This window comes from Aeromonas sp. QDB11, assembly GCF_027705265.1.
Lineage (GTDB): Bacteria > Pseudomonadota > Gammaproteobacteria > Enterobacterales > Aeromonadaceae > Aeromonas > Aeromonas allosaccharophila.
This window is the reverse complement of sequence record NZ_JAPDBM010000036.1, coordinates 1-44,937: the sequence shown is the minus strand read 5'-3', so window position 1 is coordinate 44,937 and position 44,937 is coordinate 1. Positions and strand designations below refer to the sequence as shown.

The 44,937-nt window shown below is 59.2% G+C and carries 39 protein-coding genes, 3 tRNA genes and 1 pseudogene; 16 read left to right on the top strand and 27 right to left on the bottom strand.

Going from position 1 to position 44,937, the window contains the following annotated elements; all coding sequences use genetic code 11:
* The first annotated feature begins 3 nt into the window (after positions 1 to 3).
* From OKC40_RS13325 to OKC40_RS13315, 3 genes are all read left to right on the top strand, one after another.
* Positions 4 to 78: transfer RNA gene (locus tag OKC40_RS13325), tRNA-Gln, on the top strand.
* A gap of 39 nt (positions 79 to 117) precedes the next feature.
* Positions 118 to 194 (top strand) — tRNA-Met (locus tag OKC40_RS13320).
* Between the two features lie 8 nt (positions 195 to 202).
* Positions 203 to 286 (top strand) — tRNA-Leu (locus OKC40_RS13315).
* A gap of 218 nt (positions 287 to 504) precedes the next feature.
* Here OKC40_RS13315 and OKC40_RS13310 read toward each other — a convergent pair.
* Complete coding sequence (locus OKC40_RS13310; protein WP_270795530.1) at positions 505 to 2,337, bottom strand: SLC13 family permease; 1,833 nt, start codon at positions 2,335 to 2,337, stop codon at positions 505 to 507.
* A 263-nt stretch (positions 2,338 to 2,600) separates the two neighbouring features.
* Here OKC40_RS13310 and pnuC point away from each other — a divergent pair, with 263 nt between their 5' ends.
* The 7 genes from pnuC (at position 2,601) to OKC40_RS13275 (ending at position 8,488) form a co-directional block, all read left to right on the top strand.
* Complete coding sequence (pnuC, locus tag OKC40_RS13305; RefSeq protein WP_270795529.1) at positions 2,601 to 3,317, top strand: nicotinamide riboside transporter PnuC; 717 nt, start codon at positions 2,601 to 2,603, stop codon at positions 3,315 to 3,317.
* A 3-nt stretch (positions 3,318 to 3,320) separates the two neighbouring features.
* Entirely contained in the window at positions 3,321 to 4,046 is a 726-nt protein-coding gene (locus tag OKC40_RS13300; RefSeq protein WP_270795528.1) for a nucleoside phosphorylase, read from the top strand.
* A 105-nt stretch (positions 4,047 to 4,151) separates the two neighbouring features.
* A complete protein-coding gene (locus tag OKC40_RS13295) occupies positions 4,152 to 4,823 on the top strand; it encodes a Crp/Fnr family transcriptional regulator (RefSeq protein WP_270795527.1) in 672 nt (223 codons plus the stop codon).
* 42 nt (positions 4,824 to 4,865) lie between these two features.
* A complete protein-coding gene (gene yqfB / locus OKC40_RS13290) occupies positions 4,866 to 5,192 on the top strand; it encodes a N(4)-acetylcytidine aminohydrolase (protein ID WP_270795525.1) in 327 nt (108 codons plus the stop codon).
* An 87-nt stretch (positions 5,193 to 5,279) separates the two neighbouring features.
* Positions 5,280 to 6,200 carry an alpha/beta hydrolase gene (locus OKC40_RS13285; RefSeq protein WP_111805387.1) on the top strand — a complete coding sequence of 307 codons (921 nt, stop codon included), beginning with the start codon at positions 5,280 to 5,282 and terminating at the stop codon, positions 6,198 to 6,200.
* 60 nt (positions 6,201 to 6,260) lie between these two features.
* Complete coding sequence (locus tag OKC40_RS13280; RefSeq protein ID WP_082628444.1) at positions 6,261 to 6,662, top strand: DUF1622 domain-containing protein; 402 nt, start codon at positions 6,261 to 6,263, stop codon at positions 6,660 to 6,662.
* Positions 6,663 to 6,856: 194 nt separating this feature from the next.
* Positions 6,857 to 8,488 (top strand): alpha-glucosidase, encoded by a 1,632-nt coding sequence (locus OKC40_RS13275; RefSeq protein WP_270795521.1) that lies wholly within the window; start codon positions 6,857 to 6,859, stop codon positions 8,486 to 8,488.
* Here OKC40_RS13275 and OKC40_RS13270 read toward each other — a convergent pair whose 3' ends face one another.
* Positions 8,489 to 9,865 carry an MDR family MFS transporter gene (locus OKC40_RS13270; RefSeq protein WP_270795519.1) on the bottom strand — a complete coding sequence of 459 codons (1,377 nt, stop codon included), beginning with the start codon at positions 9,863 to 9,865 and terminating at the stop codon, positions 8,489 to 8,491.
* 184 nt (positions 9,866 to 10,049) lie between these two features.
* Here OKC40_RS13270 and OKC40_RS13265 point away from each other — a divergent pair, with 184 nt between their 5' ends.
* On the top strand, positions 10,050 to 10,646 hold the full coding sequence (locus OKC40_RS13265) for an HAD family hydrolase (protein WP_270795518.1): 597 nt from the start codon (positions 10,050 to 10,052) through the stop codon (positions 10,644 to 10,646).
* A gap of 88 nt (positions 10,647 to 10,734) precedes the next feature.
* On the opposite strand, the gene OKC40_RS13260 is transcribed toward OKC40_RS13265, so the two are convergent.
* From OKC40_RS13260 to tapM, 19 genes are all read right to left on the bottom strand, one after another.
* Positions 10,735 to 10,995: a hypothetical protein gene (locus tag OKC40_RS13260; protein ID WP_042063871.1), complete on the bottom strand. Its 261-nt coding sequence runs from the start codon at positions 10,993 to 10,995 to the stop codon at positions 10,735 to 10,737.
* 233 nt (positions 10,996 to 11,228) lie between these two features.
* On the bottom strand, positions 11,229 to 12,026 hold the full coding sequence (locus OKC40_RS13255; RefSeq protein ID WP_113739717.1) for a DUF1338 domain-containing protein: 798 nt from the start codon (positions 12,024 to 12,026) through the stop codon (positions 11,229 to 11,231).
* Between the two features lie 108 nt (positions 12,027 to 12,134).
* Positions 12,135 to 13,604: a succinylglutamate-semialdehyde dehydrogenase gene (astD, locus tag OKC40_RS13250; RefSeq protein ID WP_270795517.1), complete on the bottom strand. Its 1,470-nt coding sequence runs from the start codon at positions 13,602 to 13,604 to the stop codon at positions 12,135 to 12,137.
* A 72-nt stretch (positions 13,605 to 13,676) separates the two neighbouring features.
* Positions 13,677 to 14,696, bottom strand: coding sequence for an arginine N-succinyltransferase (gene astA, locus OKC40_RS13245; RefSeq protein WP_270795516.1), 1,020 nt, complete (start codon positions 14,694 to 14,696; stop codon positions 13,677 to 13,679).
* Between the two features lie 76 nt (positions 14,697 to 14,772).
* Positions 14,773 to 15,990: an aspartate aminotransferase family protein gene (locus OKC40_RS13240; RefSeq protein WP_042063877.1), complete on the bottom strand. Its 1,218-nt coding sequence runs from the start codon at positions 15,988 to 15,990 to the stop codon at positions 14,773 to 14,775.
* Between the two features lie 276 nt (positions 15,991 to 16,266).
* Positions 16,267 to 16,848 carry an aminodeoxychorismate synthase component II gene (locus OKC40_RS13235; protein ID WP_270795515.1) on the bottom strand — a complete coding sequence of 194 codons (582 nt, stop codon included), beginning with the start codon at positions 16,846 to 16,848 and terminating at the stop codon, positions 16,267 to 16,269.
* Between the two features lie 21 nt (positions 16,849 to 16,869).
* The gene (locus tag OKC40_RS13230; protein ID WP_033137571.1) at positions 16,870 to 17,085 is read right to left on the bottom strand and encodes a hypothetical protein; all 216 of its coding nucleotides are present in this window, start codon (positions 17,083 to 17,085) and stop codon (positions 16,870 to 16,872) included.
* Positions 17,086 to 17,202: 117 nt separating this feature from the next.
* Entirely contained in the window at positions 17,203 to 18,207 is a 1,005-nt protein-coding gene (gene trpS / locus OKC40_RS13225) for a tryptophan--tRNA ligase (protein WP_270795514.1), read from the bottom strand.
* Between the two features lie 42 nt (positions 18,208 to 18,249).
* Positions 18,250 to 18,918 carry a phosphoglycolate phosphatase gene (locus tag OKC40_RS13220; protein ID WP_042658622.1) on the bottom strand — a complete coding sequence of 223 codons (669 nt, stop codon included), beginning with the start codon at positions 18,916 to 18,918 and terminating at the stop codon, positions 18,250 to 18,252.
* Entirely contained in the window at positions 18,905 to 19,579 is a 675-nt protein-coding gene (gene rpe, locus OKC40_RS13215; RefSeq protein WP_042063883.1) for a ribulose-phosphate 3-epimerase, read from the bottom strand. The genes OKC40_RS13220 and rpe overlap by 14 nt, the downstream gene beginning before the upstream one ends.
* A 189-nt stretch (positions 19,580 to 19,768) precedes the next feature.
* Entirely contained in the window at positions 19,769 to 20,641 is an 873-nt protein-coding gene (locus OKC40_RS13210) for a Dam family site-specific DNA-(adenine-N6)-methyltransferase (protein WP_042658620.1), read from the bottom strand.
* Between the two features lie 70 nt (positions 20,642 to 20,711).
* Positions 20,712 to 22,292, bottom strand: a complete 1,581-nt coding sequence (locus OKC40_RS13205; RefSeq protein WP_234604729.1) for an SPOR domain-containing protein — start codon at positions 22,290 to 22,292, stop codon at positions 20,712 to 20,714.
* Positions 22,282 to 23,364 (bottom strand): 3-dehydroquinate synthase, encoded by a 1,083-nt coding sequence (gene aroB / locus OKC40_RS13200; protein ID WP_234604723.1) that lies wholly within the window; start codon positions 23,362 to 23,364, stop codon positions 22,282 to 22,284. The genes OKC40_RS13205 and aroB overlap by 11 nt, the downstream gene beginning before the upstream one ends.
* Positions 23,365 to 23,378: 14 nt before the next feature.
* The gene (aroK, locus tag OKC40_RS13195) at positions 23,379 to 23,897 is read right to left on the bottom strand and encodes a shikimate kinase AroK (protein ID WP_005335014.1); all 519 of its coding nucleotides are present in this window, start codon (positions 23,895 to 23,897) and stop codon (positions 23,379 to 23,381) included.
* Positions 23,898 to 24,088: 191 nt separating this feature from the next.
* Positions 24,089 to 26,314: a type IV pilus secretin PilQ family protein gene (pilQ, locus tag OKC40_RS13190; protein ID WP_197927408.1), complete on the bottom strand. Its 2,226-nt coding sequence runs from the start codon at positions 26,312 to 26,314 to the stop codon at positions 24,089 to 24,091.
* A gap of 16 nt (positions 26,315 to 26,330) precedes the next feature.
* Positions 26,331 to 26,864, bottom strand: a complete 534-nt coding sequence (locus OKC40_RS13185; RefSeq protein ID WP_163129367.1) for a pilus assembly protein PilP — start codon at positions 26,862 to 26,864, stop codon at positions 26,331 to 26,333.
* Positions 26,861 to 27,460 carry a PilO family type IV pilus biogenesis protein TapO gene (tapO, locus tag OKC40_RS13180; protein ID WP_182932780.1) on the bottom strand — a complete coding sequence of 200 codons (600 nt, stop codon included), beginning with the start codon at positions 27,458 to 27,460 and terminating at the stop codon, positions 26,861 to 26,863. The genes OKC40_RS13185 and tapO overlap by 4 nt, the downstream gene beginning before the upstream one ends.
* Positions 27,457 to 28,035 carry a PilN family type IV pilus biogenesis protein TapN gene (tapN, locus tag OKC40_RS13175; RefSeq protein WP_163129365.1) on the bottom strand — a complete coding sequence of 193 codons (579 nt, stop codon included), beginning with the start codon at positions 28,033 to 28,035 and terminating at the stop codon, positions 27,457 to 27,459. Before tapN ends, tapO begins: the two co-directional genes overlap by 4 nt.
* Positions 28,023 to 29,084 (bottom strand): PilM family type IVa pilus assembly protein TapM, encoded by a 1,062-nt coding sequence (gene tapM, locus OKC40_RS13170; protein WP_163129364.1) that lies wholly within the window; start codon positions 29,082 to 29,084, stop codon positions 28,023 to 28,025. Before tapM ends, tapN begins: the two co-directional genes overlap by 13 nt.
* Before the next feature lie 300 nt (positions 29,085 to 29,384).
* Between tapM and OKC40_RS13165 the strand changes: the two genes are divergently transcribed.
* A complete protein-coding gene (locus OKC40_RS13165; RefSeq protein ID WP_234604715.1) occupies positions 29,385 to 31,856 on the top strand; it encodes a penicillin-binding protein 1A in 2,472 nt (823 codons plus the stop codon).
* Between the two features lie 49 nt (positions 31,857 to 31,905).
* Here OKC40_RS13165 and oxyR read toward each other — a convergent pair whose 3' ends face one another.
* The 4 genes from oxyR to OKC40_RS13145 all read right to left on the bottom strand — a co-directional run bounded on the left by oxyR (position 31,906) and on the right by OKC40_RS13145 (position 36,351).
* Positions 31,906 to 32,805 carry a DNA-binding transcriptional regulator OxyR gene (gene oxyR / locus OKC40_RS13160; protein WP_182932784.1) on the bottom strand — a complete coding sequence of 300 codons (900 nt, stop codon included), beginning with the start codon at positions 32,803 to 32,805 and terminating at the stop codon, positions 31,906 to 31,908.
* Positions 32,806 to 32,961: 156 nt separating this feature from the next.
* Positions 32,962 to 34,602, bottom strand: a complete 1,641-nt coding sequence (locus tag OKC40_RS13155) for a methyl-accepting chemotaxis protein (RefSeq protein ID WP_182932785.1) — start codon at positions 34,600 to 34,602, stop codon at positions 32,962 to 32,964.
* 159 nt (positions 34,603 to 34,761) lie between these two features.
* Complete coding sequence (locus OKC40_RS13150; protein ID WP_270795510.1) at positions 34,762 to 35,415, bottom strand: DsbA family protein; 654 nt, start codon at positions 35,413 to 35,415, stop codon at positions 34,762 to 34,764.
* A 75-nt stretch (positions 35,416 to 35,490) separates the two neighbouring features.
* Positions 35,491 to 36,351, bottom strand: a complete 861-nt coding sequence (locus OKC40_RS13145) for a Vmh family MBL fold metallo-hydrolase (protein ID WP_075114203.1) — start codon at positions 36,349 to 36,351, stop codon at positions 35,491 to 35,493.
* Positions 36,352 to 36,477: 126 nt separating this feature from the next.
* Here OKC40_RS13145 and OKC40_RS13140 point away from each other — a divergent pair, with 126 nt between their 5' ends.
* Positions 36,478 to 37,401, top strand: coding sequence for a LysR family transcriptional regulator (locus OKC40_RS13140; RefSeq protein ID WP_075114175.1), 924 nt, complete (start codon positions 36,478 to 36,480; stop codon positions 37,399 to 37,401).
* Between the two features lie 43 nt (positions 37,402 to 37,444).
* On the opposite strand, the gene OKC40_RS13135 is transcribed toward OKC40_RS13140, so the two are convergent.
* Complete coding sequence (locus OKC40_RS13135; RefSeq protein WP_075114174.1) at positions 37,445 to 38,224, bottom strand: BPSS1780 family membrane protein; 780 nt, start codon at positions 38,222 to 38,224, stop codon at positions 37,445 to 37,447.
* Positions 38,225 to 38,526: 302 nt separating this feature from the next.
* On the opposite strand from OKC40_RS13135, the gene OKC40_RS13130 reads away from it, so the two are divergent.
* Positions 38,527 to 39,348 (top strand): peptidoglycan DD-metalloendopeptidase family protein, encoded by an 822-nt coding sequence (locus OKC40_RS13130; RefSeq protein WP_075114173.1) that lies wholly within the window; start codon positions 38,527 to 38,529, stop codon positions 39,346 to 39,348.
* A 106-nt stretch (positions 39,349 to 39,454) separates the two neighbouring features.
* Here OKC40_RS13130 and OKC40_RS13125 read toward each other — a convergent pair whose 3' ends face one another.
* Positions 39,455 to 40,789 (bottom strand): MATE family efflux transporter, encoded by a 1,335-nt coding sequence (locus OKC40_RS13125; RefSeq protein WP_270795507.1) that lies wholly within the window; start codon positions 40,787 to 40,789, stop codon positions 39,455 to 39,457.
* Between the two features lie 154 nt (positions 40,790 to 40,943).
* On the opposite strand from OKC40_RS13125, the gene mscM reads away from it, so the two are divergent.
* Together mscM and OKC40_RS13115 are read left to right on the top strand one after the other, a co-directional pair.
* Positions 40,944 to 44,225: a miniconductance mechanosensitive channel MscM gene (mscM, locus tag OKC40_RS13120; protein ID WP_234604710.1), complete on the top strand. Its 3,282-nt coding sequence runs from the start codon at positions 40,944 to 40,946 to the stop codon at positions 44,223 to 44,225.
* A gap of 24 nt (positions 44,226 to 44,249) precedes the next feature.
* Positions 44,250 to 44,849, top strand: a pseudogene (locus tag OKC40_RS13115) (glycerophosphodiester phosphodiesterase); the annotation flags it as partial.
* Positions 44,850 to 44,937: the final 88 nt, after the last annotated feature.

Sequence of the window (44,937 nt, the reverse complement as noted above, 5' to 3'; positions counted from 1 at the left end):
AGTTGGGGTATCGCCAAGCGGTAAGGCAGCGGGTTTTGATCTCGCCATCCCTAGGTTCGAATCCTAGTACCCCAGCCATTTTTCTGTTCTCTTCCACGTTTGTGGTCGATAACAAACGGCTATGTAGCTCAGTTGGTTAGAGCATCGCACTCATAATGCGGGGGTCACAGGTTCGAATCCCGTCATAGCCACCATTAATATTGCGGAAGTGGCGAAATTGGTAGACGCACCAGATTTAGGTTCTGGCGCCCTAGGCGTGAGAGTTCGAGTCTCTCCTTCCGCACCATTAATAGCAGTACCAAACAGACCAGCTCACGCTGGTTTTTTTGTATCTGAAATTTGTATCTCCCCAGTTTTTCTCTCACTCCTCTATGAATCCATCTCCACGTTAATTCACGTTCTCACCCCTCTTCACTGATTCCGATCACGCCTTGCCACTCTCGTCTCCCGGCCACAAAAAAGCGGCCCGCAGGCCGCTGGTACACACATTCATCATCCCGGTTATCAGAACGGGAAGAACCAGGGGATCGCCACCACGCTGACCGCCATCACCAACAGGGTAAACGGCACCCCGATACGGATAAAGTCGGCGAACTGGTAGTTGCCAGGCCCCAACACTAGGGTATTCACCGGTGAGGAGACCGGCGTCATAAAGGCTGCAGACGCAGCAATAGCAATGGTCATGGCAAACGGATAGGGCGATACCCCCATCTGCTGCGCCGTACCCAGCGCAATGGGCGCCATCAGTACCGCAGTGGCGGTGTTGGAGATAAAGAGCCCGATCACCGCACAGAGCGCAAACAGACTGGCCAGCATTACCCTTGGCCCCATCTCCCCCACCGCATTCATCAGACCGCTGACGATCAGATCCACCCCGCCAGTTTTTTGCAACGCCAGCGCAAAGGGGAGCATGCCGACAATCAGGATCAGGGTCGGCCAGTGGATCGACTTGTAGGCGCTCTCCATGTCGATGCAGCGAAACTTGCCCATCAGCAGACAGGCGATCAGCGCGGCAATCACGTTGGGCACCGGATCGGTCACCATCAGCAGGATCATCACTCCAAGACAGAAGAGGGCGTGAATGGCCTGACTGCGGGCGGGGGCCATCTCGTCCACCTCGGCAGGCAAGCCCATCAGCAGAAAGTCGCGGCTGTGGGTCTGCAGCAGCCGGATATGGCTCCAGTTGCCCACCACCAGCAAGGTGTCCCCCATCTGCAGCGGCTCGTCCACCAGCTTGCCTGCCAGCGCCTCGCCGTCGCGACGCAGCCCCACCACGCTCAGGCCATAGCTGGAGCGGAAGGTCACCTCACGCACGCTTTTACCCAGCAGCTTGGACTCGGGGATCAGCGACACCTCGGCCATCCCCACCTCCCGCGCCTGATCGGAGAAGTATTCCCCGCGCAGGATCATGGGTTCGAGCCGCGCCTCGCTGCAAAACGCCCGCACATCCACTTCGGGATCGGACATGTCGATCAGCAGCACATCCTTGGCCTGAAATTCACTGATCCCCGACACCGGCACCATCACCCGGCGGAACTTGCGCCAACGCTCCACCCCGATGACGTGGGCACCATAGCGGGCACGCAGTTGCAGCTCATCCAGGGTGTGACCAATCAGTGGGGAATCCGGCCGCAGCGCCAGACGGCGGGCCCGACCGGCCAGCCGGTAGTCACGGATCAGATCGCGCAGAGTGCGGCGCCCGGTCGGCTTGCCCTTACCCTCTTCTCCCTCGCCCACCAAAGAGCCGCGCACCAGCAGCATGTAGAGAATGCCCATCCCCAGGATCAGCCCCCCCATGGGGGTGAAACCGAAGAAGCCGAAGCCGTGAATGCCGTGGCGCATCAGTTCGCTGTTGACCACCATGTTGGGGGGCGTGGCCACCAGCGTCATCATGCCGCTGATAAGTCCGGCAAAACCGAGGGGCATCATCAGACGACCGGCGGGGATCCCCATCCGGTTCGCCACGCTCAACACTACCGGGATAAAGATGGCCACCACCCCGGTGCTGCTCATCACCGCCCCCAGACTCGCCACCGCCACCATCAGCAGCACCAGCAGCTTGGTCTCGCTGCTGCCCGCCACCTTCACCAGCGCATCCCCCACCTGATAAGCGATACCGGTGCGCACCAGTCCCTCCCCCACCACGAACAGGGCGGCAATCAGAATGACGTTGGGATCGCTAAAGCCCGCCAGCGCCTCCGGCAGGGTGAGGGTGCCGCTCAGCACAAACAGGATGACCACCCCCAGGGCCACCACGTCCATGCGCACCTTGTTGGTCATGAAGAGATAGATGGCACCAGCCAGCAGACAGAGCACCCAGACAAGCTCGGAATTCAATGCAACCTCCTTTTATCACGTGATTCTCCTCCCGGAGAGTGGACTCTATCAAACCACAGCCACGGCGCTATCATCTTGCTACATATCAATAAATTCCGGCCAGCGGGGGCACCATAACCCATCAGTGCTGGAATAACCGGGCACCAGCGGCGATTTCTTTGATATGGGCCAAGCCCGGGGCGGACAAAAGTCCTGCCCCTCCTCCCCCTCACCCCTTAGAATGGCGCCCTCGCATACTTACCCTCATGCCTAAGGATCAGAAAATGAGCATATTCGAGCTGTTCAGCATCAATAACACCCTGGTGACCATCCCGCTGGGTGGCGGCTATGCCATGTCATGGATTGAAGCCATCGGCACCCTGTTCGGGCTGGCCTGCATCTGGTTCGCCAGTCAGGAGAAGACCATCAACTACCTGTTTGGCCTGATCAACGTCAGCCTGTTTGCCATCATCTTCTTCCAGATCCAGCTCTACGGGCTGTTGATGCTGCAGCTGTTCTTCTTCTGCGCCAACGTCTATGGCTGGTACGCCTGGACCCGCCCGGCCAACGATCAGGGGGATACCCTGCAGATCCGCTGGCTCAGCAAATCCAAACTGATGGTGACCGCCGCCGTGAGTGTGCTGGCCATCGCCCTGTTGACCCGCTATATCGACCCGGTCTTCGCCACCCTGGCGCGAACCTCTGTCTCCCTGCTCAACCTGTTTGGTGCCAACCTGGCCACCCCCGAGCCCTCCCCCGATGCCTTCCCGTTCTGGGATGCCAGCATGACGGTGCTCTCGGTGGTCGCCCAGATCCTGATGACCCGCAAATACGTGGAAAACTGGATCCTCTGGGTCGTAATCAACATCATCAGCATCGGTGTCTATGCCGTGCAGGGCGTCTACGCCATGTCGCTGGAGTACCTGATCCTGCTGTTTATCGCCGCCAACGGCACCCGCCTCTGGGTGATTGCCGCCAAGCGCCAACCACAAGGTCTGTAAGCCATGACTCTGTTACCCCATCTGCAGTGCCGCCCCGACCAGATTGCCGAGCGGGTGGTGCTGTGCGGCGACCCTGCCCGGGTCGATCGCATCGCCAACCAGCTTGAACAGTGTGAAGTGCTGGGGCAAAACCGGGAGTTTCGCCTCATCAACGGCCGCTATCAGGGGCTGCCCATCACGGTCTGCAGCACCGGCATCGGCGGCGCGTCCGCCATCATAGCGCTGGAGGAGCTGGTGCAAGCCGGCGCCCGCTCGCTGATCCGGGTCGGCTCCGCTGGTGCCTTGCAACACGACATCGGACTGGGCGACCTTATCGTGGTGGAAGGGGCTGTGCGCAATGAGGGGGCCTCACAGGCCTATCTGCCCGCCGAGTACCCCGCCTGCGCCGATATCTGGCTGCAAGCGGCCCTGCTCAACCATGTGGCCACTGGGAGCCAGCCTTACTGGCACGGGCTGGTACGCTCCCACGACAGCTTCTATCGGGATGACGAGCAGGAGGTGTGCCGCTACTGGCATGCCCGTGGCGTGCTCGGCGCCGATATGGAGACCGCCTCCCTGCTGACCGTGGGGCGCCTGCGCAAGGTGCGGGTCGCCGCCGTGCTCTGCAACGTGGTGTTGTTCGAACAGGATGTGCAGCAAGGGGTGGCGGATTACGCCAGCGCCGAACAGGCGATGATGGCCGGTGAGCAACACGCCATCGCAGCCGCCCTCCACGCGTTGGCGCAATAAACCGCAAACCGTTAACTGCGGCACATCCGCTACCGTGCGGGCTGGTATCCGGCCCGTACTCTTGCTAGCCTCATGGCCCTCGTCATCCGGTGCGACAGGCAAGTCATGCAGCAACAGCCCTACCCCCTCGGCCGTTTTCACGCCGAACTCCAGCAGCTTGAACCCCGCTTTGCCGCGGCGCTCGACGCCTGCACCCTGTTTCTGCGCCGCTACCTGCCGGGCGAATTGATCATGCGACAGGGGGAGCAGAGCGAGCAGCTCTATCTGGTCGAACGTGGCCGGGTCTCCCTCAACAGCACGGTGCACTCGGGCCGCAGCTTCCAACTCGGCGAAATAGCCTGCCACAGCCAGATCTTCGGCGAGATGGAGTTCTTCAGCGCCACCCCGGTGCAGTGGAACGTGGTGGCCGAGACCGAGCTCGATGCCCGGGTCATCTGTGCCCACAAGCTGGCCCAGCGGCTACTGGCTGAGCCGGATCTGACCCTGTTCTTTGCCGCCGCGCTCGCCAGCGACTACCTCGATACCCTGGAGATCACCACCAGCCGCCTGCTCCACCCCATCGCCTACAACATTGCCTATGAGCTGTGGCGCGAACGCCAGCGCACCCCCATGCTGGGGTCACGCAAGCGGGCTCACGAGGCGGCGCGCTTCGGCACCACCGAGCGAGTCTACCGCCGCGCCCTCAAGGAGCTGATCGAGCAGGGGATCGTCTGCGAAGGGGCCGAGGGGCCCGCCATCGCCGATCTGGCCAGGCTGCGCACCTATCTCGACCTTTGATTTCCATTCACCCCATTTCGATTCACCCAGTCAGGAGTCACCATGTCTGCCCATTCCTATCCCGAATTCACCTTCTTCAGCCGCTTCGTTGCCGACATTCAGGCGGGCCGCAAGACCATCACCATCCGCGACGAGAGCGAGGCCAATTGGCAACCCGGCCAGCGGCTGGCCCTGTTCACCAATCCGGAGCACCAGCCCTTTGGCACCATTGAGGTACTCTCGGTCAAGGCGGTCGCCTTTGATGGACTGAGCGATGAGCACGCCCGTCAGGAGAACATGACCCTCCCCGAGCTGAAAGATGTGATCCGCGATATCTACCCCGATCTGCCGCCGCTCTATGTAATTGAATTCCAGCTGATTGAAGCCTGATTTTGTGAGCTGCCTCAGCTAACGCCGGTTGCGCTCTCTGGCTAAAAGCGCAAAATAACTGTTTTTATATACAGTCATTGGTGCGTTATGGAAACACAACTTGAACCGGCCATTGCGGCCATGGTGGCAGATTTCATTGCAGCAGGCCGCCCCAAAGCGAGCAGCCTGAGCTGGCAAGAGCGGCGTGAAGGTTATCTTGCTTCAGCCATATTGGGTGGTGAACGGGAAGAGGTTGGCTCTGTCGAAGAGTGGCAAAACGGCCATTATTCCGTTCGCCTCTATCAACCTGCGCCAACCTCAAGTGCAAGCCATCCAGTCCTGATCTACTTTCATGGCGGCTGTTTTGTCAGCGGCGAGTTTGACACCCACGACCGACAGATGCGGATGCTGTGCAATCGCGCCGAGGCACTGGTGTTTGCGGTACATACCCGCCTTGCACCTGAACACACCTATCCTGCCGCCCACGACGATGCACTGGCCGCCACGCTCGCCATCATGGCAGATGTGGAGAAATGGCATGGCGATCCAGCACGGATTGTCCTTGCTGGTGACAGCGCTGGTGGCTACCTCGCCCTGATCACTACCTTGCGGCTCAAGGAGCAAGGCGCCCCCTTGCCAGCCGCCCAGCTGCTCATCTACCCAATGCTCGATGCTGTGGGCGAAAGTGACAGCTATCGCCTGCTGGGTGATGACTACCTCATCACCCGCGACATGCTGCTAAGCGGTTTTCACGCCTATCTGGGAGAGCTGCCCACCACTCACCCCGAAGCCAGCCCGCTCCACCATCCCGCCCTGTCAGGATTGCCGCCGACCCATATCGTAACTGCGGAATATGATCCGCTGCGCGACGAGGGGGAAGCCCTCTATCGCAAACTGCTGCAAGCTGGCGTCACAACCAGCTGTCAGCGGCAACTGGGTGTTATACACGGCTTCTTCCAACTGGCAGGTGTGAGCCCAGCGGCGCGCCAGCTTATTGAGCAGATCGCGATGCTTATCAGGCACCTATGATTTGGCCTTTGCCGAGCAATATGTTAATAGTGTGCTCTTTTGAATCAGGAGGTGACCCGAGTGTTTGAGATAGCGAGCCTGAAAGAGGGGATGATGCACGGGGTCGAGCTGTTCCAGCTGCTGCTGGAGATCATCTCCATCGCCTGTGTGGTCATTGGCCTCTTTAAAACTCTCTGGCTGGCGGCGCGGGTGCGGGATCACCAGCCCGGCTTTCCACGCATTCGTCTCTGCTTTGGCAGCTGGCTGATCCTGGCGCTGGAGTTCCAGCTGGCCGCCGACATCCTGGCCACCACGGTGGCGCCGAGCAAGGAGGAGCTGATCCGCCTTGCCATCATCGCGGTGATCCGCACCTTCCTGAACTACTTCCTCGGCAAGGAGCTGGAGGCGCAAGCGGAACGCCAGCAGGAGAAGGCAGAGCGCCAGCAGGAGCCAAACGCCGAGCAGGCCGGAGCCACCCGATAACGCGTTATGCCAAAAGGCATATGAGCAGCACGCCATCCCGACCACGCCCGTGGCTCGGGATGGCACCTTTGTGACCCTCCCCTCATTTTTGGCAATCAGCCAACAATGGAACCCTTTTCAAGGGCCGCCGGAAGCTGTTGATACTCTGCTCATCTGCGTAAGATGGAAAGCCTCTTCCACAACCGGCCACGCTGATGAACCCGCACGCTCTCCACACTCCCGCCATCGACCTCGATAGCTGCGTCATCTACCAGATCTACCCCATGAGTTTTCAGGACAGCGATGGCGACGGCATGGGCGATATCAACGGCATCCGCCAGCGCCTCGACTATCTGGCACAGCTGGGTGTCGATATGCTGTGGCTCACCCCCATCTATCGCTCCCCCAAGCGGGACAACGGCTACGACGTGGCGGACTACCGCGCCATCGACCCCGCCTTTGGCACTCTGGCCGAGATGGAACAGCTGATCAGCGAGGCCGCCGCCCGTGGTATCGGCCTTATGATGGATATCGTCGCCAACCATACCTCCACCGAGCATGAGTGGTTTGTGCAGGCGCTGGCGGGGGATCCTCACTATCAGGACTATTACGTGTTTCGCGACCAGGCCTTCGTTGACGCTCACCCTATCACCTCGATTTTTGGCGGTAGCGGCTGGGAATATGTGCCAGCGCTTGATCGCTACTACCTGCACAACTTCGATGCGAGTCAGGCCGATCTGGACTGGGACAACCCGGCGGTGCGGGCCGAGATGGCGGCGGTGATCAACTTCTGGCTGGCTAAGGGGATCAAGGGGTTTCGCTTCGATGTGATCGACATGGTGAGCAAGGAGTGGGACCGGCTTGCCATGAGCAATGGCCCGCGCCTGCACGACTATATCCGCGAGCTCAATGCTGCGAGCTTCGGTGGCAAGGGGATCATCACGGTGGGGGAGACCTGGGGGGCCGATCTCGCCCATATGCAGCGCTATTCCCACCCCGATGGCAGCGAGTTCAGCATGGTGTTCAACTTCGAACATCTGGGGCTGGGCAGTGACAAGTGGTCCTCCCACTTTGCTCCCCTTGCCTTCAAACGGGCCATGGCCCGCCACCAGCAAGGGCTACACGGGCGTGGCTGGAACAGCCTGTTTCTGAACAACCACGATCTGCCCCGCGCCGTCTCCCGCTTTGGCGATGACAGGCCCGAGTGGCGTGAAACCAGCGCCAAGCTGTGGGCCATGGTGCTGCACATGATGCAGGGCACCCCCTTCATCTATCAGGGGGAGGAACTGGCCATGACCAACCGCCACTGGCAGGCCGACGAGCTGCGCGACGTGGAGGCGATCAACTACCGCGCCAGCCAGTCAGGGCTGGATCCTGCCGAGCTGAGTCGGCGGCTCGATGCCATCGGCCGCGATAACGCCCGTACCCCGATGCAGTGGGACGCTGGCCCCCACGCCGGATTCAGCACGGCCGCGCCCTGGATTGCTCTCAACGCCAACCACGTCGAGATAAATGCTCAAGAGCAGCTGGCCCGCCCCGACTCGCCGTTTCACTGCTATCGCCAGCTCATCGCCCTGCGCAAGGCTCACCCGGTCATTCGCCACGGCAACTTCGAGCTGCTGGATGGTGACGACCCCGAGCGCATCAGCTATCGCCGCCACTGGCAGGATCCGGCCAGCGGAGCACAACATACCCTGCTGCTGCTCGCCAATCTCACCGCCAACCCCTTGCCGATGCCGCACTTTGAACAGGTAGAACAAGGCGCTACCCTGCTGATCAGTAACTACCCCACTCAGCCTGAACCGCGGTTTGCCCCTTACCAATGCGCGGTATGGTTACACGGTTGATCAGGCGCTGATAGTAGCCAGCTCGTGGCGCTTTAACGCCAGCAGGGTCAGCAGCAGTGCAAAGGTGGCGATGATCGCCATTCCGATATAGGTGGCACTGAAGCCGGGAGCCAGCAGCTGCGGGCTCAAGGTGCTGAGCTGACCGGCACTGCCAGCAGGCAGCTGGGCATTGAACAGCATGGAACAGATGGCCACGCCGACTGCGCCCCCCAGCTCACGGCCGAAGTTGAACAGCGACATGCCGATGCCGCGATCTTCCCGTGGCAGGGCATTTTGCACCACCACCGAGAGGGCGGGCAGCACCAGACCCAGACCAATACCGGCAAACCCGAGGGCCAGCTTGACCCAGGCATCGAAGTGGATCTGCCAGAGCGCCACCGCCGCCAGCGCAAAACCCACCGCCACAAAGCTCTTGTAGTGACCGGTACGGCCAATCAGCTTGCCGCCGACAAAGGCCCCGGCGGTGATGCAGATCATGAAGATCACCATGCTCACCCCGCTCTCGCTCGCGCTCAGCCCCTTCTGCCACTGCATCTGCAGAGGCAGATAGACCAGCACCGCAAACATCAGCAACTGGGAGAGCATTACCAGCAGTACGCTCACCAGATAGCCGGGCAGCCGTGCCAGATGGGCGGGCAGGATGGGATCATGAGCCCGTCGCTCAATCAGGATCAACAGCAGCAGCGAGACCGCCAGCGCACTCGCTAGCCAGACGACGGGCAGGGCGGTCTCCGGCGAGAGCAGCAACAGGGTGAGCGTAGTGACGGTAATCAACAGCGCAGCTCCCTTCCAGTCGAAGCGGCTATGGCGGCGGACGTTGAGCTGTTTGAGGTTGCGGTTGATGAGGAAGACAGCCAGCGCCCCGAGCGGCAGGTTGATCCAGAAGATCCAGCGCCAGCTGAGCTGCTCGGTAAAATAGCCGCCAAGCAAGGGGCCGGCGATGCTGGAGACCGCATAGACCGCCGAGATGTAGCCCTGATACTTGCCCACCTCCCGTGGCGGGATGGTGTCGGCAATCACGGTAAACGCGAGGGCAATCAGGCCGCCGCCGCCCAGTCCTTGCAACACGCGGGCCGCCAGCAGGGTCGGCAGATCCTGGGAGAGGGCGCAGGCCACCGAGCCCGCCAGAAACAAGCCGATGCCGATATTGAGCATCCGCACCCGGCCAAAGAGATCGCTCAGTTTGCCATAGAGGGGCAGCACGGCGGTGGCCGCCAGCAGGTAGGCGGTGACCACCCAGGTGAGGGCGGCACCGGCGTGCAACTCGGCGCCAATCATGGGCAGCGGGGTGGTGACGATGCTCTTTTCCAGTGAACCGAGCGCGATCACCAGCGCCACACTGGAGAAAATGGTTTTGGGGGATATTTTCGAGGTCATAAGCGGACTCGCTGATCTGATATGCCAAAGTATCCGGCAATGAACGGATTATTGTCTCACAAATCAGCAAGAGATAGAAAAAACGGCGGCCACAATCAGCCCAACCATGAGGCAGATCCCACAAACTGCCGACCGGTTCTGTTAGCCTGCGCTATTTAGTCCGAATTCAGTCCGAGGAGTCCCCATGAACGAGCAGTACCGGTTTGATCACTACGATGCCCTGATTTTCGATATGGATGGCACTCTGGTGGATTCCATGCCCCTTCATCTGGATGCCTGGGAACTTACCTGTGCCGAGTTCGGCATCCCCTTCGAGCGGGATCAGCTCTATCAGTACGGCGGCATTCCCACCCGCAAGATCATCGCCATGCTGGCCGAGCAGCAGGGGCTGACGGTGGATGTCGAGGCCTTTACCCGCCGCAAGATTGCACTCTATATGGCACATATCGACAAGGTCAGCGTCTTTCCCAAGATGTGGGAGCTGGTCAGGTACTATCACGGCAAGGTGAAGATGGGGATTGGCACCGGCTCACCGCGCAGTCAGGCGGACTCCATCCTGAAAAGCACCGGACTCGACGCCTATATCTCGGTGGTGGTCAGTGCCGATGATGTCACCAACCACAAACCGCACCCCGACACCTTTTTGCGGGTGGCAGAACTGCTCGGCGCCAATCCGGCGAACTGTCTGGTGTTTGAAGATACCCGCATCGGGCTTGAGGCAGGCAAGGCGGCAGGAATGGATACCGTGCTGGTCATTGAAGGTGACCTGCACCAGCGGTAGACCGCTCAGGGCAAACAGGCAAACCGATAAGAGGGTGCCATGACCATGGCACCATTTTTTACCTACGCAGGCATGGCGCTGGCAATGTTCAGTGCCCGGTCAGCGCGGCGATCGCCGCCGGAATAGCGGCCACCGTCAGGCAAAGGGCGTTGGCCTGTGCCTCGTCCTGTAGTGCCTGATGAGTGCGCAGCAGCTCAAGGGCTTGGGCCGGGGTATCTGCAAAGGTGGGGGCGGCGATGGCGGCAAATCCCTGTTCGACCAGTTGACGACGCTCATCGCTATAGCTGGGCGCATTGGCATCTAGATAGGTAAGCGCCTGACCCTGCTTGAAAAAGTGATAGTTAGGCATCGATTGGCCCCGCAAAAATAAAGCGTCATTCTACTCCTTTTTGCTCCACCGCCTGCGTCAATCTGTGGCGCGTCAGGTGATCTAGTTCACATTTTTATCAACAAATCTTTATCAGTTAGGCGCCGTACAAATCCCTTTCACTGAGGTGTCAGGCAACACCCGCCACCCTCACTCGGCGCCAAACAAAACGCCTCCGGCGAGGAGGCGTTGCGACTGAAACAGGGTGGTTCCCGTTACATGGCATTCGTCGATTCGAAGATCTTGTCGGCCGACGCCTCGACAAAGCCCGGATAGAGCACGCCATCTGGCTGCGGGTAGCGCAGGGCAAACTCGTAGAAGCAGCTCGGGATGGTACGCACCCCATCACTGAACGGCACCTCGGCTTTGTCGGCCATGGTGGAGGATTGCTCCAGCATCACCTGCGGGTCTCCCTTCACCTCGCCACCCACGCTGTTGAGGACAAAACCCGCAGCCTTCAGTGCCGCATTGACCTGATGGATGGTGTCGAAATCCTTCAACTTGTTGATATTGACCGTGAAGTGGTTGGCGCGATAGCCCCATGCCGCCATCCAGGCCGCATACTCGCTCTCCGCCAGCAGGGTCTGGTAATCGGCATAGGAGACCTGCCAGGGGGCGCCGGTGTAGAGAAATGCCGGGGTATCTGTCAGATGATCGGGCACCTGATCCGCCAGCTTGTGGATGATGGCCTGGGCAGCCGGAGAGAGCTCTTCGACCTTCAGCTCGCTGATAAACACCTTGGGAGCATCCGGATCTGTATGCTCGAAGTGCTTGGCGTAGAGCTTCTTGGCCTTGAAGACGTACTCGCCCTTCTGCTCGTAACCGAGCGCCAGAAAGTGGGCAGCCAGCTTCTCCAGCCCCAGCTTGGGCAGGTTGTAGGTACGAAACGCTACGTGATCGTTGACGATGGGCTCGCCGCCACCCAGCAAGGTGTGCACCTTGAGGGCACTCGGGGTCACCTTGATGTAATTGTCCCACAGATGGCTGAACAGGGTGTCGATATCCTTTTGCATCTCTCTTTCCTTTGATTGCGGGTACAGACAAGGGCACCTGCTCAGCGCCCCTTTTATTGTCGTGGTCAGGCGCTAGCCCCAACGGAGATAGCGCCGACCTTGGCTTTCTTAAAACGTCAAGCCGGGAGACAGCTGCTCCGGCATAGCGGCTTTGCTGTCTTCGACAGAGGCAACCGGATACGCACAATAATCAGCGGCGTAGTAGGCGCTCGCTCTGTGGTTGCCGGATGCCCCGATGCCACCAAACGGCGCGGCACTGGAGGCGCCGGTGATGGGCTTGTTCCAGTTGACGATACCGGCGCGGATCCGCTTGAAGAAGTGCTGCCAATCCGCCTCGTTATCACCCAGCAGACCGGCCGAGAGACCGTAACGGGTGGCGTTACCCTGATCGATAGCGGCATCGAAATCGTCGTAACGAATGAGCTGCAGCAGCGGGCCGAAGTACTCTTCATCAGGCAATGTGCTGACTGCCGTCACGTCGATAATGCCCGGAGAGACAAAGCCGGTACCCGCTTTCAGGTGCTCAAGAACCTGCAGGCTCTCGCCGCCCAGCTGTTGCAGGTTGGCTTGTGCCTCGACCATGCCGAGCGCAGCTCGCTCGCTGATCATGGCGCCCATAAAGGGTTGCTCGGCGGCGTCATAGAGGCCGACCTTGATCTGGCCGACCACCTCGACCAGTCGCTTGACCAGCGCATCGCCCCGCTCGCCGCGCTCGACAAACAGACGGCGGGAGCAGGTACAGCGCTGACCGGAAGTGATAAAGGCGGACTGGACGATGGCATGCACCGCGCCGTCGATGTCGCTCACGTCTTTCACGATCAGCGGGTTGTTGCCGCCCATTTCTAGGGCCAGGATCTTGCCCGGTTGACCGGCAAACTGCTGATGGAGGAAATGACCGGTACGGGAGGAGCCGGTGAAGAAGAGGCCGTCGATATCCGGGTTGCCAGCCAGCGCCTTGCCGGTCTCGACCTCCCCTTGCACCAGATTGAGCACGCCCTTGGGCAGCCCGGCCTGCTGCCACACCTTGACCATGGCTTCGGCCACCATGGGGGTCAGCTCGGAGGGTTTGAACACCACAGCGTTACCCGCAATCAGCGCTGGTACGATATGGCCGTTGGGCAAATGGCCCGGGAAGTTGTAAGGGCCGAACACCGCCACCACACCGTGGGGCTTGTGACGGACAAATGCCTTGGCGCCCGGCATGGCATTTTCAACGGTGCCGGTGCGCTCGTCGTGCGCCCGGATGGAGATGGCAATCTTGCCCTGCATGGCCGCCACTTCGGTGCGGGTCTCCCACAGCGGTTTGCCGGTTTCGCGGGCGATGGTCAGCGCCAGCGCCTCTTTCTGCTCGCCGAGCAGGTCGGCATAACGACGCACTATGGCCAGGCGATCCTCAAGGCTCATATCCGCCCAATGGTAGAAGGCGGCGCGGGCGGCCTTGACGGCAGCATCCACTTGCGCCGCGCTGGCGGCAGCGCCCTGCCAGATCACCTCGTTCTTGGCCGGATCGGTTGACTCGAACGGCTTGCCTTCACCGGCAAGCCACTGACCGTCGATAAATTGCACTGACTGGCTCATCCATTCACTCCCTGTCGCTGGCAGGCAGCCTCGGCTGCCTGTCTGATAATCGGTTTGCTTGTCCTGTTTGCCTCAGTCGAGGTCAACCACCCGTACCATGTCGCCATCCTGCACCTTGAGTGCCGCCGCCATCTTGGGCGGGATGATGGCTTCATGCTTGTCGAGATCGACCCGGATATTGCCGTAGCAGGCACGGTAATGTTCGAAACGGCTGTTGCAGAGCAGGTGGGTCTTGCCACCGATGGGCTCGCCCACCAGCACTCGCAGCTTCTTGCTGCGGCGCACGCTGCGGATATTCTTCACGTCGCACTCGACGGTGGGACCCGCATCGAAGATATCGACGTAGCCACGGTTCACGAAGCCCTCGTCCTGCAGCATCTTGATGGCGGGGCGGGTCTTCTCGTGGGTCTGGCCGATAACGGCCCGCGCCTCTTTGCTCAACAAATTGACGTAGATGGGGTACTTGGGCATCAGCTCGGCGATAAAGCGCTTCTTGCCGATGCCGGTCAGATAGTCGACGGTGGGAAAATCCATCGAGAAGAAGTGGGTTTGCAGCCACTCATAGAAGGGGCTGTGACCGTCGGCATCGGAGACGCCACGCATCTCGGCGAAGACGGTCTCGTCAAACAGCTCGGGGTGCTCGGCCATAAACAGAAAGCGGTGCTTGGAGAGCAGGCGGCCATTGAGCCCCTCGCGGGCACATTCGCGCAAGAACAGGGTGCAGAGCTCGGAGTTGCCGGTGTAGTCGTTGGAGAGAGTCAGGGTTTCAACGACGTTGTAGATGCCGAGCTTGGGTGAAGAGTGCACCACCTTGCCGATGTGGTAGTTGTAAAACGGCTGGGAGAGACCCACCGCGGCATCGATGGCACAGGTGCCCACCATCTCGCCGGTCTCCAGATCCTCGGCCACGAAGAAGTAGAGGCAGTCCCCTTTGCCAGCGGGCTTGTCGGAAAAAGTCTGGGTAGAGGCTTCAATCTTGCGCTGCAGCAGCTCATCGTTGACGGGCAACGAGGTCATGCCGGTGCCGGACTCGATGGCGCAGGTCTTGAGCCCGGCAAAATCTTTTTGCTCGATGGGACGGATAACCAACATAAATGACAACTCCCTTTCATTGACGACAGGTGGGGTCCCGGCTCCTGCCGGGAGAGTTCCCCACCTCAATTTGGAATCAGGCGTTAACCACCTGGGCAACCGCCTTCTCGAAGCGTGCCAACCCTTCCTTGATGTCCGCTTCCGGGATCACCAGTGAAGGGGCAAAACGGACCACATTGGTACCGGCCACCAGTGCCATCAATCCCTGATCGATAGAGGCCAGCAGGAAGTCGCGCGAGCGTCCCTTGTAGTCGTCGTTCAGCACGGCGCCCAGCAGCAGACCCTTGCCACGCACTTCGCTGAAGCAGTGGTATTTGGCGTTGATCGCCTCGAGCCCGTCGCGGAACAGCTGTTCGCGCTGCTTGATGCCGCTCAGCACTTCGGGGGTATTGATCACGTCGATCACCGCTTCGGCGACCGCACAGGCCAGCGGGTTGCCGCCGTAGGTAGAGCCGTGAGTGCCCACTTTCAGGTAAGCCGCGATCTCGTCGGTAGTCAGCATGGCGCCGATGGGGAAACCGCCCCCCAGTGCCTTGGCGCTGGTGAGGATGTCCGGCGTGACGCCGAGCCCCATATAGGCGTAGAGATCACCGGTACGGCCGACCCCGGACTGTACTTCGTCATACACCAGCAGGGCATTGTGTTTGTCGCACAGCTCGCGCACCCCTTTGGCAAACTCGTCGGTAGGACGAATGATGCCGCCCTCGCCCTGCAGCGGCTCCATCACCACGGCGCAAGTGTTGTCTGAGATCACCGCGGCCAGTGCCGCCAGATCGTTGTAGGGCACATGGGTGATATCACCGGGCTTGGGGCCGAAGCCATCGGAGTAGGCAGCCTGGCCACCGACGCTGACGGTAAAGAAGGTACGACCGTGGAAGCCCTGATTGAAGGCGATGATCTGGGTCTTCTGCTCGCCGAACTTCTCGATGGCGTAGCGGCGGGCCAGTTTGAGAGCGGCTTCGTTCGCTTCGGCGCCGGAATTGCAGAAGTAGACCTTGTCGGCGAAGGTGGCGGCGACCAGTTTCCTGGCCAGACGCAGGGCCGGCTCGTTGGTCATCACGTTGGAGAGGTGCCACAGCTTCTCGCCCTGGGTTTTCAGCGCCTCGACCAGCTTGGGATGACAGTGACCCAGGCCGTTAACCGCGATGCCACCGGCGAAGTCGATGTACTCGCGCCCTTCCTGATCCCAGACACGTGACCCTTCACCACGCACCGGGATGATTTTGGCGGGCGCATAGTTGGGAACCATCACTTCATCAAACACTTCACGTGTCACTGCCAACAACTCTGACATATAGCTCTCCTTCGATTCGGCGACAGAATAATCCACCGTCCAAAAGTTAAATCCGTGTAAACGTGACGGGATTATCACAGAAATAAAGTAAAAAGTCTGTAACAAGACGGCCTATGAGGAACAATGTTCGATTGACCTTGAGATTTTAGGCAACCGCATTGCATAACGACTCAGGGGGGCTTGGCAAGAGATAATTTGGGCAGGAGAGGGGGTGAATAAAGTGTCAGGGAAATTTTTTTTGCCTTCTCTCGAACTTGAGAAGGCGATCACAACTTTTTATGTACGCGCCAGAAAATTGGCCAGCAACTGATGGCCCTGCTCGCTCAAAATACTCTCCGGATGGAACTGAACCCCTTCGACAGGAAGCGTCTTGTGGCGCAGCCCCATGATCTCGTCAAACGCGCCATCGGCATGCTCGCTCCAGGCGGTGATCTCGAAGCATTCGGGCAGCGTGTCGCGCTCCACCACCAGCGAGTGGTAACGGGTCACCCGCAGCGGGTTGTTGAGCCCCTTGAACACCCCCTCATCCCGATGGCGGATGAGCGAGGTTTTGCCGTGCATCACCTGACGGGCACGCACTACGCTGGCACCGAAGGCTTGCGCCAGCGACTGATGACCGAGACAGACACCGAGAATGGGCAACTTGCCAGCGAAGTGGCGAATGGCGTCGAGGGAGATCCCCGCCTCATTGGGCGTGCAAGGTCCCGGGGATATAACCAAATAACGAGGAGATAGCTGCGCTATGGTATCCAGCGTCAGTTCATCATTACGCCTGACCACAACCTCTTGTCCCAGGGCGCCGAAATATTGCACCAGGTTCCAGGTAAAAGAGTCGTAGTTATCGATCAACAACAGCATGAGATAACCAACAGCGGAGAATTAACGATCGAGATAACGACCCTGTTCCATTTCCCGTTCACGCTGACACTCGGCCAGATAGATAGCTGCAGCAACGGCAGGGGTTTTATGGTGCTTGTCGATGGCATTGGAGACCATCAACTGCAGGGTATTGAGGTTTTTCGCCTTGCGAAATTTACGTAGCCAGTGACCTTTGTCACTCAGCTCTTCAGCAGAAATAGTTGGTTGAACAGACATGCTTTCTCTTGGGGATATTACCCACGTTGAAATAAATAAATTAAACAAATAGCCGGTCAGAAAATAAAGAAAGCCAGGCAAATACCCAGCTCTCTTCTACTACACCTTCCCAGTATGTCAGGCTCGAGGAACGAAGCCGACTACATCATATACTCTGGTCAGGGTTTTTTCAGCTCTTTCACGCGCCTTTTGTGCCCCTTCGGCCAGAATCGCGATCAGATGGGCCTCATCCTGACGCAACTCGTGGAAACGCGCCTGGATCGGTTCCAGCAGCGCAACCACGGCTTCGGCGGTCTCGGTCTTGAGGTGACCATACATCTTGCCTTCGAAGTGCTGCTCCAGCTCGGGGATGGAGCGACCGGTCACGCCGGACATCAGGGTCAGCAGGTTGGAAACACCCGGTTTGTTCTCCGGATCGAACCGCACCACTGCCGGCTCGTCGGAGTCGGTCACCGCACGCTTGATCTTCTTGACGATCTGCTTGGGATCTTCCAACAGGCCGATGAAGTTGGCCTCGTTGTCATCCGATTTGGACATCTTCTTGGTCGGATCCTGCAGGCTCATTACCCGCGCCCCTTCGGTCGGAATGAAGGGCTCCGGCAGGGTGAACACCTCACCATAGAGGTTGTTGAAACGGGTGCAGATGTCGCGGGTCAGCTCCAGATGCTGCTTCTGGTCGTTACCAACCGGCACCTGATTGGCCTGATAGAGCAGGATATCAGCGGCCATCAGCACCGGATAACCGAACAGACCAACGTTGACGTTGTTCTCGAAACGGGCGGACTTGTCCTTGAACTGGGTCATGCGCGACAGCTCACCCATCTGGGTGTAGCAGTTGAGGATCCAGCCCAGCTCGGCGTGCTGCGGCACGTGAGACTGGATGAAGACGGTACTCTTCTTGGGATCGATACCGACCGCCAGATAGAGGGCGGCCGCATCGAGGCAGGCCTTGCGCAGGGCAACCGGATCCTGACGGGTGGTGATGGCATGCAGGTCGACGATGCAGTAGAGGCAGTCGAACTCATCCTGCATGTTGACCCACTGACGCAGGGCCCCCATGTAGTTGCCGATGGTCAGTTGGCCGGAGGGTTGCGCCCCGCTCAATACGATTGGTTTGGTCATGAGAGTGTTAATCCTTGTTATTCAGCCAGTCCCGCGGCGCGATTAGCTCAGCAGCGCATCGAGCTGGGAAAAATGTTCGAACACCCAGTCAGGCCGGGAGTCGGCGATGGGGCGGCCATAGTTGTAACCGTAGGTGAGCCCCACCACCTTCATGCCAGCCGCCTTGGCCGCCAGCACGTCATTTTCGGAGTCGCCCACCATCAGGGTGCGAGCCGGGCTCACCCCCAACTCCTGGCAGGCGTGCAGCAGCGGCTCCGGGCTCGGCTTCTTGACCGGCACGCAGTTGCCACCGAGCCAGAGCGCGAAACAATCGCTGATGCCAAGGGCATCGAGGATCGGTGCCACGAAGTCGCTCGGCTTGTTGGTGACGATCGCCTGTTTGTAGCCCAGGGTTTGCAGGCGACGCAGACTCTGGGCGACCCCATCATACATGGCCAGCCCCTGCAGCAAACAGGCGTTGTAGTGCTGGAAAAAGATCGGTCGAGCCTTGGCAAACAGCTCGGGGTCGGCCTCGCGATAGGCAAGGGCCCGCTGGATCAGCTTGTCGGCCCCGTTGCCGACCCAGGTACGGATCACGGCTTCATCGGCCTGCGCCAGACCCAGATCGGTCAGCGTCAGATTGACCGCCAGCGCCAGCTGGGCGGCGCTGTCGATCAGGGTGCCGTCCAGATCGAACAGCACCAAATCAAATGCGCGCTCAGCGTGTGACATGAGCCAGCTCCGCACGCATCTTGTCGATCACCGCCTTGTAGTCAGGCTGGCTGAAAATGGCAGAGCCGGCGACAAACATGTCGGCGCCCGCGTCGGCGATCTCGCGGATGTTGTCGACCTTCACCCCACCATCGATCTCGAGGCGGATATCGCGGCCGCTCTCGTTGATCAGACGACGTACCTGACGCAGCTTGTCGAGGGTGCCGGGGATGAAGCTCTGGCCACCGAAGCCCGGGTTGACCGACATCAGCAGGATCACGTCCAGCTTGTCCATCACATACTCGAGGCAGGAGAGCGAGGTAGCCGGATTGAGCACCAGACCCGCCTGGCAGCCCATCTCCTTGATCAGGCCCAAAGAGCGGTCAACGTGGTCGGACGCTTCCGGATGGAAGGTGATGAGGGACGCACCGGCCTTGGCAAAATCGGGAATGATGCGATCCACCGGCTTGACCATCAGGTGCACGTCGATGGGCGCCTCGATACCGTAGTCACGCAGCGCCTGACAGACCATGGGGCCGATGGTCAGGTTGGGGACATAGTGGTTGTCCATCACGTCGAAGTGAACCACATCGGCACCGGCAGCCAGCACCTTGGCGACATCGTCACCCAGACGGGCAAAATCGGCAGAGAGGATCGAGGGGGCAATCAGAAAGTCTTTCATCAGCATCATCCATTGGCAGCCAGGGAGAAAAAGCGGCGCAATTTTAACGTAAAAGGCGGGCGAAAACGACTCGAATGCGGGGTAAATGGGGCAATCGCCTCCCCTCCCCCAGCCACCCGGGTTATGGGACATCGGCACAGGCGCGGGCTCGCCCATAAAAAACGGCGCCCCTGGGCGCCGCATTGTCTGTTACGCCAGTGGCAGCAGTTCGCTGTCGCTGGGGTAGTAGCCCTGCTCCGGCTCGATGCCGGGCGGATAGAGCGCCAGCAACTCGGCCACCTTGTTGCGGGTGCCGCCGTTGCGGCTGATGGTGCGCTTGACCAAAATCTCGTCGAGACGGGCACCGCGATAGAGCTCACGGGTCAGCTCGATATCGTGGTTGCTGATCAACACCGGCACCCCTTTGTGAGCGGCGGTGTGACGGGCCAGTCGCGCCAGGATCGCCTGATCATCCAGGGTAAAACCACCGGAGGCATAGCTGGTAAAGCTGGCGGTCGTGGAAAGCGGCGCATAGGGAGGATCACAGTAGATGACCCAATCCTCTTCGGCCCGCTTGATGGCATCGGCGTAGCTCTCGCAGATAAAGGTCGCCTTCTGCGCCTTTTCGGCAAAGGCCCACAGCTCTTTTTCCGGGAAATAGGGCTTCTTGTAGGAACCGAACGGCACGTTGAAGCCGCCCTTCTTGTTATAACGGCACAGCCCGTTGAAACCGTGACGGTTGAGAAACAGGAACAAGAGTGCCCGCTCGAAGGTGGTCTCGGTCTGATTGAACTGGGTGCGCAGCCGGTAATAGGCGGCCTTGTGGTTGTGTTCAGCCACAAACATCTTGCGCGCCTCGGCGATGAATCGGTCAGGCGTCAGCTTGAGATGGTTATACAGGCAGATAAGATCCGGGTTGATATCGTTGAGCACATACGCGTCGTAGTCGGTGTTGAGAAACACAGACCCGGCCCCGACGAAAGGCTCCAGCAACACACGCCCGGCCGGCAGGCGCTCGGCAATCTCTTCAACCAGGGAGTATTTTCCCCCGGCCCATTTTAAAAAAGCGCGTGTTTTTTTCATGGAAATCCGGTGTGTAAGAAGGCAAGACCCAAAAAGGGGGACGATTCTACCCCCTTATCCGGTATCAAGGCTATTGCTTCAGCTCTTTTTGTACCTGTGCAAACGACTTGGGCCAGGGCTGACCTTTCAGCAAGGCGGGCGAGAGCTTGCGAATGGCACTCTTGGCCTGGGTCAGACCGGCATAATCCCCTTGCAGCACCACGTACCAGGGGCTGCCACGGAACTTGGTCTGATAGACCCATACCTTGCCCGCCAGACCATGCTCGGCGACAAACTGATCCACCGCCTTGGTGTTGCTCGCCCCCATCAGCTGAACGCTGTAATGGTTGCGCGGCTTCTTGTTCAAGGTGGCGACCGGTGTCAGGGCTACCTTGGGTGCAGGCGCGGCAACCGGCTCGCTGCTGGCGGTGTTGGTGGTAGCCGCAGGCGTTGCGGTTGTCACCGGGCTCTGTGCCTTGCTGGTGCTGGCTGGCGCTGTGGTTGCGACGGCGCCACTGGGGGTTGCGCCGTTCGAGGTCTTGCCGGTCAGCTCGTCCACCACGTCAGTAGGCAGTGCGCCGCTCACCTTGGGTTCGGTCATCAGCTTTTGCACAACCTCGTCAGAGATCACCACCCGACGCCCTTCGTAATTGGTGGATTCTGTGGTCACTGTTTCGCTCTCCACCGATTTGGGCAGCACTTTTGCTTCCGGCTGCCAATCCTTCACCACCCCGTTGGGATTGCTGGCGGCATCGCTGTCTTGTGCGCCTTGTGCAGCGGCATCGGTATTCGAACCGCCTGCGGTGAGGGGATCGCCTCCCGCTACCGGGATCGGCAATGCCGTGTTCTGCGCCGGATCCTGCAGCGCAGGTTTGCTTTCATTGTCAAACAGCGCAGGCAGCAGGTAGCTCATCGCCAGCAGGCCGCCAGCGACCAGCGCGATAGCGGTGGCAATCTTCTTGACAGGCAACTCCGCCTGACGCTTCTTGGGCCTTCTGTCGGTCATGATATCCTCCAGTAACTGCATGATGGTGGACGGATGTCCGTTCGCCGTTTTCAGGATCTCCTCCACTTGCGGCTTGGGCAAGAGGGTCGCCGGGACCTTGAGCTCTTTGGCTTTCTCATACAAGAAGATGCGCTGCTCGGGCGGGCTCAGGGGCGGCACTTCCAGCTCCAGGGCTGGCATGGCGCGCCCTTTCAGCTGCGGTCGTTGGGTACGACACCAGACGTCACTGCCCGAGACGATAATGGCCAGTTGATGGGGCGCCGCCAGGGTATCGTTATGACGGATGATCGCCCACAACTCTCCCAGCAGCTCGGCCGGCAACTGGTCGGCCCGCTCGATCATCAGCAGCAGGGTGGCAGGCTTGCTCCCCTCCAGCATACGAAAGAAGCTCTCTGCCAATGCATCCTGTGGATTGAACAACGGCCGAGCCACCACCTGTGGCAGCAACAGCTGGCGCACATCCACCATCTTCATGGCAGGCGTGCCGATCAGGCTTACCACCCGCACTTTTTCCGGCAACACGCCGAGCAGGGATTCGCACAGGGTACCGCGACCACAACCGGGTTTACCGGAGAGAAAAACGAAAGGGTGATTGAATTCAATCAGATGCAGCAGCCGGTCAACCAGCTGCCGCTGGGAAGGCAGTTTTAGCAGTTTATTTGTCACGACCAGACTCGATCACCGCCAGCAACTCAGCATCGGACACATCCCCCACCACCTGCGCATGGCCGATGCCAACCGGCAACACCAGACGCAGCTTGCCTTCCAGCACCTTCTTGTCACGGCGCATATGGCGAATAAAGGCGGAGAAATCCATCTCGGCAGGAGCATGAATGGGCAAATTGGCGGCCAGCAGCAGGGCGCGCACGCGCGCAACGTCCACTTCGCTCATCTCGCCACGGGCCTGCGCAGTCCAGGCTGCCAGCATGGTGCCAGCTGATACCGCTTCACCGTGCAGCCAGTTACCATAACCCTGCTCGGCCTCGATGGCATGACCAAAGGTGTGGCCCAGATTGAGCAGCGCACGGACGCCGTGCTCGGTCTCATCCTGACCGACCACGTCGGCTTTGATCTCGCAGCAGCGTTTGATGGCGTGGGCCAACGCGGCGGGTTCCAGCTGTTGCAGACGCACCATGTTCTGCTCCAGCCAGCTGAAGAAATCAGCATCCCAAATGATGCCGTACTTGATCACCTCGGCCATCCCTGCGGCAAATTCGCGGGCAGGCAAGGTACTCAGACATTCGGTATCGATAACAACCTGTTTGGGCTGATAAAAAGCTCCAATCATGTTCTTGCCGAGGGGGTGGTTGACAGCGGTTTTACCGCCGACAGAGGAGTCAACCTGGGAGAGCAGGGTGGTCGGGATCTGGATAAAAGGAATGCCACGTTGATAGCTTGCTGCCGCAAAGCCCACCAGATCCCCGATCACGCCGCCCCCCAGAGCGATCAGTGTCGTATCGCGCCCATGGTTGGTTTCAAGCAGAGCAGACATGATCTGCTCAAAGGTCGCCAGGTTCTTGTATGCCTCGCCATCAGGCAGGATCAGGTGTTCAACCTGAAAACCCGACAGCAGGGCCGTTACCCGTTCAAGATAGTGCGGAGCAACGACCGTGTTGGTCACGATCATCACCCGCTTGCCCTTGATGGTCGATACCAGCGCCTCGGGGCGCTGCAACAACCCGGCAGCTATCTCGATGGGATAGCTGCGTTCACCCAGTTCGACCTTCAACCGTTCCATGGACGTCCTCTAGATTACATACCGATCAGCTTTACAATTTGATTGGCAACGATTTTTGCACTCTGGTCATCGGTGTGCACAACAAAGTCGGCAACCTCTTCATACAGGGCATTGCGCTCTTGTGCCAGACGTTCCAGCACTTCGCGTGCCGGTTCTTCGGTCTGTAGCAGAGGGCGGCGTTTGTCTCGCTGTGTGCGCGCCAGCTGCTTTTCAATAGTGGTTTCGAGGTAGACCACGATGCCACGAGCAGACAACTTGTTGCGGGTTTCGCGACTCTTGATGGCACCGCCACCCGTCGCCAGCACGATACCCTGCTGCTCTGACAATTCGCCGATCACCTTCTCTTCGCGAATCCGGAAACCTTCTTCGCCTTCAACATCGAACACCCAGCCGATATCAGCACCACTGCGGCGCTCAATCTCATGATCTGAGTCGAAAAACTCCATATGCAGTTGTTCTGCCAGATGTCTACCTATGGTGCTCTTGCCCGCACCCATGGGACCTATCAGGAAAATATTGCGTTTCTCAGCCATGTCTTTTCGTTAGTAATTACAAACTGCACGACCCCGATGAATACTGGATCGGGGTACCTATGAACCTTATCTTGCGATGGATCAGGAGGGGGATTATCTCAATAGATATCGGGACTGGCAACCGCAGCCCTTACGCCCCAGCCTCATTGGGGCGTAAGGTTATATGTGTTTTACCCTTACATGTAAAGCATTCAGAAGGCGTCGGTGACAATCTTGGGCGTCACAAAAATCAGCAATTCCCGCTTTTTGTTCTCGCTGGTGGTCTTGCGGAACAAGGCCCCCAATCCGGGAATATCACCAAGCAGCGGCACCTTGGTTACATCGCTCTTGATGGTCTGCTGATAGATACCGCCGAGCACCAGCGTCTCGCCATTGTTCACCAACACCTGGGTGGTGATGGACTGGGCGTTGATGGAAACCGCATCCCCAGTACCGGTCGGTACCGTTTCACCCTTGGTATCCTGGGTCACGGTCAGATCGAGAATAACCCGATTATCTGGCGTGATCTGCGGGGTAACCTTCAGACTCAACACCGCCTTCTTGAAGGTGACCGAGGTGGCCCCGCTGGAAGAGGACTCCACATAGGGGATCTCGGTACCCTGCTCGATCAGTGCCGGTTTCTGGTTCGCCGTGGTCACCCGCGGACTGGCGATAATCTCGGCCTTGCTCTCTTTTTCCAGCGCCGACAACTCGAGATCCAGCAGGGTACCATCGGCCAGACGGGCAACCTGGAAGGCCAAAGTACCGGCCGCATTGGTCACCGGCAGATTGACGTTCATCCGGTCATCCACTGTCGGCTTGGTGATTGTTGAACCACCATTGTTGTTACCAGAGCCGTCATTACCCTCGATAGAGCCGGATGTACTGTTGCCATGGCCATCGTTCTTGGTCACCCCCCAACGCACCCCGAGCGCTTCATCAAAACCGTCATCAATGGTCACCATCCGCGCCTCGATAACCACCTGCTTGACCGGAATATCGAGGATATCGAGCATCCGCTTGATGCTGCTGATGACATCGGCGGTATCTTTGACCACCAACACGTTGGTGCGCTCATCCACGCTCACAGCACCACGGGGTGACAGCAACTTGGTACTTTCTGAAGAGAGCAGGGCCGCTACTTCCGACGCCTTGGCATAGTTGATCTGCAGATATTCGGTATAGAGCTGTGCCAAATCAGCAACCTGATTGCGGCTCTCCAGCTGCTGTTTCTCGCGGGCTGCAATTTCCTCGGCCGGTGCCACCAGCAGAATGTTGTTGTCCAGTCGTTTGTCCAGCCCACGCACCTTCAAAATGATGTCGAGCGCCTGCTCCCATGGCACCCCATCCAGACGCAACGTAATATTGCCCGCCACCGAATCTGTGGTCACCAGGTTGAGATTGTTGAAGTCAGCGATGAGCTGCAGCACGGTACGTACAGGAATGTCCTGGAAGTTCAATGAGATGGGTTTACCCTGATACTGCTTGGATGCCGTGGCCGTTGTCCGCTTTTTCACCTCGATAATGAAGAGCTTGTCGGCCTGATCGTAACGGTAATCAAACTGACCATTGATCGACAACTCAAACAGGGTATCGCTCCCCTGCCGGGAGACTTCAACCTGAGAGACCGGCGTTGCAAAATCCTGCACATTGATCAGATTAAGCAAGCCATCCGGCACCCGAGTACCATGGAACTTGGCCAGAACGGTCTGGCCGCGACTGCTCACATCGACGGCGGCCGAGCTGTTATCCAGCGTGACCAGAAATTCCCCCTGACCATCTTTGCCACGACGAAAATCCACACCGGTAACCGAATTGAAATAGGCGCCGCCCCCACTACTCTGATAGTTGTTGAGCACCGGCTTGCTGGCTGGCTGTGCTGCTACAGGCGCTGTCACGGGCGCAACAGGCATCGACCGGGCAACGACCTGAGGATTGAGCAACGCCGAGGGGGAGGTGGTAGCCACCATCGCAGAGGGTGCTGACACCGGGGTAGCCGAGGTAGCGGGTGCAATCAGGGCGCTCTCACCATTGATGAGCCCGGAGGACGCCCCCTCACCCAATGACACCAGCAATTTGTTACCCTGTTGCTGTACCTGATAGGGAGCCAGCTGATCGAGCGCGATCTTGATATCCAGACCGGCGCCCTTGCCTTCCACCTTGATATTATCCACTCCCTGGCGCTGGATAGGCAGCGGGTTGACCTTGAGCGCCCCCACCGCACCGGGAACATGCAGCAGCAGTTGATTGGGTTGATAAGAGAGACGATCAGTAAAGCCGGTGACCGGCTCACTGAAACTGAGCTCCACCAGCAGTTGATCAGCAAGCAGAGGATTAACCTTGATCTCCTGCAGGGTTGCCACTGCCCACGCCTGACTGACGGCGCTGGCGCAAAACAGCAAAGCCACTTTGGTTACACGCTCGATTGTTGTTCTCATTGCTGTTCGTCCCTGATTATTGTTTTTCTTGCACATTGGCCATCGCCAACTGGGTTTCTCTTGTTACCCAGCACCCCTTCCCGTCCGGAATGGTTTCCAGCAAGTCCACTGCAGTGTCGGTGATCTTGATGACCCGCCCCTGATCAAGCCCCATATACTGGTTGAGACCAACCCGCATCGATTTGCCATCCGGGGTACTGATCAGGGCCCATAACTGCCCCGCCTTTCCCAAAGAGCCATGCATCGACAGACTGGCCAGCGAATAATTTTCCAGCACCTCTTTCTCCCGTTCCAGCAAGGTCTGAGCACAATCCGGCTGAACCTTGACACTGCTGGTACTTCCGACCGCCGCCTCGGGCTGGGGAATCATAAAGGGGCTGCGCAACTCCCGCTGCTGGTAGTGCATGGGGGCAAAAGGCTTCAGCTCGGGCAAGGGCTCGATAGGTACGGGAGGCCTTGCCTTGGTCTCGGCGACATAGCTATCCATGTCCTCCTGGCCACCACACGCCGCCAGCAAGAGGGCAGGTAACAACCAGCAGATGCGTCTCATTGTTTCGACTCCACTGTTTTACCGTTGTACTTGTAGGTCTTGGCCAGCATCGACATCGAAATCAGATCTCCTGCATCCTTGCTCTGACCCAAAGTAAAGGAGTCAAGGATGACGATACGGGGCAAGGCAGCCATATCAGCGGTGAACTTGCCAATTTCATGGTAAGTACCCACGACTTCGATACGCATCGGAAGTTCGGTCGAAAACTCGTGCTTGAGCTCGGGTTCCCAGTTTATCCGGTTCAATTTCAGGCCGTTGTCGGTTGCAATAAAGCTGATATCGTCCAGCAGACCGGCGACTTCATGGGTATTGGGCAACTGCTTGAGCTGGGTATCAACCAGTTGCTCAAGCTGGACCATTTGCGCCTTGTATGCCCCCAGGTTGGCTGCCAGCATCGCCTTGCTTTCAAACTGGGCTTTCAGCTCGGTCTCCTTCGCCGCTTCTTGGGTCAAATTGGTCAGGGAATTGGCAATCACGTAGTAATAGATGGCACCACCGGTCAACACACAGCAGAAAAGGATGAAGATCCCTTTTGCCCATTTTGGCCAGCTGGCTATGTCATTGATATCCAGCTCGTTGAGTTGCTGAAGGTTCATTTTTGCTCCTTGGCCACATTCCCGGCAGCCGCAGCATTGTTGGCAATCAAAAACATCATGGAAAACTGGCTCAATGACACAGGGGCAACATCAGCTGCAAAAATAGTGCTTATCTTTGACTGGCCCAACCAACCGGAACCATCAATCCGCCGCATCATGCTGGCCACCCGGCCATAGGCTTCGGTCTTGCCGTTTACATCAATAATATTGTTCTGCATCGCGAGGGTATTGAGGTACACCCCGTTGGGCACCAGTGAAGGCAGCTGGTTGAAGAGGCGAACGGGCACATTACGGCGCATCTGTAATTGTTCGATAAGCTGCATCCGATCGATCAGCTCCTTGCGACGCTCCTTGAGCAGACGGATCTCCCCAAGTTGGGCATCCAGAATGGTCATCTCCTGAACCAGTCGCTGGTTGCGCTGCTGCTGGGCGGTAATCTGGCGATCGACCAGCCAGTTGGCAAAAAATCCCAGCGCGACCGTGACCAGTACAAAAATTCCCAGCAAGGCCCCGAACTGTTTCTTTTGGCGCTGGGCTCGAGCTTCACGCCAGGGCAGAAGGTTTATATTTGACATGGTGTGAAACTCCTCAGAGCCAACCCGAATGCCGTCATATATTTAGCGCCATGTACCAGCTCGCCCTCCCCTTTCGGTTTGCCAAACAAGGCAAACAGATCCGGGTGCAGCACTTCGCAATTGACCTCTTCTTTTACCTGTACCAACAAGCCCGGCAGCAGACTGCCTCCTCCTGTCAGCACCAGTTTTGCGATGTCGCGATAACCGGACGAACTGCAAAAGAGCTGAATATTGCGCCGCACCTGCTGCAGCAGCGAGTTGATGTGAGGCATCAGCACATCCAGCTCGTGGTCAACAGGCAAGGTACCTTTGGTTTTGGCCTGCTCAGCCTCATCCAGCGTCATGCCGTAAAAAGAGGAGAGCGCCTGACTGTACTGATCGCCGCCGAAGTTCTGCAAACGGGAGTAGACCACCTCCCCCTTGACCAGCGCGGCAAAGGTCATGGCGCTGGCACCGATGTCGATCACCCCGATCGGCCGTTCACTCTCTTGCAGCTCGGGCAGACAGGCCACTACAGCGCGCCCCAGCGCATGGGCGCCCACATCCACCACCTTGACGGCAATACCTGCTTCGGCAAGGGCGCTTACCCGACCGTTGACGCTCTCGGTACGGGCGGCGCTCAGCAGAACATCCTGACGGTCTTCGCTATTGCCGGTGCCCAGCACCTCAAAATCGAGGCTCACTTCATCGAGGGGGAAGGGAATGATCTGCTCGGCCTCCAGCTGTACCTGATTCTCCAGCTCCTTGTCGCTGAGGCGGGCATCAATCTGGATCACCTTGGTGATCACGTTGGAACCGGTCACTGCGGTAGCGGCATAGTCACTATGACTTGGAATAAGGCGCTTGAGGGTCTTGAGAGATTGGCTGACGCGCTCGATATCCTGTAATTGATAATCGACCAGCGTCCCTTTCGGGGTAGGGATATCGGCAACAGACTCCAGATGCAGCTTGCCGGGACGGCCACTGAGGGTAACGGCCTTGATGGTCTGGCTGCCGAAATCAATACCCACCAGAGGGAGGAGGGAACCCTTATTAAATAGCCCAAACATATACACATCCATGCGTTATTTGGTGTTATTCCTGAACTGAGTGTAGGACACCCAATCAGAGGAGTGCTTTACTCATCCTAAATGCTCTAACTATCAATGTCATAAAGTTTATACCGAAAAGTGACCCATCTCGCTTTCTTCATGACAAGTGACCCTCCTTGGTTATTGCTCCCCGTAGTGCTAACCTCTCGCATCCTTTTGAGGCAGGTGGCTCGCCACAGGAAAACCTCGAATTCCCGATGGCAAAAGGGCTATACTCTGCGCCCGTTGGCTAATTTTAAGACGATTGGTAGTTCTTCCATGCTGAAATGGCTCGTTCGCCTGTTTATTGTCATGATGCTGGGTGCTGTGCTGGGTGTTGCCAGCCTCATCGGTATCTACTTCTATATCAAACCCCAACTGCCCGATGTCACCGCATTGCGTGACGTCAAGCTGGCAACCCCGATGCGGGTTTACAGCCGGGATGGGGAATTGATCGCCCAATATGGCGAAATTCGTCGCATTCCGTTGCGTCTGGACGAAATTCCGCAACCCATGATCGATGCCGTGCTGGCGACCGAAGATGCCCGTTTCTATGAGCACCCGGGCATTGACCCGATTGGTATCATTCGCGCCGCATCGGTGTGGGCTGTCTCCGGCCATGCCCGTCAGGGGGCCAGTACCATCACCCAGCAGGTTGCCCGTAACTTCTTCCTGAGCAATGAGAAGACCATCATCCGCAAGGTCAAGGAGGTCTTCCTGGCCTGGCGGATCGAGCAGAATCTCTCAAAAGACGAGATCCTCGAACTGTACCTCAACAAGATCCCCCTCGGTTATCGCTCCTTCGGGGTCGGTGCTGCGGCGCAGGTTTACTTTGGTAAAGAGGTCAAGGATCTGGGACTGGACGAGATCGCCATCATTGCCGGTCTGCCGAAAGCGCCCTCCATGCTTAACCCCATCCGCTCCCCCGAGCGTGCCTTTGCGCGCCGCAACGTCGTGCTAGGCCGGATGCTGGAAACCGGCAAGATCACCCAGGCCCAGTTTGACGAAGCCTCCAGGATGCCGATCAAGGCCCGTTACCACGGCGCCGAAGTGACCCTGCACGCCCCCTATCTGGGTGAAATGGTGCGCCAGAAGATGGTCGAGCAGTTTGGTGAAGATGCCTACACCATGGGCCTGCATGTCTACACCACCGTCTCTGCCGAACGTCAGCGGGCGGCCAGACAGGCGCTGCTGGATGGCGTCTTTGCCTATGACATGCGCCACGGCTATCGCGGCCCGACGGCGCAGTTGTGGAAAGCGGGTGAAACCAGCTGGGATTACGAACAGATCGTCGCTCACCTTGGCAAACAGCCCACTTATGATCCACTGATGGCGGCGGTCGTGACCAAGCTCGGTGACCGCAGCGCAACGCTGGTGCTGAAAAATGGCAAGGAAGCGGAGCTGGGCTGGAACGGTATCAAATGGGCTCGCTCATTTATTACCGACGACCGTCAGAGCTACGCCCCGAAATCGGCGCGTGATGTGCTGAAAGTCGGTGCCCAGATCTGGGTGCGGGAAGAGGGTGAAGAGCTGCTGCTGGCCCAGATCCCGGATGTGAACGCTGCGCTGGTTGCCATGAACCCGAAAAATGGCGCGCTGGAAGCGCTGGTCGGCGGTTTCAGCTTCGAACTCTCCAAATTCAACCGGGTCGATCAGGCGCGTCGCCAGATCGGTTCCAACATCAAGCCTTTCCTCTATGCCACCGCGCTGGAGCATGGCTATACCCTGGCATCGCTCATCAACGATGCACCGATCAACCAGTGGGATCCGTCAAAAGGACCCATGTGGCAGCCCAAGAACTCCCCGGCAGTCTATGATGGCCCCACCCCGCTGCGTCTGGGTCTGGCCAAGTCCAAAAACGTGATGTCGGTTCGACTGATGCGCGCTATCGGTCTGGATACCTATATCGACGGTCTGACCCGCTTTGGCTTCCCGCGCGACTTTATCTCTCCCCATGAGTCGCTGGCGCTCGGTGCTGCCGAATTCACCCCCCTCGAGGTGGTGCGTGGTTATTCGGTACTGGCCAACGGCGGCTTCCTGGTGACCCCTTACTTCATCGACAAAGTGACCGACAGCCTGGAGACCACACTCTATCAGGCCAATCCTGCCATCGCTTGCACCAGCTGCGAACAGCCGGCCGCGCCCGAGCAGAGCACACTGCCGGAGCCAACTGTTGATGGATCAGCGCAAGATGGCACGCAGACCCCTCTCGCGCCGACCATAGCCCCGCATACCATCAGTGCCCAGAGCGCGTTCCTGATCACCGACACCCTGAGCACCGCAATCTGGGGTGGCAACGGCTGGCGCGGTACTGGCTGGCGTGCAGCACGTGACCTGAAACGTCACGACATCTCCGGTAAAACCGGTACCACCAACGAATCGCGGGATGCCTGGTTCTCCGGCTACACCCCGGATATCGTCGCCACCTCCTGGATCGGTTTTGACAACCATCAGCGTGGCCTTGGCCGTGCCGAGTTTGGCGGTGGTGCCGCGCAGCCTATCTGGATCGACTTTATGAAAGTCGCCCTGAAAAAACTGCCCGAGAACAAGATGCCGGTTCCCGAAGGGATCATGACGGTGAAGATTGACAGCGAAACCGGTCTGCTGGCGACCGGTGGCGGCACCGACGAATACTTCAAGGAAGGTACCGAGCCGACCCGCTACGCAGCACCGAGCTCGGATGGCAATCAGGTCTACGGCGGTGACAACCCCGCAGTGGAAGGGCCTGTCTCTACCGACGATATCTTCTAAGCCGCTCGCGTGGCAGAAGCAAAACCGGCAGCCAGGGCTGCCGGTTTTTTTATTGGGCCAACTGCTTGGTCATCAGCGTGGCTATCGAGGAGGCCAGCTCGTTGAAGCAAGGGCGACGCACCGAGTAGTGGCGATAGAGCAGCGAGATGGTGCGTCCCGGCACAGGATCGACCACTGGCCGATAGCTGACCCCACCCTCATCATGATCGGCAGGTACGGCCAGCTTTGGCACCAGCGTCATGCCGCTACCGGCGGCTACCATGTTACGCAGGGTCTCCAGACTGGTGCCCTTGAACCGCTGATCTTCACCGATACCGCCGGCAAAACAGAACCCCATCGCCTGATCCCGCAAGCAGTGGCCATCGGCCAGCATCAGCAACTTCTTGCCCTTGAGATTGCCAAGCGGCACCTGCCTGGCCTGGGCTTCGGGATGATGGCAAGGCACCGCCAGCCACATCGGCTCGTGGTAGAGCTGGATTGAGCCAAATCCCTCCATCCCCGGCATCTCGGCCAGAATGACGCAATCCAGCTCCCCCTCTTCCAGCCGCTTGAGCAGGCTTTGGGTCTGCTCCTCATAGAGGTAGAACTCCAGCTGGGGAAAACGCTCACGCAGGGTCTGGATAATGCGGGGCAACAGATAGGGGCCCACGGTCGGAATAAAACCGATATGGATTTCCCCGGACATCGGCTCGGAGAAGTGTTGACCGATGCTCTTGAGCTCGCGTACCTCCTTGAGCACCCGACGCGCCTGATGTGCCATCGCATCGCCAGCAGGGGTAAACAGTACCTTGCGCGAGGTACGTTCGATCAAAATGACCCCGAGTTCATCTTCCAGCTTGCGCAGCTGACCGCTCAGGGTGGGTTGACTGACAAAGCAGCGTTCGGCGGCTTTGCGAAAATGTTTTTCCTCATCCAGCGCCACCAGATATTCGAGATCGCGAAGATTCATACAGCAAGAGTCCTGCCTGGAAAATGGGCCATCAGCATGCACAATATCGTCCGGCGGGACAAGTCATCCGCTCACAGTGAGCCTCTCTGGCTGCAGCGCAAAAATAGAAAGCCCGATCACCTCGCGGCAATCGGGCTTGTTTGACTCGACAATGGATTACACCCTGAAACGGCGCACCATATCCTGCAGCTGGGTAGCCAGATGGTTCAGCTCGTTGCACGCCTGAGCCATCTGGGTGGCACCGGCAGCCACCTCTTCGGAAGCATGGCTGATATTGACCACGTTGCGGTTGAGCTCCTCGCTCACCGCCCCCTGCTCTTCGGTGGCTGTCGCAATCTGGATGTTCATGTGGGAGATGCTGCTGACCGAGCCACTGATCTGGGAGATGGACTCGCCAGCTTCCCGCGCGGTAGACACCGTGGTGTTCATCAGCTCCTGACTCTGTTGCATGGTACTGCCCGCCTGCTCGGCACGCTGCTGCAACTCGGCAATGATGGTGTTGATCTGGGAGGTGGAGTCCTGAGTGCGCTTGGCCAGCGTACGCACCTCATCGGCCACCACCGCAAAGCCCCGACCCTGTTCACCGGCACGGGCCGCTTCGATGGCGGCGTTGAGCGCCAGCAGGTTGGTCTGCTCGGCAATGCCGCGGATCACCTCCAGCACCATACCGATATTGCGGCTGTCATCACCCAGCTGGCGGATCACCGCTGCGGTGCTCTCGATGGCACCGGCAACCCGTTCAATCCGCTGAATGGAGTCATTCACCGTCTTGGCACCCAGCTCTGCTGTCTCGCTGGCCGAAGTGGCGGCACTGGCGGCATCACTGGTATTGCGAGAGACCTCCTGAACCGTGGCCTGCATCTCGTTCATCGCCGTCGCCAGCTGATTCAGCTCATGTTGCTGGGCACTCATGTTGGTGGCTGACTGGCGCGCCACCGAGCTCATCTCTTCAGTGGCAGAACTCAATTGCACCACTGAGCCCGAGACTTCACTCACCAGGGTACGCAGATTGGTCTGCATCTCGCCAAACCCTTTGGCGAGGGTCCCCAGCTCATCGTTATTGAACTGCTGCATATCGATGCGGGAGGTGAGATCGCCGGAGGAGACCCGGCGAGTCTGTTCCAGCAACGCCAGCACCGGGTTGCGGATCTGGCCGGTCAACAGCCAGGCGATCACCACCACAAAGCCCAGCGTCACCAGACTGACGATAATACTCATGGTTCTGGAATTGCTATACATGGCTGTAATGTCTTTCACCATCTCATCGGCAATCTCATTATTGATTTCCCGCAGGCGATAAGACTTGGCCCCCACCTCTTCCAGTGCGGCGCGGGTCTCGTTCTTGCGCAAACTTTTGACGCGATCCAGATCGCCGGTAGCAAAGGCACTTAACAACTGGTCATGCACCGCAAAATACTTGGCCCCCGCCGCAACCACCTGCTCATAAACCTGCTTCTCTTCGGCAGTACTGAATTCCAATGCACCATATTTCTGGGCTGCCTGCTCAAACTCCTGCTTGGCCTTATTGAAGGTCTGCGCTCGTTCACTCACCTCCTGATCATCCTTGTTAAGGCCACCAATTACTTGGGCCAGCTCTGAACGGCGCGCATCCAGCACGGCGACATGCATCTGACTCGCCAGACGAGTAGAAGGCAACAAATTGCCGGTAATGGTCTCGGTATCACTATGGAGCTTTGCTAACTGGCTGATGGAGAACCAGGCCAAGCCAAGCACCAGCAAGGCCAGAATGGCAAATCCGGCACTCAGTTTCTGGCCGATAGACATGTTTTTGAACATATGAGGGCTTCCTTGAAATGAGTCTGCACTCCCGCAAATCCGCCGAGAATGGTCATATAGAGCATAGCCTGCACCCGGAAAACGGAAGGATTTCATACCGTTCCCCTGATGGTCAGGCTATCGGCGCCAGACTCGTTTCCTGAAGTTTCCCCAAATGAATCAACCTGCGTTATCCAGCAGCGTCAGCAGATGCGCACGCAGACCATCCGGATCACCCAGAAAATCGGCCACGCGAACAGGCGTGACCCGACCGTTGTGCATCAACCCGAGGGTTGGATAGCCCTGACCGCCGAGCCGCTGCATCCAGCCCTGGCTGGCTGCCAGATGTGGCAACAAAGGGGCCTGCAGATAGGCTTGCTGGAATGCATCGGCAGCAATCCCCTGCTCTGCCGCCAGCGTGGCGAGAAACGCCGGTTCACCAATCCAGATCCCGTCCCGATAGTGGGATTGCTGGATCCGGTGCAGCATCGTAAGACCATCGCCACCCAGTGCCGTGACGGCCAAGACCGCACGGATCGGCTGCTCGGAGTCCAGTAGGCTCCCTTCCCGCAGCAGCAGTTCATTGAAGTAACGCTCGCCAAAATGCTGGCCGGTCAGCGCTTCAATCCGCTGATCATGGGGGCGCACGTAATCACGCAATGCTTTGCCCATCGGCTGACGGCGGCTGCCCAGCCAGAGGCCGCCTGCATGCAGCTCGATCTTGAGCCCGTCAATGGTGGCTGCCGCCTGCAACAGGGGGGCGGCACCGTAGCACCAGCCACAGAGCGGGTCATAGACATAATGGAGGGTGGTTTGTTGTTCGCTCATCGTCATTCTCACGTCAATCTTGGATAAAAAACCGGGCCCTGGGGCCCGGTAAAAAAACACAGGGAGAGCAGGCTCAGTGGCTTACCACTTCATCTCGCCGGTATTAACCTTGGCGCCGATGGCCAGACCATCGTCAACCGGCAGTGCCGGATAGGCTTTCTTCAGAGCCTCAATCAGCTCGCCAGAGTTTTTCGCCTTGGCCAGCGCCTGCTCGAAACGCTGTACATAGTCACGGGTAAAGGTCACAGCGGCAGTGCCTTTGGGAGCAGTCCCCAGGAAGTGACCCGGCACCACGCGCTCGGGTTTCAGGGCCAGCAGGTTGTCCAGCGCCTTGACCCAGTTGCTGCGGGCCGCTTTGGTCTGGCTATCCGCCATCCAGACATGCACCCCGTGATAAACCGGCACACCACCAAAAGCCGTCTTGATGGAAGGGGCCCAGAGGTAGGCATTCGGGGTGTTCATCTCTTTGATTTCAATCTTCTCGCCATCCAGCGTCAGGTGGCTGGCAGTCATCACTTGCGGCACGGTCAGGCTCTTCGGTGCGCCCTTGCCCAGGATCGGACTCCAGTAGCTCAGCTTGGCATCCTTGGTCTGGTTGATATGGTCAACCACATGCTGGTCGGCCAGCACTTTGACATCCGGGAACGCAGCCATGACCGGCTCCAGACCGAAGTAGAAGTCGGGATCACCGGCACTGATATAGACAGTGGTCAGCTTCTTGCCGCTCTTCTTGATCATGTCCACCAGCGCCTGACCATTTTGCACGTCGAACTGGGCATCGATCAGGATGGCCTCCTTGTCACCGGTCACCAGTGAGGAGGAGACCGGGAAGATCGCCTTCTCGCCAGGGTTGTAGACGGTCACGCTCAGGGGGGCGGCCAGGGCAGCGCCACTCAGCAGGGTGGTCGCCAGAGTCAGGTTACGGATCAGGGTGTTGTTCATCATCTATTCCTCATTAAGTATTCGGGGGTTCATTTGATGGACAGAGTGTATTGGATCGACTAAGTTGCAAATACAGCGTAAAAAGCGCATCACTGTTGCATATATCGAACATATTGAGAGTCATAGATGGATCGACTGACCGCATTGCGGGTCTTCGTCAGCGTTGTCGAGCAGGGGAGTCTGAGCGGCGCCGGGGAGAAACTGGATATGTCGCGCGCCATGGTGTCGCGCTATCTGGCCGAACTGGAGAGCTGGATGGGCGCCCGCCTGCTGCACCGCACCACCCGCCGTCTGAGCCTGACCGGGCCGGGAGAAGAGGCACTGAACCGGGCCCGTACCATGCTGGCGCTCGGCGAGGAGATGGAACAGATTGCCGTGAAGAGCGATGACGCCCCCAAGGGGCAACTGCGGATCACCAGCAGCTACTCCCTGTCTGAAGCGCTGCTGGTCGGGGCGGCCAACGACTATCTGGCGCAATACCCGGGAACGGCCATCGATATCCTGCTGCTCGACAGAACCGTCAATCTGGTGGAGGAGCGGATCGATCTGGCGGTGCGCATCACCAACGACCTCGACCCCAATCTGGTGGCGCGCCGTCTCGGCACTTGCCACTCGGTGGTCTGTGCCAGCCCGGCCTATCTGGCCCGTCATCCGATGCCGCACAAGGTGCAGGATCTGGCGCTGCACAACTGCCTCACCTACACCTACTTCGGCAAAAGCCTGTGGGAGTTCAATGGACCGGACGGTCCCGAGTCAGTGCCGGTCAGCGGCAACCTGAGCGCCAACATCTCCAACCTGCTGCTGGAGGCGACGCTGGGCGGCGCCGGGATCAGCCTGCAACCGCTCTACTCGGCCCAGCCCTATCTGGAGCAGGGAGAGCTGGTGCCCCTGCTGACCAACTGGCAACCGAAGCGACTCGGGATCTACGGGGTCTATGCCACCCGCAAACAGATGTCACCGCTGCTGCGCAGCTTCCTCGACTTTCTGCTGGCCCGCATGGCGGCCGATCCCGTCTGGCAGGAGGTGAGTCCTCCTCACAGCCGAAAATGAAGAAGGGGCCGCTGCGGGCCCCTTCTTCATCTTCATCCGTTGATCAGGCTTCAAATCCGAATGGTTCTGAGTGCGGCGCTTCCTGCTGCGCACTCTCGTCGAGGAAAATATCCCGATAAGCCACATAGATGGAGTAGTTGAGCGCCGGGATCACCACCAGCAGACCCACCAGCAGCAGCGCCGCGCCAAACAGCAGCAAAATAGCTGAGAGCAGCCCCCACCAGAAGAAGGGCCACATATTGCGCCAGCAACCAGCGAAGCTCAGCCGTACCGCCTGGATGATGCCGATATCGTGGAAATAGATGAGCGCCGGGGCAAAGGTGACCCCCATCAGCACGGGAACAATGAGCAGCATCCCCACCAGCAATACCAGCAGCAGTTGCTGCAACTGACTCGCAGAGACCACCATGCTCTCGGGATCCTGAGTCAGCAGCGGGAGCAGCCCCCACATGGAGAGCAGACCGAGACAGACGAGGCCAACCAGGCTGAACAGCAGCAATACCAGCAGACCACCGAGCATCAGCGGGGTCAACTTGTGGCGAAAACCGGCAAAAAGATCGGTGAACTGCAGCGGCTCGCCCCGATAGCCCCGAGCGGCGACCGCCACCCAACCCGCGCCCCACACCATGTAGAGCAGCTGGGAGATGAGGCCACCCGCCGGCAGTTGCTCAAGCAGCATGCCCACCATAAACCAGACCAGCACCATAGCCACGCTGATCCCCATCCCCTTGTTGAAGATATCGAACCCGCTGCGAACCCAGACCCAGCCACGACCTGTCGTGTGCCGGGCAGGTGTGGTGCGCAAAGGGGGTAATCCGTTCATATCGTCTCCTCGGAGTGTCGGTGGCATCAGTGCCGGAAGCCGATTTTAGAGCCAGGGCGGGGGCGACTCAATGGCGATGCAGTCCCGTCACGACATAAAACCTGACGCAGCGATGCACAAAAAGGGCATCAGCCACGCCCCACCTCTGGCTGCCCAGACCATAACGAGGCACAATCTGCCCCCTCCCCCAGCAGCCACTATCGTGGCCAGCGTGCCGTGGTCACCCTTTAGTGATCGACGAATGCCGGACAGGGGGTTGTCATCCCGCCATCCCGGGCGTTTTAACATCGCGTGGTATCGTCATGAGAGTTGTTTGTTGTCTGTTGTTGTTACTGGCCAGCCAGTCAGCCCTGGCCGAAGGTTTTATCAGTCGCCTGCTCAACCATCCGGTGCCGGGTGGCGTTGCGGTGATCCCTCTTGGCGCGCAATCAACCGCGCCCACGGCTCGCTATCACGACAAGCCTGTGCTGGTGGTACGTGAAGACAACCAGTGGATCGCTATCGTCGGCCTCTCACTGAAAAGCACGCCCGGTACCCAGCAACTGACCACAGGTGATGGCCGTACTCTCGGCTTCACCGTCACCCCCAAGCACTACCGCGAGCAGCACATCAAGCTCAAGAACAGCCGTCAGGTCAATCCGCTCGCCGAGGATATGACCCGCATCAACCGCGAGCTGGCGGAGCAGACCCGGGCTTACCAGACCTTCAGCCCCCACCAGCCGAGCAACCTGATGTTCGACAAGCCGGTCAACGGCCCCCTCTCCAGCCCGTTTGGCCTGCGTCGCTTCTTCAATGACGAGGAACGCAACCCCCACTCCGGCCTCGACTTCGCCGTGGGCGCCGGCACCCCGATCAAGTCCCCCGCCGCTGGCAAGGTGATCCTGATCGGCGACTACTTCTTCAACGGTAACACCGTCTTTGTCGACCACGGTCAGGGGCTCATCAGCATGTTCTGCCACATGTCGAAGATCGATGTGAAGCTGGGTCAAAGCCTACCGCGCGGCGGCATCGTCGGGCGAGTCGGTTCGACCGGTCGCGCCACCGGCCCCCATATGCACTGGAACGTCAGCCTCAACGACACCCGGGTCGATCCCGCCATCTTTATCGGTGCCTTCAAGCCCTGAATCGGCAAAGCCCGTTAACAAAAAATTCTCGAATAAAAAGCCCGTTAACAAAACAGGCAGCCCATGGCTGCCTGTCTGCTATCTGCACGTCGAACCTGATTGCCTGTCATGCCTGCGCGTGGGCACCGGACTCCCGACGCATCGCCCGCCACATCACCAGCACCAACAAGGAGCTGCAGGTTGGCAATGCCAGCCAGACCCCGGGCACGCCCCACAAGGTCGAGAATCCCCACAAGAAACCGCCGATCAGCACCAGCTTGCCGCCGGTAAGCAGGGAGGCGATGCGGGCCCGATTGATGGCCTGGAAGTAGGTGGCCCCTACCAGCAGCAAACCTTCCATCGGCAGCCCCCAGAAGTAGAGCCAGATCCCGAGACTCGCCACCGGCAGCAGGGTGGCGTTGTCACCGGCAAACAGATAGACCGCCGCCTCCGGCCACAGATAGAGCGGGATCATGGCGCACAGGGCGATCCCCAGCGTCACCCCGAGCGCCAGGTTGCGCACCCGCAGCACCCGCTGCCAGTGACCGGCACCCGCGTTGAAGCTGGCGATGGGCTGGATACCCATGGCGATCCCCTCGAACACCAGATAGAAGAAGGCTTCGGTGTAGCTGATCACCCCGTAGGCGGCCACATGCAGCGACGTACCCACCGCCAGCAACGCCTTGTTGTGCAGCGCCAGCACCACCGACAGATAGAGGTACATCAGAAAACTCGATACCCCGAGGCGCACCGTATCCCCCATCAGCCGCAGATCGGGGCGCAGGGTGTCCCAGCTGATCCGCAGCTGACTGCGCGGCGTGAAGAAGTGCCACAGGCAGGCGAGGCCCGTCACCGCCTGGGAGAGCATGGTGGCCGTCGCCACCCCGGCCAGCCCGAACGGGAACACCACCATCAGCAGATAGTCGAGCAGCACATTGAGCAGCCCCCCGACCACCATGATGATGGTGACAAAGCCGGGGCGGCCATCGTTGCGCAGCAGCGAGCTGAACGCCATCGACAGCACAGCAAAGACGCCGAGCCAGGCGTAAGCCTGCAGGTAGGCGAGCCCGGCAGTGAAGATCTCCCCCTCCGCCCCCATCCAGGCCAGCATCGGCTCGCCATAGCGGATCCCGATAACGCTGAGCAACAGCGATGTCAGCAACACCATCACCAGCGCATTGCCGACGATATGGCGAGCTTTGGCTGGGTTGCCCTGGCCCAGATAGAAGGAGACCAGCGATGAGGCCCCCATGCCGATCAGCGCCCCCACCGCATAGAGCACGGCGCAGATGGGGTAGGCCAACATCAGACCAGCCATGCCATCCTGACCCAGCACATGGCCAACGAAGATGCCATCGATGGTGACATAGATGCCGGTGATCAGCATGGCGGCCACGGTCGGGGTTACGTAACGCCAGAAAAGGCGAGATAGCGGGGCTGTGCCCAGATCAACAGCTGACATATTCAACCCGGTGGAGAGAGAGCGGCCGGATCATAGCGAAACGGCAGCATGACTTCCTGTTATTTGTGTTATGAATCATTAATATGGAGTGCTTTACCCGCCTCCCTGCCCTGTTTTAGGCTAGGGCCACCTCTTCTGAACGGAAACGAGCCTCATGTTGCAACGCCTGCTCACCCTCTTGCTGCTCTCCCTTATCTTGTTGCCGCCAGCCGTACGCGCCGACGATGCCATTGACCAAATCGAAGCGTTGCTACAGAGCGTGCCCAAGAGCGACACCCCGGAAAACCAGAAACTGCGGGAGAGTTACCAGCAAGCGCTGCAATTTGCCAGAGAGGCCGAGCGCTACCGGGAGCAGAGCAAGGCCTATCAGCAGATCCTCATCGATTACCCCAAGGAGTCGGCGCGCCTCAAGGAGAGCCTGCACAACTATCAGCCCGCCGATCGCCCGCCGCTGACGAGCCTCAAGGAGGAGGCGCTGCGTCAGGCCATTGGCCTGAGCAGCAACCGCCAGCTCAACCTGCGCAAGGAGCGGCAGGGGGTGATGGACAGCCTCAACCAGCTGGAAAGCACCGGGCAGGAGTACCACCTGCGAGTGGATGATCTGCGCAAACAGCTGCAACTGACCCGCAGCCAGCTGGAGCGGCTGAGCTTCAGCAGCGAATCGGATCGCCAGCAGGAGGCCCAACTGCTGCTGACCAGAATGAAGGAGCAGAGTCTCTCCGACCGGATCCAGATGCTGGAGCTGGAGCAGCTCTCGGCCCAGCAGCGCAACGATCTCGGCAAACTGAAACTGCAGGAGCTCAATCTGGCCATCGCCGATGAGGATGAGTGGCAAGCCAGCCTGCTGACCCAGCAGAACCAGCTGCGGCGGGAGAAGACCGAGCAGGCACTGGAGGAGAGCGAGCGGCTGCGCAAACAGCTCACCACCGACATGCCGCTGCTGCTGGAACAGCAACAACAGAATCAGGCGCTCTCGATCCAGCTCGGCACGCTGGAGGATCAGATTGAGCGGGTGCAGGACGAGCAGCGCAGCGTCGACAAGAATCTGTTTGAACTGAATGAGCTGGTCAACTCGGTGCGCGAACAGCTGGAGTGGCTGCAGATCAGCAACGCCTACGGCGAGAACCTGCGCAGCAAACTCTCCGATCTGCCCCCCCTGTTCCCCCTCGACAAGCTGGAGTCCGCCATCGTCAACGCCCGCATGGCCAAGTACCAGTACGAGAGCGAGCAGGATGGCCTCAAGGATACTCGCCAGTTGCGCGACAAGCTGCTGGCCGAAGAGGAGGTGACGCTGGATCGTCCGCAATTGTCGGTGCTCGACAACCTGCTCAAGGCCCGTCGCCAGCTGCTGACCCGGCTCAACGACGCCTCTGACACTCTGATCCAGGAGCAGACCCGGCTCAAGCTGCTCTACAGCCGCCAGAACAGCAAGATCGACGAGATCCGCGAGATCAGTGCCAGCCACCTGTTCTGGATGCCGGATGTGCGCCCCTTTACCCCACAGGTGATGCTCGGTATTCCTGCTGCGCTGACGCTGGCCTTCAACCCGGACAACTGGCTGCAACTGCCCTATGCCATCGCTGAGAACAACCCGCTGAGCCTCACTCTGGCTGGCATTGGTCTGCTGGTGCTGGCCTGGAGCTGGTTCAAACTGGCCCGTCATCTGAACCAGTATTGCGACCATATTGCGCCGCGGATCGGCAAGGTGACCCAGGACAAATTCAGCCTCACCAGCCGCTTGCTGCTGCGCTCCCTGCTCGCCTCGCTCCCCTTGCCCGCCATGGTGCTGATGGTGCGCGGCCTGCTCGAAGGGGCCTGGCAATATCCGTTTGCGGTGGCGGTGGCGCGTGGCCTTGGCGAGATCTGGTTTCTGTTGCTGGCGCTGGTGATGGCCCGCCATCTGACCCTGGAAAAAGGGATCCTGATCCACCACTTCCGCTGGCCAAAAGAGCGGGTGCAGCAGGTTTGGAACCAGTTCCGCACCCTGCTGCTGGTGCTGATCCCGAGCTTCTTCGTACAAGGGATGGCGAACAGCTATCAGGAGCACGCCTTTTACGACTCCCTCGGCCGGATGGCCTTCATGATCGGCGCACTCTGGTTGTTGCTCTTCTTCGCCCGCCTCAACCGGGAGCGGCTGCCGCTCACCTGGGGCCAGAGCGACATGACCAAGCCCCACCTGCTGCACCACTTCATCTGGAACAGCCTGATGCTGGCGCCACTGCTGGCGGTGATCGGAGCCCTGTTTGGCTACTTCTACACCTCGCGCATCCTGCTGCGCCAGCTGGAGCTGAGCCTGCTGATGGGGCTGGGTTGCCTGCTGGTTTACTATCTGGCCAGACGCTGGATGCTGATCCAGCGCCGCCGTCTCGCCTTCGAGCGAGCCAAGAGCAAACGGGCCGAAATCCTGGCCCAGCGTGGTCGTGACGACAATCAGGAGGAGCTGAGTTCGGAGATCCCCGATGTGGTGGAAGAGACCGAGCTGGATCTCGATACCATCAGCGCCCAGTCGCTGGGACTGGTACGTACCCTGCTGATGCTGGGCTTCACCATGCTGGTGGTGGTGCAATGGTCTGATCTCAACTCAGCGTTCAGCTTCCTCAGCAATATCGAGGTGTGGCAGGTGAGCAGCAAGATTGGCGGCATCGAGCAGCTCTCGGCCATCACCTTGCAGGATCTGATGCTGACCGCCTTCGTCTTTATCCTGACCGTGGTGACAGCCCGCAACCTGCCGGGGCTGATGGAGCTGACCCTGCTGCAACATCTGAGCCTCTCCCCGGGAACCGGCTTTGCCCTTACCACCACCAGCAAGTATCTGGTGATCCTGATCGGCGCCCTCACCGGCTTCTCCATGCTTGGCATCGACTGGTCGAAGACCCAGTGGCTGGTCGCCGCCCTCTCGGTGGGGCTGGGTTTCGGCCTGCAGGAGATCTTCGCCAACTTTGTCTCCGGCCTCATCATCCTGTTTGAAAAGCCGATCCGGCTCGGTGACACTGTCACCATCCGCGATCTCACCGGCACCGTCACCAAGATCAAAACCCGGGCGACCACCATAGTGGATTGGGATCGCAAGGAGATCATCGTGCCCAACAAGGCCTTCATCACCGAGCAGTTCATCAACTGGTCGCTCTCCGATGCCATCACCCGGGTCAAACTGCGGATCCGTATCGGCCTGACCCGGGATCCGAAACTAGTACAGCGCATTCTGGAAGAGTCCATCCAGGCATCGACCCTGGTGCTGGAGACGCCGACGCCCGAGGTGTTCCTGATCGAATTTACCGACTCTGCGCTGATCTACGAGATCCGCCTCTACGTCAACAACATGGATCACCGGATGCCCATCACCCACGAGGTTCACTCGCTGGTGCTGGAGAATATGCAGCAACAGGGGCTTACCCTGCCCCATCAACAGATCGACATTCACCTGAGCCGCGGCTGACCCGCGAGGTAGAAGGAGCAGAACATGCAGATTATTGCCCACCGTGGCGCCAGCGGTCTGGCACCGGAGAACACCCTCAAGGCGATGGCCAAAGCGCTGGAGCTGGGAGCACCAGCCATCGAGATCGACGTACAGGCGGCCGATGGCGAGTTGTGGGTCTTTCACGACCGGCGGCTGGAGCGCTGCACCAACGGTAAGGGAGTATTAACCGAGCAATCGCGTTCCTATCTGGAGCAGCTCGATGCCGGTGAGGGAGAGGTGATCCCGACCCTGTGGCAGGTGATGGAGATCATCGCCGGACGCTGCGAGCTGCATATCGAGCTCAAGGGCGCCCATACCGCCGACGCGGTGGCAACCCTGACCCGACGGGCAGAAGCCGAGCTTGGTTTTACCCCCAGCCAATGGGTGGTTTCTTCCTTCCATCACCCGGAGCTGGCCCGCTTTGCCGCCTTGCGGCCCGATATCCGGCTCGGCGCCCTGACCGCCAACCTGCCGCTCAAACTGGCGCAGTTTGCCGACGAGCTGGGAGCCTGGTCACTCAACTGCGACGTGGATTTTGTGGATCAATCGCTGGTTGCAGATGCCCATCGCCGCGGGCTCAAGGTACTGGTTTATACCGTTGATTATCTTGAAGAGTAACCGTTCACCGGGACGGTGTTGACAGCACCAACTCCTCCGGGAACGGGTAGTCGGTTTTCTCGATGCAGGACCT

What these genes read in the sequence shown, in the direction of transcription:
- pnuC (WP_270795529.1), top strand. Translation starts at nt 2,601, where the DNA reads ATGAGCATATTCGAGCTGTTCAGCATCAATAACACCCTGGTGACCATC.
- OKC40_RS13300 (WP_270795528.1), top strand. Translation starts at nt 3,321, where the DNA reads ATGACTCTGTTACCCCATCTGCAGTGCCGCCCCGACCAGATTGCCGAG.
- OKC40_RS13295 (WP_270795527.1), top strand. Translation starts at nt 4,152, where the DNA reads ATGCAGCAACAGCCCTACCCCCTCGGCCGTTTTCACGCCGAACTCCAG.
- yqfB (WP_270795525.1), top strand. Translation starts at nt 4,866, where the DNA reads ATGTCTGCCCATTCCTATCCCGAATTCACCTTCTTCAGCCGCTTCGTT.
- OKC40_RS13285 (WP_111805387.1), top strand. Translation starts at nt 5,280, where the DNA reads ATGGAAACACAACTTGAACCGGCCATTGCGGCCATGGTGGCAGATTTC.
- OKC40_RS13275 (WP_270795521.1), top strand. Translation starts at nt 6,857, where the DNA reads ATGAACCCGCACGCTCTCCACACTCCCGCCATCGACCTCGATAGCTGC.
- OKC40_RS13270 (WP_270795519.1), bottom strand. Translation starts at nt 9,865, where the DNA reads ATGACCTCGAAAATATCCCCCAAAACCATTTTCTCCAGTGTGGCGCTG.
- OKC40_RS13265 (WP_270795518.1), top strand. Translation starts at nt 10,050, where the DNA reads ATGAACGAGCAGTACCGGTTTGATCACTACGATGCCCTGATTTTCGAT.
- OKC40_RS13260 (WP_042063871.1), bottom strand. Translation starts at nt 10,995, where the DNA reads ATGCCTAACTATCACTTTTTCAAGCAGGGTCAGGCGCTTACCTATCTA.
- OKC40_RS13255 (WP_113739717.1), bottom strand. Translation starts at nt 12,026, where the DNA reads ATGCAAAAGGATATCGACACCCTGTTCAGCCATCTGTGGGACAATTAC.
- astD (WP_270795517.1), bottom strand. Translation starts at nt 13,604, where the DNA reads ATGAGCCAGTCAGTGCAATTTATCGACGGTCAGTGGCTTGCCGGTGAA.
- astA (WP_270795516.1), bottom strand. Translation starts at nt 14,696, where the DNA reads ATGTTGGTTATCCGTCCCATCGAGCAAAAAGATTTTGCCGGGCTCAAG.
- OKC40_RS13240 (WP_042063877.1), bottom strand. Translation starts at nt 15,990, where the DNA reads ATGTCAGAGTTGTTGGCAGTGACACGTGAAGTGTTTGATGAAGTGATG.
- OKC40_RS13235 (WP_270795515.1), bottom strand. Translation starts at nt 16,848, where the DNA reads ATGCTGTTGTTGATCGATAACTACGACTCTTTTACCTGGAACCTGGTG.
- OKC40_RS13230 (WP_033137571.1), bottom strand. Translation starts at nt 17,085, where the DNA reads ATGTCTGTTCAACCAACTATTTCTGCTGAAGAGCTGAGTGACAAAGGT.
- trpS (WP_270795514.1), bottom strand. Translation starts at nt 18,207, where the DNA reads ATGACCAAACCAATCGTATTGAGCGGGGCGCAACCCTCCGGCCAACTG.
- OKC40_RS13220 (WP_042658622.1), bottom strand. Translation starts at nt 18,918, where the DNA reads ATGTCACACGCTGAGCGCGCATTTGATTTGGTGCTGTTCGATCTGGAC.
- rpe (WP_042063883.1), bottom strand. Translation starts at nt 19,579, where the DNA reads ATGAAAGACTTTCTGATTGCCCCCTCGATCCTCTCTGCCGATTTTGCC.
- OKC40_RS13210 (WP_042658620.1), bottom strand. Translation starts at nt 20,641, where the DNA reads ATGAAAAAAACACGCGCTTTTTTAAAATGGGCCGGGGGAAAATACTCC.
- aroB (WP_234604723.1), bottom strand. Translation starts at nt 23,364, where the DNA reads ATGGAACGGTTGAAGGTCGAACTGGGTGAACGCAGCTATCCCATCGAG.
- aroK (WP_005335014.1), bottom strand. Translation starts at nt 23,897, where the DNA reads ATGGCTGAGAAACGCAATATTTTCCTGATAGGTCCCATGGGTGCGGGC.
- pilQ (WP_197927408.1), bottom strand. Translation starts at nt 26,314, where the DNA reads ATGAGAACAACAATCGAGCGTGTAACCAAAGTGGCTTTGCTGTTTTGC.
- OKC40_RS13185 (WP_163129367.1), bottom strand. Translation starts at nt 26,864, where the DNA reads ATGAGACGCATCTGCTGGTTGTTACCTGCCCTCTTGCTGGCGGCGTGT.
- tapO (WP_182932780.1), bottom strand. Translation starts at nt 27,460, where the DNA reads ATGAACCTTCAGCAACTCAACGAGCTGGATATCAATGACATAGCCAGC.
- tapN (WP_163129365.1), bottom strand. Translation starts at nt 28,035, where the DNA reads ATGTCAAATATAAACCTTCTGCCCTGGCGTGAAGCTCGAGCCCAGCGC.
- tapM (WP_163129364.1), bottom strand. Translation starts at nt 29,084, where the DNA reads ATGTTTGGGCTATTTAATAAGGGTTCCCTCCTCCCTCTGGTGGGTATT.
- OKC40_RS13165 (WP_234604715.1), top strand. Translation starts at nt 29,385, where the DNA reads ATGCTGAAATGGCTCGTTCGCCTGTTTATTGTCATGATGCTGGGTGCT.
- oxyR (WP_182932784.1), bottom strand. Translation starts at nt 32,805, where the DNA reads ATGAATCTTCGCGATCTCGAATATCTGGTGGCGCTGGATGAGGAAAAA.
- OKC40_RS13155 (WP_182932785.1), bottom strand. Translation starts at nt 34,602, where the DNA reads ATGTTCAAAAACATGTCTATCGGCCAGAAACTGAGTGCCGGATTTGCC.
- OKC40_RS13150 (WP_270795510.1), bottom strand. Translation starts at nt 35,415, where the DNA reads ATGACGATGAGCGAACAACAAACCACCCTCCATTATGTCTATGACCCG.
- OKC40_RS13145 (WP_075114203.1), bottom strand. Translation starts at nt 36,351, where the DNA reads ATGAACAACACCCTGATCCGTAACCTGACTCTGGCGACCACCCTGCTG.
- OKC40_RS13140 (WP_075114175.1), top strand. Translation starts at nt 36,478, where the DNA reads ATGGATCGACTGACCGCATTGCGGGTCTTCGTCAGCGTTGTCGAGCAG.
- OKC40_RS13135 (WP_075114174.1), bottom strand. Translation starts at nt 38,224, where the DNA reads ATGAACGGATTACCCCCTTTGCGCACCACACCTGCCCGGCACACGACA.
- OKC40_RS13130 (WP_075114173.1), top strand. Translation starts at nt 38,527, where the DNA reads ATGAGAGTTGTTTGTTGTCTGTTGTTGTTACTGGCCAGCCAGTCAGCC.
- OKC40_RS13125 (WP_270795507.1), bottom strand. Translation starts at nt 40,789, where the DNA reads ATGTCAGCTGTTGATCTGGGCACAGCCCCGCTATCTCGCCTTTTCTGG.
- mscM (WP_234604710.1), top strand. Translation starts at nt 40,944, where the DNA reads ATGTTGCAACGCCTGCTCACCCTCTTGCTGCTCTCCCTTATCTTGTTG.